At 70.7% G+C, this 50,039-nt stretch carries 40 protein-coding genes and 1 riboswitch; of the genes, 22 read left to right on the top strand and 18 right to left on the bottom strand.

The window, feature by feature from the left end:
• Nucleotides 1-62: 62 nt before the first annotated feature.
• The 4 genes from AB0I53_RS09685 to AB0I53_RS09670 form a co-directional block, all read right to left on the bottom strand.
• Nucleotides 63-1,118: a methyltransferase gene (locus AB0I53_RS09685; RefSeq protein WP_358599169.1), complete on the bottom strand. Its 1,056-nt coding sequence runs from the start codon at nucleotides 1,116-1,118 to the stop codon at nucleotides 63-65.
• 111 nt (nucleotides 1,119-1,229) lie between these two features.
• Nucleotides 1,230-2,909, bottom strand: a complete 1,680-nt coding sequence (locus AB0I53_RS09680; RefSeq protein WP_358599166.1) for a class I adenylate-forming enzyme family protein — start codon at nucleotides 2,907-2,909, stop codon at nucleotides 1,230-1,232.
• A gap of 288 nt (nucleotides 2,910-3,197) precedes the next feature.
• A complete protein-coding gene (locus tag AB0I53_RS09675; RefSeq protein WP_358599163.1) occupies nucleotides 3,198-3,572 on the bottom strand; it encodes a VOC family protein in 375 nt (124 codons plus the stop codon).
• Between the two features lie 115 nt (nucleotides 3,573-3,687).
• The gene (locus tag AB0I53_RS09670; protein WP_358599160.1) at nucleotides 3,688-6,468 is read right to left on the bottom strand and encodes an AAA family ATPase; all 2,781 of its coding nucleotides are present in this window, start codon (nucleotides 6,466-6,468) and stop codon (nucleotides 3,688-3,690) included.
• Between the two features lie 301 nt (nucleotides 6,469-6,769).
• Here AB0I53_RS09670 and AB0I53_RS09665 point away from each other — a divergent pair, with 301 nt between their 5' ends.
• Nucleotides 6,770-7,393 (top strand): cupin domain-containing protein, encoded by a 624-nt coding sequence (locus AB0I53_RS09665; RefSeq protein ID WP_358599157.1) that lies wholly within the window; start codon nucleotides 6,770-6,772, stop codon nucleotides 7,391-7,393.
• Between the two features lie 73 nt (nucleotides 7,394-7,466).
• On the opposite strand, the gene AB0I53_RS09660 is transcribed toward AB0I53_RS09665, so the two are convergent.
• Nucleotides 7,467-8,105, bottom strand: coding sequence for a TetR/AcrR family transcriptional regulator (locus tag AB0I53_RS09660; protein ID WP_358599154.1), 639 nt, complete (start codon nucleotides 8,103-8,105; stop codon nucleotides 7,467-7,469).
• A 123-nt stretch (nucleotides 8,106-8,228) separates the two neighbouring features.
• Between AB0I53_RS09660 and AB0I53_RS09655 the strand changes: the two genes are divergently transcribed.
• The 5 genes from AB0I53_RS09655 (at nucleotide 8,229) to AB0I53_RS09635 (ending at nucleotide 12,362) form a co-directional block, all read left to right on the top strand.
• Nucleotides 8,229-8,969, top strand: coding sequence for an SDR family oxidoreductase (locus AB0I53_RS09655; protein ID WP_358599151.1), 741 nt, complete (start codon nucleotides 8,229-8,231; stop codon nucleotides 8,967-8,969).
• Between the two features lie 37 nt (nucleotides 8,970-9,006).
• Nucleotides 9,007-9,324: a multidrug efflux SMR transporter gene (locus AB0I53_RS09650; protein WP_093276653.1), complete on the top strand. Its 318-nt coding sequence runs from the start codon at nucleotides 9,007-9,009 to the stop codon at nucleotides 9,322-9,324.
• 191 nt (nucleotides 9,325-9,515) lie between these two features.
• The gene (locus AB0I53_RS09645) at nucleotides 9,516-10,631 is read left to right on the top strand and encodes an FAD-binding oxidoreductase (protein WP_358599148.1); all 1,116 of its coding nucleotides are present in this window, start codon (nucleotides 9,516-9,518) and stop codon (nucleotides 10,629-10,631) included.
• On the top strand, nucleotides 10,628-11,485 hold the full coding sequence (locus AB0I53_RS09640) for an SDR family oxidoreductase (protein WP_358599145.1): 858 nt from the start codon (nucleotides 10,628-10,630) through the stop codon (nucleotides 11,483-11,485). The genes AB0I53_RS09645 and AB0I53_RS09640 overlap by 4 nt, the downstream gene beginning before the upstream one ends.
• A 10-nt stretch (nucleotides 11,486-11,495) precedes the next feature.
• Nucleotides 11,496-12,362: an NAD(P)-dependent oxidoreductase gene (locus AB0I53_RS09635; protein ID WP_358599142.1), complete on the top strand. Its 867-nt coding sequence runs from the start codon at nucleotides 11,496-11,498 to the stop codon at nucleotides 12,360-12,362.
• Between the two features lie 253 nt (nucleotides 12,363-12,615).
• Here the strand turns inward: AB0I53_RS09635 and AB0I53_RS09630 are convergent, their stop codons facing one another.
• Entirely contained in the window at nucleotides 12,616-13,971 is a 1,356-nt protein-coding gene (locus AB0I53_RS09630) for an L-serine ammonia-lyase (RefSeq protein ID WP_358599139.1), read from the bottom strand.
• 29 nt (nucleotides 13,972-14,000) lie between these two features.
• Nucleotides 14,001-14,372, bottom strand: a complete 372-nt coding sequence (gene gcvH, locus AB0I53_RS09625; protein ID WP_358599137.1) for a glycine cleavage system protein GcvH — start codon at nucleotides 14,370-14,372, stop codon at nucleotides 14,001-14,003.
• Between the two features lie 151 nt (nucleotides 14,373-14,523).
• Nucleotides 14,524-14,628: riboswitch (glycine riboswitch) on the bottom strand.
• A gap of 112 nt (nucleotides 14,629-14,740) precedes the next feature.
• On the opposite strand from gcvH, the gene AB0I53_RS09620 reads away from it, so the two are divergent.
• The 8 genes from AB0I53_RS09620 (at nucleotide 14,741) to AB0I53_RS09585 (ending at nucleotide 29,683) form a co-directional block, all read left to right on the top strand.
• Nucleotides 14,741-16,297 carry a helix-turn-helix domain-containing protein gene (locus AB0I53_RS09620; protein WP_358599135.1) on the top strand — a complete coding sequence of 519 codons (1,557 nt, stop codon included), beginning with the start codon at nucleotides 14,741-14,743 and terminating at the stop codon, nucleotides 16,295-16,297.
• A gap of 418 nt (nucleotides 16,298-16,715) precedes the next feature.
• Nucleotides 16,716-17,831 carry an alanine dehydrogenase gene (ald, locus tag AB0I53_RS09615; RefSeq protein ID WP_358599133.1) on the top strand — a complete coding sequence of 372 codons (1,116 nt, stop codon included), beginning with the start codon at nucleotides 16,716-16,718 and terminating at the stop codon, nucleotides 17,829-17,831.
• A 426-nt stretch (nucleotides 17,832-18,257) separates the two neighbouring features.
• A complete protein-coding gene (locus AB0I53_RS09610) occupies nucleotides 18,258-18,794 on the top strand; it encodes a hypothetical protein (protein WP_358599130.1) in 537 nt (178 codons plus the stop codon).
• A gap of 153 nt (nucleotides 18,795-18,947) precedes the next feature.
• Nucleotides 18,948-19,916, top strand: a complete 969-nt coding sequence (locus AB0I53_RS09605) for an ATP-binding cassette domain-containing protein (RefSeq protein WP_358599127.1) — start codon at nucleotides 18,948-18,950, stop codon at nucleotides 19,914-19,916.
• Nucleotides 19,916-20,770, top strand: a complete 855-nt coding sequence (locus AB0I53_RS09600; protein ID WP_358599124.1) for an ABC transporter permease — start codon at nucleotides 19,916-19,918, stop codon at nucleotides 20,768-20,770. The genes AB0I53_RS09605 and AB0I53_RS09600 overlap by 1 nt, the downstream gene beginning before the upstream one ends.
• A gap of 359 nt (nucleotides 20,771-21,129) precedes the next feature.
• Entirely contained in the window at nucleotides 21,130-24,819 is a 3,690-nt protein-coding gene (locus AB0I53_RS09595; protein WP_358599121.1) for an ABC transporter ATP-binding protein, read from the top strand.
• A gap of 608 nt (nucleotides 24,820-25,427) precedes the next feature.
• On the top strand, nucleotides 25,428-29,111 hold the full coding sequence (locus AB0I53_RS09590) for a multifunctional oxoglutarate decarboxylase/oxoglutarate dehydrogenase thiamine pyrophosphate-binding subunit/dihydrolipoyllysine-residue succinyltransferase subunit (protein ID WP_358599118.1): 3,684 nt from the start codon (nucleotides 25,428-25,430) through the stop codon (nucleotides 29,109-29,111).
• A gap of 395 nt (nucleotides 29,112-29,506) precedes the next feature.
• Nucleotides 29,507-29,683, top strand: coding sequence for a DUF6104 family protein (locus tag AB0I53_RS09585; protein ID WP_010304877.1), 177 nt, complete (start codon nucleotides 29,507-29,509; stop codon nucleotides 29,681-29,683).
• Nucleotides 29,684-29,914: 231 nt separating this feature from the next.
• On the opposite strand, the gene AB0I53_RS09580 is transcribed toward AB0I53_RS09585, so the two are convergent.
• A complete protein-coding gene (locus AB0I53_RS09580) occupies nucleotides 29,915-30,547 on the bottom strand; it encodes a hypothetical protein (RefSeq protein WP_358599116.1) in 633 nt (210 codons plus the stop codon).
• A gap of 384 nt (nucleotides 30,548-30,931) precedes the next feature.
• On the opposite strand from AB0I53_RS09580, the gene AB0I53_RS09575 reads away from it, so the two are divergent.
• The 4 genes from AB0I53_RS09575 (at nucleotide 30,932) to AB0I53_RS09560 (ending at nucleotide 34,497) form a co-directional block, all read left to right on the top strand.
• Complete coding sequence (locus tag AB0I53_RS09575; RefSeq protein WP_358599113.1) at nucleotides 30,932-31,204, top strand: hypothetical protein; 273 nt, start codon at nucleotides 30,932-30,934, stop codon at nucleotides 31,202-31,204.
• A 154-nt stretch (nucleotides 31,205-31,358) separates the two neighbouring features.
• Complete coding sequence (gene tdh, locus AB0I53_RS09570; RefSeq protein ID WP_358599111.1) at nucleotides 31,359-32,399, top strand: L-threonine 3-dehydrogenase; 1,041 nt, start codon at nucleotides 31,359-31,361, stop codon at nucleotides 32,397-32,399.
• Nucleotides 32,399-33,586, top strand: a complete 1,188-nt coding sequence (locus tag AB0I53_RS09565) for a glycine C-acetyltransferase (RefSeq protein ID WP_358599108.1) — start codon at nucleotides 32,399-32,401, stop codon at nucleotides 33,584-33,586. Before tdh ends, AB0I53_RS09565 begins: the two co-directional genes overlap by 1 nt.
• Nucleotides 33,583-34,497 carry a LysR family transcriptional regulator gene (locus AB0I53_RS09560; protein WP_358599105.1) on the top strand — a complete coding sequence of 305 codons (915 nt, stop codon included), beginning with the start codon at nucleotides 33,583-33,585 and terminating at the stop codon, nucleotides 34,495-34,497. The genes AB0I53_RS09565 and AB0I53_RS09560 overlap by 4 nt, the downstream gene beginning before the upstream one ends.
• A 263-nt stretch (nucleotides 34,498-34,760) precedes the next feature.
• Here the strand turns inward: AB0I53_RS09560 and AB0I53_RS09555 are convergent, their stop codons facing one another.
• The 6 genes from AB0I53_RS09555 to hutH form a co-directional block, all read right to left on the bottom strand.
• The gene (locus tag AB0I53_RS09555; protein WP_358599102.1) at nucleotides 34,761-35,723 is read right to left on the bottom strand and encodes a zinc-binding dehydrogenase; all 963 of its coding nucleotides are present in this window, start codon (nucleotides 35,721-35,723) and stop codon (nucleotides 34,761-34,763) included.
• A 522-nt stretch (nucleotides 35,724-36,245) separates the two neighbouring features.
• On the bottom strand, nucleotides 36,246-37,403 hold the full coding sequence (hutI, locus tag AB0I53_RS09550; RefSeq protein WP_358599099.1) for an imidazolonepropionase: 1,158 nt from the start codon (nucleotides 37,401-37,403) through the stop codon (nucleotides 36,246-36,248).
• 74 nt (nucleotides 37,404-37,477) lie between these two features.
• Nucleotides 37,478-38,794, bottom strand: a complete 1,317-nt coding sequence (locus AB0I53_RS09545) for a formimidoylglutamate deiminase (RefSeq protein ID WP_358599096.1) — start codon at nucleotides 38,792-38,794, stop codon at nucleotides 37,478-37,480.
• Between the two features lie 5 nt (nucleotides 38,795-38,799).
• Nucleotides 38,800-39,981, bottom strand: a complete 1,182-nt coding sequence (locus AB0I53_RS09540; RefSeq protein WP_358599392.1) for an allantoate amidohydrolase — start codon at nucleotides 39,979-39,981, stop codon at nucleotides 38,800-38,802.
• Between the two features lie 132 nt (nucleotides 39,982-40,113).
• The gene (hutU, locus tag AB0I53_RS09535) at nucleotides 40,114-41,766 is read right to left on the bottom strand and encodes a urocanate hydratase (RefSeq protein WP_358599093.1); all 1,653 of its coding nucleotides are present in this window, start codon (nucleotides 41,764-41,766) and stop codon (nucleotides 40,114-40,116) included.
• Nucleotides 41,763-43,322, bottom strand: a complete 1,560-nt coding sequence (hutH, locus tag AB0I53_RS09530) for a histidine ammonia-lyase (protein WP_358599090.1) — start codon at nucleotides 43,320-43,322, stop codon at nucleotides 41,763-41,765. The genes hutU and hutH overlap by 4 nt, the downstream gene beginning before the upstream one ends.
• Nucleotides 43,323-43,414: 92 nt before the next feature.
• Between hutH and AB0I53_RS09525 the strand changes: the two genes are divergently transcribed.
• The 3 genes from AB0I53_RS09525 to AB0I53_RS09515 are packed head-to-tail and all read left to right on the top strand — an operon-like array spanning nucleotide 43,415 to nucleotide 44,909.
• Nucleotides 43,415-44,206, top strand: coding sequence for an IclR family transcriptional regulator (locus tag AB0I53_RS09525; RefSeq protein ID WP_358599087.1), 792 nt, complete (start codon nucleotides 43,415-43,417; stop codon nucleotides 44,204-44,206).
• Between the two features lie 41 nt (nucleotides 44,207-44,247).
• The gene (locus AB0I53_RS09520; protein ID WP_358599084.1) at nucleotides 44,248-44,517 is read left to right on the top strand and encodes a hypothetical protein; all 270 of its coding nucleotides are present in this window, start codon (nucleotides 44,248-44,250) and stop codon (nucleotides 44,515-44,517) included.
• The gene (locus AB0I53_RS09515) at nucleotides 44,514-44,909 is read left to right on the top strand and encodes a type II toxin-antitoxin system VapC family toxin (protein WP_358599081.1); all 396 of its coding nucleotides are present in this window, start codon (nucleotides 44,514-44,516) and stop codon (nucleotides 44,907-44,909) included. Before AB0I53_RS09520 ends, AB0I53_RS09515 begins: the two co-directional genes overlap by 4 nt.
• A gap of 20 nt (nucleotides 44,910-44,929) precedes the next feature.
• Here AB0I53_RS09515 and AB0I53_RS09510 read toward each other — a convergent pair whose 3' ends face one another.
• Genes AB0I53_RS09510 through AB0I53_RS09495 form a run of 4 tightly spaced genes read right to left on the bottom strand, consistent with a single transcriptional unit; the run spans nucleotide 44,930 to nucleotide 48,283 of the window.
• Nucleotides 44,930-45,808 carry an ABC transporter substrate-binding protein gene (locus AB0I53_RS09510; RefSeq protein ID WP_358599078.1) on the bottom strand — a complete coding sequence of 293 codons (879 nt, stop codon included), beginning with the start codon at nucleotides 45,806-45,808 and terminating at the stop codon, nucleotides 44,930-44,932.
• Complete coding sequence (locus AB0I53_RS09505; RefSeq protein ID WP_358599389.1) at nucleotides 45,808-46,488, bottom strand: ABC transporter permease subunit; 681 nt, start codon at nucleotides 46,486-46,488, stop codon at nucleotides 45,808-45,810. The genes AB0I53_RS09510 and AB0I53_RS09505 overlap by 1 nt, the downstream gene beginning before the upstream one ends.
• The gene (locus AB0I53_RS09500; protein WP_358599075.1) at nucleotides 46,485-47,141 is read right to left on the bottom strand and encodes an ABC transporter permease subunit; all 657 of its coding nucleotides are present in this window, start codon (nucleotides 47,139-47,141) and stop codon (nucleotides 46,485-46,487) included. Before AB0I53_RS09500 ends, AB0I53_RS09505 begins: the two co-directional genes overlap by 4 nt.
• Nucleotides 47,138-48,283, bottom strand: coding sequence for an ATP-binding cassette domain-containing protein (locus AB0I53_RS09495; protein ID WP_358599072.1), 1,146 nt, complete (start codon nucleotides 48,281-48,283; stop codon nucleotides 47,138-47,140). Before AB0I53_RS09495 ends, AB0I53_RS09500 begins: the two co-directional genes overlap by 4 nt.
• 126 nt (nucleotides 48,284-48,409) lie before the next feature.
• Between AB0I53_RS09495 and AB0I53_RS09490 the strand changes: the two genes are divergently transcribed.
• Entirely contained in the window at nucleotides 48,410-49,954 is a 1,545-nt protein-coding gene (locus tag AB0I53_RS09490) for a bis-aminopropyl spermidine synthase family protein (protein ID WP_358599069.1), read from the top strand.
• Nucleotides 49,955-50,039: the final 85 nt, after the last annotated feature.

Genomic DNA, 50,039 nt, shown 5'->3' with positions numbered 1-50,039 from the left:
TGCGGCCGGCCCCGGGGCGGGCCCGGGCCGCCCCGCCCCCCCCCACGACTGCTCGCGAGCGGTCAGGCGGGGGCCGCCACCAGCACGCTGGTCGGCGAGCTCGTCGCCCGCGTCTCCTCGTGGCGCAGGCCCGCCTTCTCGAACAGCGCCGCCAGCTCCGGCTCGGTGCGGACGTGGCCCGACAGCAGGCTCAGCATCACGATGTCCTCGAACTTGCCGAAGTGCGGGGTGTCGCCGGGCGGCAGCACCTCGTCGATCACCAGCAGCCGGCTCTCCGGCGACATCGCCGCCCGGATGTTGCGCAGGATGCTGATCGCGTCCTCGTCCTTCCAGTCGTGGATGGTCCAGGACAGCACGTACACGTCGCCGCCTGCGGGCACCGAGTCGAAGAAGTCGCCGCCGACGCACTTCGCGCGGTCGGACAGGCCCGCCGCCCGCAGCACCTCCTCGGCCTCCGGCACCACCCGCGGCAGGTCGAAGACCTCCGCCGTCATCTCCGGGTAGCGCGCCAGGATGGTGGCCACCAGGTGCCCCTGCCCGCCCGCGACGTCGACGAGGTGCCGCACGCCCGTCAGGTCGTAGGCCTCCAGCATCGCGGAGTTCACCATCCGGGCCATGCTGCCCATCGCGTCGTTGAACAGCTTCGCCAGCTCGGGGTGATCCGCGAAGTGCGCCCACCACCCGCGGCCGTGCACGTGCTCGAAGGCCGGGCGGCCGCTGCGCAGGCTGTAGGCGAGCGCGCCGAAGGAGCGCTGCCGCTCCGGCAGCCCGACGTAGCGGGCCAGGGCGCGCATGGAGCCCTCGCCGTCGCTGCGCAGCGTGGCCGCGAGCGGCGTCAGGTCGAACACCCGCTGCTCGACCTCGGTGAACACCCCGACGCTGGCCAGCGCGCGCAGGCCCCGGTAGAGGCTGTCGGCGTCCGCGTCGACGCGGGCGGCGATGTCGTCGACGTGCGTCGGCTCGTCGCCGATCGCGTCGGCGACGCCGAGCTCGGCCACCGCGATCAGCAGTTGGCTGACCAGCGAGCTGTAGAGCATTTCGTACATGCGGACCGCGGGCGGCGCCTGCGCTCCCTCCGAGAGCACGCCGTAGGGCGCCGCCGAGCCGAGTTCGTTCATGACTCCCCTTCCCCATCCGGGCGCGGGCGCGCCCGGGCGTCAGTGATCAAGAATTGGTTCGCGCAGCGGTGCGGGTGGATTCCGGGATCCCCGACTTGCGCATGACCGGCGTCAGACGTTGGTGGTGATCAGGTGGTCGGCGAAGCGTTCGCGGAGTTGCCGCTTGAGCACCTTGCCGGTGGCGCCGGTCGGGAAGTCCGCGTCGTCGCGGGCAATCACCGCACCGTGCACTTCGGACAGTCCGGCGGCGGTGAGCACCGCGTTGATCGAACCGGTCAGGTCCGCCACGGCCTCGGCGTCGGGGTGCAGGCGCACCACGGCCAGCGGGACCTGCGCGCCGGGCGAGCGGGGATCGCTGACCCCGATCACCGAGCAGTCCGCCGCGAACCGGCAGCCGATCAGGATCGCTTCCTCCAGCGGCAGGCTGTAGACCGGGCCGTCGGAGGTGCGGATCACGTCGGGCACCCGGTCGAGGTGGATGAACCGGCCGCGTTCGTCGCGGTAGACGACGTCGCCGGTCAGCCAGTAGCCGCCGAACGACGATTTCACCGTCTGTTCGGTGTTGTTCCAGTAGCCGGGCGTTCGGGTCGGGGTCAGCACGCCCAGCCGCCCGGCGCGGCCCGGCCCGAGTTCCCGGCCGTCGTCGTCCAGGACCACGGCGCGGCGCACCACCTTGATCGGCGTGCCCACGCAGCGGCCGTAGTCGGTGCTGCCGAGCTCGCTGACCTTGCGGAACAGCGCCATGCCCATCTCGGAGGAGCCGAGCCCGTCGATGAACCGGCTGCCCGGCTGGGACCGGAGCAGGCCGGGGCGGCGGCCGTGCGCGATAAGCGCCTTGATGTGCGCCTCGTGCGCGGCGTCGCCGGTGTTGATCCACGTGTGCACGTGCCGGGCGTCCGCCGCGTCCAGGCCGATTTCGGCCAGGTCGGCCCAGGTTTGCGGGAACGCGGCGACGATGGTCGGCCGGAACCGGCGCATCACCGCCCGCACCGCCGGGCCCGCGGTGTCGGCCATCACCAGCGTCGGCAGGCCGAGCAGCGTTGCCGTCATCAGGTAGCTGATGCCCGCCGAGTGCGACTGGGGCAGCGCGGTGAGCAGCCGGTTGCGGGCCGCCGCCGGGAAGTTCCACAGCCGCCCGCGCTTGCCGAGGAAGAACTGGCGGTGACCGAAGCTGGCCGCCTTCGGTGGGCCGGTGGTGCCGGAGGTGTGGCAGACCATCACCAGGTCGTCGTCGGCGTGGACGTACGGGAAGACGCCGGGATGGGTGGCGCCTTCGGTGGGCGTGGTGGGCAGCGCGGTCGGCTCGGTGTGGAACGCGAGCCGCTCGGTGTCCAGGCCGGCGTCGCGCAGCCGCTCCAGGCGGGGCGCGTCGGCCACCACGCCTAGCGCGCCGATCCGGCCGAGGTATTCGGCCGCGACCTCCGGCGGCATCCGGCCGTTGACCAGCGCCGCGATCGCGCCGAGCGACGTCAACGCCAGGAAGTGCAGGAACGAGTCGACGCCTTCCGGGACGTGCACGCCCACCACGTCGCCCTTGCCGACGCCGTGCGCGTGGTACCAGGCCGCGTACGCGTCGCGCACCTCGACCAGCCGGGCCAGGCTGTAGGCCTCGATCTCGCCTTCCGGCTCTCCGGGTTGCTGGGCGAACAGGAACGCCCGGTTCGGGGCGGGGTTGTGCGCCACCGCGCGGTCCAGGAAGTTGCCCATCCCCAGTTCCCGGTCCAGCAACAACTTCAGCCGCGCGGATAACGGCAGGCGCGCGTCGGGACGGATGTTCTCGAGTGCGATCATGCTGGCGCTCCTTCGGGGACCGCCCGGACGCGAATCGGCGCGGGCGGACGGCAGGAGGGAATCGGCACGGCGCACCGCGAAACGGGGCGCGCCGACGAACACAATCGTCCACAGGGGACTACGCCCTGTTCGATGAGCGGCGTCAGCCGCTTGCGGCGCGGGACTCGGCTTGCACCGCCGCGGGGCCTCAGAGGTCTTCTCGCGAGGAAGGCCCCGACGTGTCGGGGATCCCGTGGCGAGAAGGCCTCTGAGGTTCGGCCACCCGCACCGCCACGCAGGACGAGCCTGCTAGACGGGCTGACCTTCGTAGACGGTGATCAGGTAGCCGTCGGGGTCTTCGAAGATGAACTCGCGGCCGCAGGAGCCGTCGCAGATCGGCTTGCTGATCGGCACGCCGGCCGCGGTGAGCTGCGCGTGCAGCTTGTCCGGGTCCTCCGCCTTGATCCAGACGACCACGCCGTGCCCGACCTTGGCGACCTCGTCGAGGTCGATCGTGGCCTGGCGCAGCGCGATGCGGATGGGCGCGGCGGCCAGCACCGCTGCTTTGGGCACCTTGGATTCCACAGTGGAGAATCCGACGACCTCGGTGTAGAACCGCCGCGCCCGCTCCAGGTCGCGCACCTGCAAGGTCAGGAAGTCCGGTCCGACTACGTTTGTGGACACCACAGCTCCTAACGGGAATCGGGTGAATTAGGGCCGGTGGAAAGAACTTCCGCCTATTTCGGTGGGTCTCCGACCGGCTCGCAACCAGCATCCCCGCCCGGGCCGCCGACGGTCATCACGTGTTCGCGTGAGTTGCCGGTTGGTCGTGCGTCATCACCCTTCGCGCGAGCTCGACGCGGCTGGTGATGCCCAGTTTCGCAAAGCTGTGCCGGAGATGACTGTCCACAGTGTGCGGTGACAGGTACAGCCGGTTCGCGACTTCCCGGTTGGTGAGGCCCTCGGCGACCAGCCGCACCACGCGCAGCTCCGCGCGGGTCAGGCTGCCCCAGCCCGTCTTTCGGGTGCCCTGCCGCCGAGGCTCCGGGAGGTTCGGTGTCCTGGTCAGCAGCCCGCGCATCCGGGCGGCGTCCAGCAGCGCGTCGCACCGCGCGTATGCGGATTCGGCCTCGATGCGCAGCTCGGTGGCCTGGTCGAGGTTGCCGAGATCCGCTTCGGCGGCCGCCAGGTCTTCCAGCCCGTGCGCCAGCAGCACCGGCTGCGAGCCCGCCCGGTAGTGCTCGACGGCCGTGCGCAACGCCCGGACGTCCCGTCGCAGCAGGCCGGCACCGTGTGCTGTGGCGCCGAGGAGCACCTGCACATCAGGATTGCGGCGGCTCAGCTCGACCGCCGAGGCGATCACCTGAGCCGCCGCGTCGTCGGCGCCGACCCGCACGGCTAATCGCACCAGGACCGGGATCCGTTCGGGCGCGCCGACCAGCAGCGACCTGCTGCGTTTGAGCCGGTCGAGGAGTTCCACCAGTTCCAGCCGGATCCTGTCCGAATCGCCTTCCGCTTCTTCGGCGAGCAGCCGCGCCCAGACCAGCAGGTCCGGTAATCGGCGCCGCCCGGTCTCCACGATCTCCTGGGCCCGGTTCAGGTGCCGCCACGCCGCCGACACGCCGTCCGCTCGCAGCGCCACCACGGCCCGCAGCGCGAGCAGCGGAACGGCCAGTGCTTCCGCGGAAAGCTGTTCGGTCAACAGGATTCCGGCTTCCGCTTCGGCCGCGGCGTCGTTGAGCCTGCCGGTGGCGAGCAGCAGCTCGGCCCGGCACAGGTAACGCGGCGGCCGCGACCACACCGTCTCCAGCTCGGCGACGTCCTGCTCGTCCCGGCACAGCTCCTCCTCCGCCTCGCCGAGGCGGTCGGCGGCCATCAGCGCGGCGGCCAGGTGCAGCCTGGGATGCCGGGTCCGCCCGATGTCGCCGGCGCGATCGCCGAACCGGACCGCCTCGGCCCCGTACCGGATGGCCGACGCGATATCGCCCTGCGCTAAGGAAACCCGGCTTCGCGCGCCGGTGCCGCACACCAGCGCGCCGTGCGTGCGGGCCCGGTTGGCGACGTGCACCGTGTTTGTCGCTGCGGCCGCCGCCGGTTCGATGTCCCCTATCGAGACCAGCCCGTGCGCGTGCATCGCCAGCAACTCGGCGCGCACCATCGAATCCGATTTGGCGCGGGGCAGGGCGAGCACCGTGTGTTCGATGACCGCAGCGTGCTCGCCGACGGTGTGCAGCGCTTCGGTCAGGCCGAGCAGCAGCATCGCCTCCGTGTTCGGCGGCAGCCCGCCGCCGCGGAAGCGCTGGCCGAGCTCGATCGCCTCGGTCGGCCGGCCCGCCAGCACCAGCAGCCGCACCGCCTCGGCGGCCAGTTCGGCGCGGATCGGGCTGCGCTCGTCGATCAGCGGCAGGCTGCGGAGGATCAGGTCGGCGCCGGTGTTCGGCGCCGCCGGGGCGATCTCCTGCACCGCGCGCTTCACCACGGTCGCCACGTCCACCCAACCGCCGCCGCTGAGCAGCAGGTGCTTGACCTGCTCGGTGGCCGACCGGCCGTGCTGGGCGAGCACCGACGCGGCCTCCTGGTGCAGCGTCGCCCGCGTCGGCTCCGGCATCCGGTGGTAGAGCGCCTCGCGGATCAGCTCGTGCCGGAAGCACAGCTTCGCGCCCTGCTCGATCAGCACCTCGGCGTCGACGAGCATCGCGACGGTGCCCAGCAGGTCCACCGCCGGGCGCCCCAGCAGCGCGGCGACCTCGTGCACCCCGAAGGGCCGGCCGAACACCGTCATCGCGTCCAGCGCGCGACGGGTGTCCTCCGGCAGGTCCTGCATCCGTTCGCCGACCGCGTCGAAGAACGTCGGCGTCATCGCCGCGGGCGGCTCCTGCGGGCCGTCGACCGGCAGCCCGCGCAGCATTTCCCTTAGCAGGAAGGGGTTTCCTCCGCTGCGCGCCGCGTAGGCCAGGGTCGCCTCGTCCGGTTCGCTGCCGAGCACCTCCGCGCACAGCTGCGCGACCGCGCCGTCGGAAAGCGGTTCGAGCTGCCGCTTCTGGGCCCCGTCGCCGATCAGCCAGTCCAGCGCTTCCTGCGCGCAGCTGCGGATCGGGTAGGGGCGGCGGGTGAAGTACCAGAGCACGGAATCCGAGCGGAGGGCGGGCACGAGCACCCGCAACGCCAGCGCCGTCGCTTCGTCGGCCCAGTGCGCGTCGTCGAGGGCGATCAGCATCGGCTGCTTCCGGGCCTGTTGCGCGATCATCTCGCCGACCTGGTCCACGGCCCACAGCGTCGAGGTGTTCAGCTCGGGGCCTGCCGGGATCTGCGGGCCGAGCAGATGACACGATCGGAACAGCGAACGCAATGTGATCAACGGTGTGTTCTTGTCCAGCTTCACGGCCTGCGAAGCGATGACTCCGAGGCCGAGTGCGCGGCTTTCGGCCTCCACTTCCTGCAGCAGTCGACTCTTGCCGATACCGGCCGAGCCCTCCACGACCACGCAGTTCCCTGCTCCTTCGGCGACCTGCAGCAATAACTCGCGCGATTCACCTAAGACACGTTCCCGGCCGATCAGCGGTAACGCATCAGTGTCCATCGTGTGTTCCCCTCGGGTGAGCAGCATCGGACGAACGCAGATAGCTGAAGCGACAGTACCTGAACAATCAGCCCTAGGCCGGTTGTTCCAAAAGAGTCAAAGGGAATGCATTCACCCGAGTGTCGCAGGAGGAAGCCGCCGGTAGATCTTTACCGGGCGGCGCTTTTTTGGTATCAAAGTCCGTAACCCTCCGTCCATTTTCTTTTCACGGCATATCCGCCGCCACGCGCCCGGTGAATTCCCCTCGGCCGAATCGTGCGCCACCATTCGGCCCAGCACTGCGTGAACATCCCGCGGCCGGGTGATCTTGGCCACATCGCGGGCGGCCGGCTGGCTGGGAAAGACCGATCAATGGGAATCCCGCGATGACGTGATGACCGCGCCGGGCGGATCGCCAAGGCTCGACAGCGCGCACCCGCTGGTCGAGAGGAGTCTGAACATGAGCGCACCGGAGGTCACCCGCAGGGTGATCCACGTACCGCCCGGCGCGGGCCAAAGCGTCTGGGCATTCAGCGGCGACCGCTACACGCTGAAGGTCGGCGCCGAGGACACGGGCGGAATGATCGGGGTCATGGAGGGCGAGATCCCGCCGGGCAGCGGCCCGCCGCTGCACGTCCACCAGTACGAGGACGAGGCTTTCTACCTCGTCGAAGGACGCCTCCAGGTGTTCGATGAGGACCGCGAATTCACCGCCGAACCGGGCTCTTTCATTTATCTTCCGCGCGGTTCGGCACACCGGTTCAAAAATATTTCCGATACTCCCGCGAGAATGCTCATGCTTTTCGTTCCGAGCGGGTTCGAGAAATTCTTCCTGGAGGTCGGCGTCGAGGTCGTGCCCGGCCAGCCTGCCCCGTCGCCGGGCCAATTCGAGGCCGACGTCGAACGGTCCATGCGCATCGCGTCCGAGAAGTACGGCATCGAATAGTCCGGCCGACCCGCCGCGGCGGGCGCGCACACCGGGCACCGGCCTGCGCCGGTGCCCGGTCGACGCGGTCAAATCAGGCGGGCACGGCGTCATCGCGACGCACCTCCGGCGCGGCGACCATCCCGTCCCAGGCCAGCATCGCGCAGTCGATGACCGCATGCGCAGCCTCGCGAGAACTCCCGTCTCTGGCCTGAATGGACAGTCCTTGTAGGACGGTCAGATAGAACGAGGCGATCGTCTCCAGGTTCGCGCCGGCGGGCACGTCGCCGTCGGCGACGCCGCGCTCCAGCCGCGCGTGCACCGCGCGGAAGTCGTCTTTGCGGCACTCGGCGAGGAAGTCCCAGATCCGCTCGTTCTCCGGAGTGCAGTTGGTCGCCGCGAGCACCACCATGCAGCCGCGCGGCGTGTCCGGATCGACGTAGGCGTCGGCATTGTCGCGCAGCATCGTCTCGATCGCGCGCCGCGCCGTCGGCTGCCGCTGCAGCGACCGGTCGCCGACCGCCTCGTCGGCGCTGTTGTAGAGCGCGACCGCCTCCCGGAACAGGTCCTCTTTGGACCCGAACGCCGCGTACAGGCTCGGCGAGCTGATGCCCATCGCGCCGGTGAGATCGCTCAGCGACGTGGCCTCGTAGCCGCGCTCCCAGAACAGCTCCATGGCGGTCCGCAGGGCGGCTTCCCGGTCGAAGCTGCGCGGACGTCCGCGTGGCGACATCGGCTTCCCTCCTCCCCGGACGGCGCCGGTTCGCACCGGGCCCTCCCCAGCGAACTTGTTGACACCCGAGAGTAGCGATGATAGCCATTTATATATCGTTCGACACAGAAAAGCGAGGGGCTCATGACTGGTCTGGATGGCAAGGTCGCGCTGGTCACCGGTGGCGGACGCGGCATCGGTGCGGCGATCGCCCAGCGGCTGGCGGCGGACGGCGCCGACGTCGCGATCACCTACAACACCTCGGCCGACCGGGCCAACGGCGTGGTCGACAAGATCAAGGAGGCCGGTCGGCGCGGCGCCGCGTTCGCGGCCCCTGCCACCGACGCCGCGGCGGTGACCAGCGCGGTCGAGCAGACGGTCGCCGAGTTCGGCCGGCTGGACATCCTGGTTAACAACGCCGGGATCTTCCCGTGGGCGCCCATCGACGAGCTGACCCTGGAGCAGTTCGACGAGACCGTCGGCATCCACGTGCGCGCCGTGTTCGTCGCCGTGCAGGCCGCGGTCAAGCACCTGCCCGAGGGCGGCCGGATCATCAGCGTCGGCAGCAACCTCGCCGACCGGACCCCCGGCCCCGGCCTGAGCCTGTACTCGCTGAGCAAGTCGGCGCTGACCGGCTTCACCAGGGGCCTCGCCCGCGACCTCGGTCCGCGCGGCATCACGGTCAACCTGGTGAACCCGGGCTCCACCGACACCGAGATGAACCCGGCCGACGGCGAAGAGGCCGACGGCGAGCGCGCCCTGACCGCCCTCGGTCGCTACAACGACACGGCCGACATCGCGGCGGCCGTCGCGTTCCTGGCCGGCGAGGGCGGCCGCAACATCACCGGCACCGGCATCCTCGTCGACGGTGGCGCCAACGCCTGACGGCGTGCGCCCACCTCCTGGAACAAGGGAAACAGCAATGGCTTGGGTCATCCTCGTCGCGGCGGGCCTGCTCGAAATCGTCTGGTCGCTGGCGCTGAAGCACGCCGAGGGCATGACGCGGCTGTGGCCGGCGGTGCTGGGCATCGGCGTCGCCATGGTCAGCCTCGGCATGCTTTCGGTGGCGCTGAAGGACCTGCCCGTGGGCAGCGCCTACGCGATCTGGGTCGGCATCGGCACGGTGGGCGTCGCGGCCGTGGGGATGATCTTCCTGAGCGAACCCGTGACGTTCTCCAGGCTGGCGTTCTTAGCACTGATCGTGGTCGGCATCGCCGGCCTCAAGTTCGTGGAGGGTTGACCAGCCACTGTAGACGATTCGATTTCCTTTCCTTCCCCGGAAGATGCCGCCTCGCCCGAGCGAGGCGGCATCTTCGCTTCGCGCCGGCTCCCGAGAACACGTGATGTCGCGGCCGGGCCGGGCGAAGCATGCTGGGATCCGGCTGCCGCAAGGAGAACCAGACGCCGGCAAACCGGCTGGAGGAGCGGAAAATGGCTGAGCACAAGAGGGAACTGGACATCGCGGTGATCGGCGCCGGGGTAATCGGGTTGTCCACCACGGAGGCCCTGCTGCGGCGCGGCGCGAACGTGAAGTGCTTCGACGGCCGTCGGCCCGGGTCGGGGCAGTCGGGCGGGCTCTCCCGCACCTTCCGGCACCGGCACGACGATCCGCACATCGTCGACCTGGCCGCGCGCGGCCTGGCGGGCTACCGCGAGTGGGAACGGCGCTCCGGCGTCGAGATGGTGGGCACCGAGGGCTGCGCGTACCTGGGCACCTCCCCCGACGACACCATCGGCCTCAAGACCCACCAGGTGCCGCACCACTACGCGCCGGCGACCGACCGCGCTCAGGTGTTCGGCGCGCTCGGCCCGATCGACGGCGCGCTGCTGGTGGACCCGACCGCCGGGGCGCTGCGCGTCAACCACGTGATCGAGACGCTGACCGGCTGGGTCGGCGACCACATCATCGCCAACGACATCCACAGCCTCCTGGTGCTCGACGACGGCAAGGTCGAGTTCCAGACCGCCGACGCGATCTACCACGCGCGGCACGTCGTGCTCTGCGCCGGCGTCGACACGCCGCGCCTGGCCGCCCGCCTCGGCTGGGACATCCCGCTGGACTGCGCGCTGCACGCCCGCCCGCACTACCGGATCCGCGAGGAGCTGCGCGGCGAGCCGACGCCGTGCTGGGTGGACAAGTCCGGCCAGTTCGGCGAGATGGTGTACGGCTCGGTGATCCCCTACACCGACCAGTACGTGCTGGGCCTCATCGGCGACGGCGTCGACGTGCCGTTCGACGCCCGCGGCGCGCTGACCGGCGAGGAAGGCATGGAAGACCACGTCCGCCGGGTCACCGGCTACGTCGAGCGCGCCCTGCCGGGGCTCATCCCGGAGCCGATCGGGGTGCGGGTGTGCATCATGAGCAAACTGCCCGCGGGCAGCGACGCGCTCCGGGCGTGGCACGCCCCCGGCGTCACCGCGATCGCCGGGCACAACCTGTTCAAGTTCGCCCCGGAACTGGGCGAACTGCTCGCGGACTCGGCGGTGCACGACCGGCTCCCGGCGGACCTGGAACTCGCCGGGGCACGCGCGCTGGGGGCGGCGTGAGCGGGCCGGTCATCGCCGTCGCGGGCGCATCGGGCGTCGTCGGGCGCGCGGTGACGCGGGAACTCGTGCGGCTCGGCCACCGCCCGCACGCGCTGGTGCGCCCCGGCTCGGCGAACCGCTTGCCCGACGCGGCGGTCATCGAGTGCGATCTCACCGATCGCACGGCGACGTTGCACGCGTTGCGCGGTGTGGACCGGTTGTTCCTGCTCACCCCGTTCCACCCGGAACAGCTTGTGCTGCAACGCAATCTCATCGAGGCCAGCGGCGAGGCGGGAGTGAGCCGGGTGGTGAAGCTGTCGGCGCTGGGAGCACAGCCCGGGGCCGAGTCGAGCATCCACCACCAGCACGGCGTCGGCGACGACGAGCTGCGCGCCGCGGGCATTCCGCACGCGGTGCTGCGCCCCAACGCTTTCATGCAGAATGCGCTGCAATGGCTGCCGACCATCCGGGCGCGCGACGCGATCGTGCTGCCGGTCGGGGCGGCGCGGGTCAGCATGATCGACGTCGGGGACATCGGGCTCGCGGCAGCCGGCCTGCTGACCGCGGACGCCGCGGCCGGCGACTACGACCTCACCGGGCCGGAAGCCCTCGGCTACCAGGAGGTGGCCGAGATCCTGTCCGAAGTGGCCGGACGCCCGATCCGGCACGTGGACGCCGCACCCGACGAGGTCGCGGCCGCCATGCGATCGGCCGGGGTACCCGACTGGGCGGTGGCGGCGCGCCTCCAGCTCTACGCCACCTACCGGGCCGGCGAAGCGGAGGTGGTGACGACGGCGGTCGCCGACATCACCGGCCGCCCGCCGCGCGACTACCGGTCGTTCGCCGCCGGCATCGCCGAACAACTGCGGAACTGAAGGGGAACCGATGCACGTATTCGCCATCGGGGCCAGCGGGGTCCTGGGCCGCCACCTCGTCCCGATGCTGCTGCGCCGAGGACACGACGTGACCGCCATGGCGCCCGGCGACCGCCTCGACCGCCTGCCGGGCGACGCCCGCCGGGTCCAGGCGTCGCTGCTCGACCCGGCCGCCGGGCGGTTGCTGGCGACGGAGTTCAAGGACGTGGACGCGGTGGTCAACGCGGCCACCGCGGTCCCGCCCACGGCGGGCAGCTGGGAGCAGAACACGGCGCTGCGCAGCACCGGAACCACCGTGGTGACCGGGGCGCTGCGGGAAGCAGGGGTGGGGCGCTTCGTCCAGATGAGCATCACGATGGTCTACGCCGACGGCGGCGACAGCCCGCTGACGGAGACGGCGCCGCTGGACGACCGGCCGGAACGGGCGACCATCGTCGGCCCGGTCCAGGCGATGGAAGCCGCGGTCCGCGAACTGCCCACCGACGAGATCGCGTGGAGCATCCTGCGCGGCGGACGCTTCGTGGGGCCCGCGACGGTGCAGGACCAGCAGCGGGCCCGGCTGCGCGCCGGGCAGCTGCCCATCCCGGGCGACGGGCGTTCGTGGGTGGCGATGGTGCATGCGCGGGACTACGCGGAGGCGGTGGTCGGCGCGCTGGAACGCGGCTGCGTGGGCGAGACGCTGAACGTGGCCGACGAGCCTGTCCGGGTAGGCGACTACTACCGCGACCTCGCCCGCGCGGACGGCAGCCCACCACCCCGGCAGGCCCCGGACGAGGCCGCCGAACCATCGCACCGCGTCAGCAGCGAAGCGGCCCGGCGACTCCTCGACTGGTCCCCGGTGCACGGCATCTGGCCGGTGCGCGACGGGGGCCGGTGACAGGAAGGTTCCCATGCACTCACTGCGGGCCGGGTGGTGCTGACAGGAAAGTTCCCGTGCTCGCGCTGCGGGCCCGATGGCAGGAAAGTTCCCTCGCGCATGCCACCGGGCTCCAGTGCGGCCGGGCGGTGACAGGAAAGTTCCCATGCACTCACCGCAGGGTCGTGCTCGGTGACAGGAAGGTTCCCTTGCTCGCACTGCACGCCCGGTGGTGACAGGAAAGTTCCCATGCACTCACCGGGCGTGCGGCGGGTCAGCACTCGATGACGTTGACGGCGAGGCCGCCGCGAGCCGTCTCCTTGTATTTGACCTTCATGTCCCGGCCGGTCTCCCGCATCGTCTTGATGACCTTGTCCAGCGAGACGAAGTGCGTGCCATCGCCGCGCAATGCCATCCGAGCCGCCGTGATCGCCTTCACCGACGCGACCGCGTTGCGCTCGATGCACGGGATCTGCACCAAGCCACCGATCGGATCACAGGTGAGCCCGAGGTTGTGCTCCATCGCGATCTCCGCCGCGTTCTCCACCTGGCGCGGAGTTCCACCGAGCACCTCGGCGAGCCCGGCCGCCGCCATCGAACACGCCGACCCGACCTCGCCCTGGCAACCGACCTCGGCACCGGAGATCGACGCGTTCTCCTTGAACAGCACGCCGACCGCGCCGGCCGCAAGCAGGAACCGCACCACACCGTCGTCGTCCGCGCCCGGCACGAACCGCATGTAGTAGTGCAGCACCGCCGGGACGATGCCGGCCGCACCGTTGGTCGGCGCAGTCACCACGCGCCCGCCGGCCGCGTTCTCCTCGTTCACCGCGAGCGCGAACAGGGTGACCCACTCCAGCGGATCGTCGGCCTCGGTCAACGAAGCCGCCAGCTCCGCCGCCCGCCGCTTGACCTTCAGCCCACCAGGCAGCTCTCCGGAGTTCCGGCACCCGTTGTCCACGCACTCGCGCATGACCTGCCAGATGCCCAGCAGCTCCTTGTGCACGGCGTCCCCGCCGCGCCACGACAGCTCGTTCGCCAGCATCACACCGCTGATCGGCAGCCCGGACTCCTCGGTGCGGTCGAGCAGTTCCACGCCGGTCCGGAACGGGTACCGCACCGCGGTCTCGTCGGGCTTGATCCGATCGGTGCCGGTGGCGTCCTCGTCGACGACGAAACCACCGCCCACCGAGTAGAAGACCGAACTCTCCAGCTCGGCCCCGTCGGTGCCGGTCGCGGTGAACCGCATCCCGTTGGGGTGCAGCGGCAGCGACTTGCGCCGGTGCATCACCAGGTCGCGGTCCGCGGTGAACCGGATCTCCTGCACGCCGTCGAGCCGCAACCGCCCGGTCTCCCGGATCTCGGCGACCCGGCCTTCGACCGCCGCCGGGTCGACGGTCTCCGGGCTGTGCCCCTCGAGACCGAGCAGCACCGCCTTCGGGCTGCCGTGCCCGTGCCCGGTCGCGCCGAGCGACCCGAAGAGTTCCGCCTTGATCCGCTTGACCTGCGGCAACCGGCCCGCGCTGTGCAGCCGTTGCGCGAACATCCGGGCCGCGCGCATCGGGCCGACCGTGTGCGAGCTGGACGGTCCGATACCGACCGAGAACAGGTCGAAGACACTGATCGCCATTGACCGTCTCCTCCCTCGCCGATTCCCCGCTACTCCGCGATCACCGCGGCGTACTGCTCGGCGGTGAGCAGAGCACCGGTGTCGGAGGTGCGCACCTCCAGCAGCCAGCCCTCGCCATACGGCTCGGAGTTGACCAGCGCCGGGTCGTCCACGACGGACTCGTTGATCGCCACGACCTCGCCGGTGACCGGCGCGAACAGGTCGCTGACGGACTTCGTGGACTCCAGCTCACCGCAGGGCTTGCCCGCTTCGATCTGCTCCCCCACCTCGGGCAGCTGCACGTAGACGATGTCGCCGAGCGCGTCCGCGGCGTGCTGGGTGATGCCGATCCGGACCAGCTCGTCGCGGTCCTCGATCCACTCGTGCTCTTCGGTGTAGCGCAGGTTCGCGGGCAGAGACATGTCAGGAGGCTCCAAGGCTTTCGAGGGGCAGGGGTTGCCCGGGATGGCTGGGCCTCCCCCTCTGTTTCGGAACCTGAGAGCTTCGCCGCGGTTTCTCGCGGCTTGCACCGTGGGTGGAGCGTCAGCGATGACGCGCACTTTCCAGAGTTGCCTCGCCCGAACGGTCATGGGTGCCTGAGAGTTTGTGGGGAGTCTTGCTCCTTCGGCGCCCTGACGGCTCGGCGTGAGTCCTCAGGGTCTCTCCCGCACGGGGTCGACGGCCGGTATGCGATTGTCGATGTGCTCAGCAACGATAAACGGGCCAGCCCTGGTGTCAATGCCCTCCCCCACCTGACCGGCGGCGGCCCGAAGCACTCAGGAGGCCGGTGATGCTGGACGTCCGGGCGCTGGTCGAGCGGGTCGGCCCCACGCTTCTGCGCACCGTGGTCAGCCCAGAGCCGACCGTCTGCGTGGGGGACGTCGTCATCGCCGAACCCGATCAGCCGCCGACCGCGGCGGGCGGCGACCTCGTGCTCGGCGTGGCCGTCACGGACCGCGAGCACGCGAGGCGGCTAACGCGGGCCTGCGGCGCGCAGGGCGCGGCAGCGGTGCTGTTCAAGCCGCCGATCTCGGCTGATGACGCGGTGGCCGCAGCGGCCGAGGAAGCCGGGGTCGCCCTGGTGGAGGTTCGGCCGGGCACCGGCTGGGCGCAGTTGGTGTGGCTGATCCGGGCCGCGCTGGCCGGGACCGGCATCGAGGAGGCCGACGCGCGCGGCACCGGGGTCGGCGACCTGTTCCGGCTCGCCGACGCGGTGGCCGACGTGGTGGACGCACCGGTCACGATCGAGGACGCGCACTCCCAGGTCCTGGCCTACTCCGCCCGGCAGGACCTCACCGACCCGGCGCGGGTGTCGACGATCATGGGCCGCAAGCAGCCCGACGACGTGCTCGCCAAGTTCCGGGCCCGCGGCACGTTCCGCCAGCTCAGCAAGGGCAGTTCGGCGATCTTCGTGCCCGCCCAGCAGGACGGCACCCTGCCCCGGCTGGTGGTGCCGATCCGGATGGGCGGCGAACTGCTCGGCTCGATGTGGGCCGTGGTGCCCGGCGAGGTTTCCGAGGAGCGCTCCACCGCGTTCGCCGACACCGCCCCGCTGGTCGCGTTGCAACTGCTGCGGTGGCGGGCGGTGGCGGACGCCGAGCGCCGCCGGTCCGCCGAGCAGGTGCGGCTGCTGCTGGAGGGCGGCGAGGGCTGGCGGGTGGCCGCGAACGAGCTGGCGGTGCCCAACGAGGCGCATCGGGTCGTCGCGATCGAAATGCCGTCGTCCGCAGGGCCCGCGGAGGGACACCGGCTGGCGATGTGGGAGTGGATCACGCGCGGGATCGGGCGGCGCCCGCTGGTCACCGAGATCGGCACCATGCTCTACGCGCTGGTGCCCGACCGGGTGGGCGCGGGCGGCTGGCCGGACCTGCGGGATGCACTCACGTCCCATGACGCTTCGCCGCGCCCGCTGATCGCGGTGGGCAACCCGGTGGCGGTCGCCGAGCTCCCTCAGTCGCGCGCGCAGGCCGAGGAGCTGGTCGGTCTGCTGCGCACCGGCCAGCTGCGAGACCGGGTGGCGGTGTACGAGGAGAACTGGCATCTGGTGGTGCTCAGCCGAATGGCCGGTGCGTCGACCGACGCGGGCGTCGGCACGCTCGGCCCGCTGCCGGTGCTGCGCGAGCACGACCGGACGCAAGGCACCGAATACCTGGCCACCCTCCACGCGTGGCTGCGCCACCCGGGCGATCCGCGGCAGGCGAGCCGGGAGCTGCGCGTGCACCCGAACACCTTCCGCTACCGGATGAAGCGACTCACCCAACTCGTGGACATCGACCTGGAAAGCCCCAACGTCCGCGCAGCGCTGTTCGTGCAACTGCTCGCCGACCGCTGGGCGCAGCACGGCTGACAGCAAGGGAACTTTCCTGTCAGCCCTGCCCGACGAGCCGCGTGCCAGCGGCTGCGAGCGAGGGAACCTTCCTGTCACGACGGGTCCGTCGAGATGCGAGCAAGGGAACCTTCCTGTCACCGCCAGGCCCGTGACGCACCCCGGTGACGTGCGGAAGGGAACCTTCCTGTCATCCCGTGGCAGGAAGGTTCCCTTGCTTTCACCGGCAGCCGAGGCGCCTGCGAGGAAGGGAACTTTCCTGTCACCCCCGGCATCCCCGCTACGCCGTTTCGGCCCCTGTTCGTGCGCGGCCTCCCCTGCCGTGGGCTTTGTGCTGCGCGCACAAAGCGCGCGGGGCAATCTCATCCCGCGGGAATGATGCGCCCCTTTCGGCGGCAGCGGATCGTGGTGCAGCAACAGGAGACGAAAGGATTCCGCCGTGAAGATCGCAGTGCCGCGCGAGATCAAGAACAACGAGTACCGGGTCGCGATCACACCTGCGGGCGTGCATGAGCTGACCACCCGCGGTCACGACGTCTTCGTCGAGACCAACGCCGGCGCGGGCTCCTCCATCCCCGACGAGGACTACCTCGCGGCCGGGGCGAAGGTGCTGCCCACCGCCGAAGAGGTGTGGGCGGAGGGCCAGCTGGTCCTCAAGGTCAAGGAGCCGATCGCCGAGGAGTACCCGCGGTTGCGCCGGGACCAGGTGCTGTTCACCTACCTGCACCTGGCGGCCTCCGCCGAGCTGACCGACGCGATGCTGAAGTCCGGGGTCACCGGCATCGCCTACGAGACGGTGCAGACGGCCAACGGCAGCCTGCCGCTGCTCGCGCCGATGAGCGAGGTCGCCGGGCGCCTCGCCCCGCAGGTGGGCGCCTACTCGCTGATGCGCCCCAGCGGCGGTCGCGGCGTGCTGCCGGGCGGTGTTCCCGGTGTGCACCCGGCGCGGGTCGTGGTGATCGGCGGTGGCGTCGCGGGCCTCAACGCCGCGCGCATCGCGCTGGGCATGGGCGCCAATGTCGAGCTGCTCGACAACAACGTCGACAAGCTCCGCGAGATCGACCGCGACTTCCACGGGCAGATCCGCACCGTGACGTCCAACCGGTACTCGGTCGAGCAGGCGGTGCGGGCCGCCGACCTGGTCATCGGCGCCGTGCTGATCCCGGGCGCGAAGGCGCCGAAGCTGGTGTCCAACCACCTGGTGTCCGAGATGAAGCCGGGCAGCGTGCTGGTGGACATCGCCATCGACCAGGGCGGTTGCTTCGCCGACTCCCGCCCGACCACGCACGACGACCCGACGTACCGGGTGCACAACTCGGTGTTCTACTGCGTGGCGAACATGCCGGGCGCGGTCCCGAACACCTCGACGCACGCACTCACCAACGTCACGTTGCCGTACGTGCTGCGCATCGCGGACCAGGGCTGGCAGCAGGCCTGCCGCGCGGACGACGCGCTCGCCGGTGGCCTCAACACCCACGACGGCAAGCTGGTCAACGAGCCGGTCGCCGAGGCGCACGGTCTCGCCAGCACCCCGATCAGCAGCGTGCTCGCCTGATCGCACCGCGAGCGGGGGAACCTTCCTGTCACAGCGCGGCAGGGCGGTCCCCCGCTCGCAACGTCTTCGCATGCGGATGCCCGCCTGAGACGTGTTCTTGGATCGCCGCGAATGCAACGAACAGGTGATGGGCTCAAACAGCCGAACGGGGCGGCCCGCTCAACCAGCCTGGGGGTCACCGGGAGCAGGCCGCCACTTTTAGTGTAGGCCACGATCGCCCATTTGCCGAAGCAGCGAGCCCCCGCACGGCCGCCAATTTCGAGCCGAATCGATAACCACTCGATGAGGTGAGCATCGAGTGGTGGGTGTGCAGGCGTGCGCCACGACTGCCGATGTCACCCGATGGGGGTCGTCGGGTGCTCCGATCCGCGATCTCCACCGGCAACACCGACGCACTCGCAACGTTCGACGACGGTGGGAGACGAAGTGACGGACACGGCGCTGCGGAAAGCTGTCCTCGACCGACTCGACAGGGTTGATCTGGCGACCGAAGACGACGCACCCGAGGTGCTGCTGCCGCTCGCCCGCTCCGAGCTCTACCGGCTCACCGAGGGTCTGCGCGCCCTGCTCGACGAACACGAACCGGCCGAAGACGGCAGGTGCCGGTCCTGCCCGGGCACGCTACGCAGCCGGCCGTGGCCGTGCACCGTGTGGCTGACCGCGCACCGGGTGCTCATCGGCGACCACTCCGGAGAGGCCGTGCACTACCGCGGCACCGGCCTGGGCACGCTGCACCGGAGGCTGCGGCGCAGGCGGGACGACGAGGCGAAGGACGTCGCGGTCATCCCCGAGCCGATCATCTCCGCGACCGGCCCCGGGCCCAGCGACTGGGACACCAACGAGTTCATCCGCCCCGATCTGACCACGGACCCGACCCCGCCGTTGGCGACCGGTCACCTCAAAACGAATCGGGGCACGGTCTACCGGGCCGCCGTGATCGACCGGTCCATCCGCTGGCCCTAGCCGGTCGCAGGTGGCGACGTCCATCACACCGCAGGGCGGCGATCACGCCTCGCCACTGAGAACAAGCTGGGAAAACACTCCTCCGCACCTGAGCACCCGGGCATGTCCGGCAGGATGGGCTCCGTCGGTTGAACGGGTGACGATGGAGGGCGTGTGCAGGACGGCAGTGGCCGGCTCGTCGTTGAGGGTCTCAGCAAGAGCTTCGGCCCGGTCAGCGCGGTGCAGGACCTGAGTTTCACGGTCCGCCCCGGCTCGGTGACCGGGTTCCTCGGCCCCAACGGGTCCGGCAAGACGACGACGCTGCGGATGCTCCTCGGCCTGGTCATGCCCACCTCGGGCACTGCCACCATCAACGGCCTGCCGTTTCACCGGCTGCCGAACCCGGCGAGCGTGGTCGGCGCCGTGCTCGACGCGCAGAGCTTCCACCCGGGCCGCACCGCCCGCCACCACCTGCGGTGCTACGCCGCCGCGATGAACGTGCCGGACGCGCAGGTCGACCGGGCTCTCGAACTCGTCGGGCTGGGCTCCGCGGGGAAGCGCAAAGCAGGCACGTTCTCGCTGGGCATGCGGCAGCGCCTGGCGCTGGCCACCGCGCTGCTCGGCGACCCGCAGGTGCTGGTGCTGGACGAGCCGGCCAACGGCCTGGATCCGGAGGGCATCGCCTGGCTGCGGAACTTCCTGAAGGCCTTCGCCGCGAGCGGCCGGACGGTGCTGATGTCCAGCCACTTCCTCCGGGAGATCGAGCACACCGTGGACCAGCTGGTGATCATCAGCCGCGGGCGCTGCGTCTTCGACGGCCACCTCGACGACCTGCGCGCAGCGCAGCGCTCGCGGACGCTCGTGCAGGCCGCCGACCCCGGCAAGCTGATCGACAAGCTGCACGCGGTCGGGTTGGGCGTCGAATACCTCCCGGACGGCAGGCTCGCCGTGACCGGCGCCGATTCCCGCGCGGTCGCGGATCTCGCGCTGGAAGCCGGGGTCGCGTTGTACGGGATGCAGGACGAGCGGATCGGCCTGGAGCAGCTGTTCTTCCAGCTCACCAACGGCCAGTACACCGGCGTCCCGCAGCACGCCACGCAGCGGGCCGCCCCGGACGGCCGCGGATTCGGGGGAACTGCCTGATGGTCGCTCTAGTCAAGGCGGAGTTCCGCAAGATCTTCACGACCAGCCTGTGGTGGGCGCTGCTCGTGCCGGTGGTGCTGCTCGGTTTCGGCGCGGGCTGGCTGGGCGGCTCCATCGTCGCGCTCATCGACTCGGTGGAGAAGCTCGACCGGGCGGTGCCCCTGGGCCTGCTGTCGGTGTCGATGTCGACGAACTTCAGCACCATCTTCGCGGCGCTGTTCGGGGCCATGGCGTTCGCCGGCGAGTATCGGAACAGGAGCATCACGACGACGTTCCTCACCGGCAACCCGCGCGGCGCGGTGCTGGCGGCGAAGCTGCTCGCCTACTCGGGCATCGGCCTGATCTACGGCCTGACGAACGTGCTGTTCGCGAGCCTCGGCGGCTTGCTGGGCACGGGCCTGGACTTCGGCAGTTTCGGCAGCCCGGCCGACTGGCTCAGCGTCGGCGCGGCCGGCGTGCTCGCGATGATGCTGTGGACGCTGCTGGGTGTCGGGTTCGGCGCGCTGGTCGCGAGCGCCGTGCTCGCGATCATCTTGCCGCTGGTCTACAAGTTCGCGGTCGAGTTCATCCTGTCGCTGATCCTGATCGGATCGCCCGTCTCCGGCATCAGCCCGTACCTGCCCGGGACGGCCGGCAACGGCATCGTGGCGAACATGGCGGTGCCGCTGTTCGTCGCCGCGGTGGCCGGGCCCGACGAACCGGACACGCCGCGGGCGGTCTTCGAGTTCCTGCACCTCTTCTTCGGCGGCAGCTACGGCCATCCGTGGTGGGCGAGCCTGCTCACCTTCGTCGGCTACACCGCCGTGTTCATCGCGGGCGGCTGGCTGGCCAGCCGCCGACGCGACATCACCTGACGAGCACGACCTGTGGAAGGGAACCTTTCTGTCACCGCGGCGCCGATGGCAGAAAGGTTCCCTTCCTGTCATCCACCACCGGTCGCCCCGCAGCGGCCCACCGCCCGAACCCGGGTGGCGGTGGGTGGTGCATGGGAACCTTCCTGTCACTCCAGGCGCGGTCCTTGGTCGTCGTGGTGGCAGGAAAGTTCCCATGCTCGCACCGCCTCCGCGGTTTGGCGGGGGTCACAGTGGCCGTCCGGTCGGGCTGCGCAGTCGGTGGGGCGGCCTAACCTGGCGGGGTGAGCGACTCCGGTAATCCCCGCCCGACTTCCGGCGGTTGGATCCGTCGCCTCTTCGCCGCCTGTCGCCGGCACCCCGTGGCCCTGACGTTGGCGATGGGCGCGTCCGTCACGGCGGTCGGGTTGGAGGCGCTGGTTCCGCTGCTGACGAAGCTGGCGGTGGACGATGCCGTCGCGCGCAGCACCGACCGCCTGTGGTGGATCGTGATCGCGCTGCTCGCGCTCGGTGTGTTCCGGTTCGCGTCGGCGTTCGTCCGCCGCTACAGCGCCGGGCGGCTGGCCCTCGACGTGCAGCACGACCTGCGGCGGGCGGTGTTCGCCGCGATGCAGCGGCTGGACGGCGGGAAGCAGGACGCGCTGCGCACCGGCCAGGTGGTGTCGCGCTCCATCAGCGATCTGCAGATGGTGAACTCGCTGCTGTCGATGCTGCCGCTGGCGGCCGGTACGGCGGTGCTCGCGGTGTTCGCGATCATCGCGATGTTGTGGCTGTCGCCGCTGCTCACGGTGGTGTCGCTGATCGTGGCGCCGCTGATCGCGGTGGTTTCGGCGCGCAGCAAGAAGAGCTTGTTCCCCGCGACGTGGTCGGCGCAGCAGCGCGCCGCGGACATCGCGCAGCACGTCGAGGAAACCGTCACCGGTGTCCGTGTCGTGAAGGGCTTCGGCCAGGAGGACCGCGAGGTCGGGCGGCTGGAGGGCCGCGCGCGGCGGCTGTTCGCCGAGCGGCTGCGCGCCGCCAGGATGACTTCGAGGCCGGCGGCGAGCCTGGCCGCGCTGCCCTCCGCCGGGCAGGTCGGGGTGCTCGGCCTCGGCGGCTGGATGGTGCTGCAGGACCAGGTGAGCCTCGGGACGTTCGTCGCCTTCGCCGGGTACGTGGCGATGCTGGCCGGTCCGGCCCGGATGTTGTCGAGCGTGATGATCCAGGCGCAGCTCGCCCGCGCCGGTGTCGAGCGCATCCACGAGCTGGTCGATTCCCAGCCCGAGGTGCAGGAGAAGCCCGAAGCGGCGACCCTGCCCGCCGGGCCGCTGCAGGTCCGGCTCGACGACGTGAGTTTCGGCTACACCCGCGATCAGCCGGTGCTCCGCGACGCGTCGCTGCGTGTCCGCCCCGGCGAGACCGTGGCGCTGGTCGGCCCGGCGGGTTCGGGCAAGTCGACGGTTTCGCTGCTCCTGCCGCGCTTCTACGACGTGCACGCGGGGAACATCCGGATCGGGCCCGCCGAGGACGGCGCCGCGAGCCACGACATCCGCGACCTGCGGCTGGATTCGCTGCGGGCCGCGGTCGGGGTGGTGTTCGAGGAGGCGTTCCTGTTCTCCGACACCATTCGCGGCAACATCGCGTACGGCCGCCCCGACGCTTCGGAAGCCGACGTGATCGCCGCGGCGAAAGCCGCGGAAGCGCACGAGTTCATCACCGCCCTCCCCGACGGCTACGACACGACGGTCGGCGAGCGCGGCCTGACGCTGTCGGGCGGGCAGCGCCAGCGCGTGGCGCTCGCGCGGGCGCTGCTCTCCAACCCGCGGATCCTGGTGCTCGACGACGCGACGTCGGCGGTGGATCCGGCGACGGAAGCAGCCATCCACGACACCCTCCGGTCGGTGACCGCGCAGCGCACCACCCTGCTGATCGCGCACCGCCGGTCGACGCTGGCACTGGCCGACCGGATCGCGGTGCTCGACGAAGGACGCGTCGTCGACGTCGGCACCGAGGACGAGCTGAACCAGCGGTGCGAGTTGTTCCGGTCGCTGCTGGCCGGTCCCGGGGAGTCGATCGACAGCCGCAGCGACGGCCAGGTCGTGGGCGGCCCGGACGGCATCACCTCGGAGCTCTGGCCGCCGGCCGATGACGGCGAACCCGCTGCCAACGACCCCGCGGACATGCCCGGGTCGCGCGGCATGGGCAGCATGACGATGCCGCCGACGCCCGAGCTGGTCGAAGGCATCCGGAAACTCCCGCCCGCGACCGATCAGCCCGATCTGCGCGGCGAAGATCCCACGGCGCCCGACCCCGATTTCAAGCTGTCCCGGCTACTGCGGCCGATCCGCTGGGGCCTGCTGCTGACCGTGCTGCTGGTGGCCGGGGACGCGCTGACGTCGATCGCGTTGCCATCTCTGGTGCGCCACGGCATCGACGGCGGGGTCGGCTCGGGCCACGTCGACGCGCTGTGGGTCGCCACCGGCCTGGGCGTCGTGGTCGTCGTGGGCGGCTGGCTGGTGGTCAGGCTGCAGACCGTCATCACCTCGCGAACCGGCGAAACCCTGCTCTACCTGCTGCGATTGCGCAGCTTCGCGCATCTGCAACGGCTCGGGCTGGACTACTACGAGCGCGAGCTCGCCGGCCGGATCATGACCCGGATGACCACCGACGTCGACGCGCTGTCGACGTTCCTGCAGACCGGGCTGGCGACCTTCGTGGTCAGCGTCCTGACGCTGTTCGGCATCGCGGGCGCGCTGCTGATCACGGATGTTTCGCTGGCGCTCGTGGCGATGGCGGTGCTGCCGGTCCTGCTGGTGGCCACCGTGATCTTCCGCAAGGTCTCGTCGACCGCTTACGCCGAAGCGCGCGAGCGGGTGAGCACGGTCAACGCCGACCTGCAGGAGAACGTCTCCGGGATGCGGGTGGCGCAGGCGCACCGCCGCGAGGGGCACGCCGCGAAGGTGTTCGCGCAGCGCAGCGACGCCTACCGGCGGTCCAGGCTGCGCGCCCAGCGCTACATCGCCACCTACTTCCCGTTCGTCGCGCTGCTGTCGGAGATCGCGCAGGCGGCGGTGCTGGGCGTCGGCGCGGCGCGGGTCGCGTCGGGCGACCTGACCGCCGGCGTGCTGGTCGCGTTCCTGCTCTACCTCGGCCTGTTCTTCTCGCCCGTGCAGCAGTTGTCCGGGGTTTTCGACGGCTACCAGCAGGCCAAGGTGGGTTTGCGGCGGATCGGGGACCTGCTGCGGACTCCGACGTCGGTGCCCGCCGCCGCCGATCCCGCCCCGATCCCGGAGCGGTTCGAAGGCGGCGTCGAGCTGCGGTCGGTGTCGTTCCGCTACCCGGGCACGGAGCAGTTCGCGCTGCGCGACATCGCGCTGCGGGTGCGGCCCGGCGAGACCGTGGCGCTGGTCGGCGCGACCGGCGCCGGGAAGTCGACGCTGATCAAGTTGATCGCGCGGTTCTACGACGCCACCGACGGCGCCGTGCTGGTCGACGGGCAGGACATCCGCCGCTACGACCTCGCGGCGTTCCACCGGCGGCTCGCCGTCGTCCCGCAGGAAGGCCACCTGTTCACCGGGGACATCGCCAGCAACATCGCCTACGCGCGGCCGGACGCCGATCCGATCGAGGTCGAGGCCGCTGCCCGGGCGGTCGGGGCGCTGCCGGGAATCGCGATGCTGCCGCACGGCTTCCGGCAGCAGGTGGGAGAGCGCGGGCGGGGCCTTTCGGCGGGCCAGCGGCAGCTGGTCGCGCTGGCGCGCGCCGAGCTGGTCGACCCCGACGTGCTGCTGCTCGACGAGGCGACCGCCGCGCTCGATCCGGCGACGGAATCGATGGTGGTCGCGGCCAGCGACCGGGTGGCGGCCCAGCGCACCACGTTCATCGTCGCGCACCGGCTGGCCACGGCCGCCCGCGCCGATCGCATCGTGGTCGTCGACGGCGGCCGGATCGTCGAGCAAGGCGGCCACGCCGAACTGCTCGCGGACGACGGCCACTACGCGCGGCTGTGGCGGGCAGCAGATGGCGCGCCGAGCGAGCGGGCCCCGGACATCGACGCGACCAACATCGCCTGACCCGATGTGAGCAAGGGAACCTTCCTGTCACCGCCGAGCCCTGCGATGTGAGCAGGGGAACCTTCCTGTCACCGCCGAGCCCTGCGATGTGAGGAAGGGAACCTTCCTGTCACCACCGGTCAGGCGCCCTGGCCGGGAGGCGATGTGAGGAAGGGAACCTTTCTGTCACCGAACCGCAACGGACCCCACCCGCGTGCACAGAAAGGAACGTTTCGGACACGCTCCGCAACCTGGATCGCCGGCCGTCACACCGGCTCGGGACCAGTGGGGCCGGAGTGCCGTCGAGGTCCGAACTCCGGGAAAGCCCGCCCGCGGAACAGGAACACAGTGTGTCGGTGAAACGTCATACTGGTGTCGGACGACAACCCAGATGGAGTAGTACCGAGCAACGCCGACCTCGAGTGGTGCATGGGAAGTGCGGTCGATGATCGTCAGTCCGAGCCGGATGGGGCCCGTTCCCCGCGAGCTGGGCTTTCCTGATCGATTTTGTGACCGACCTCGTCGACCGAACGGCCGTCCTGTGTGTCAACCGCGCGAATCGGACCGCTAGCCTGGTACCTGAGTGTGTCTGTAAATCACGAGCATATGGATCGAGGCGAACGCCAGCCGTGTCCAGCAGCCCTGCGTCACAGTTCGGCCCCAACGAGTGGTTGATCGAGGAGATGTACGAGCAGTTCCTCCAAGATCCCACTTCCGTAGACTCGGCGTGGCACGAATTCTTCGCCGACTACAAGCCGGGCCAGGCAGCCACCGAGAACACCGCTGCTGCCGCCGCTGCAGCGGCCCCGACGACCACGGCCACCGCGACGCGCCCCAGTGAGACCAATGGTCAGGTCCCGCCGGCCGCCGCTGCGACCGCGCCCCCGGCGAGTAAGCCCGCCGCCGCGCCGAAGCCGTCTCCGCAGCAGGCCGCCAAGGCCGCTCCGGTGAAGGAGCCCCAGGCCGGTGGCGACGTCAAGACGCTGCGCGGGGCCGCGGCTGCGATCGCCAAGAACATGGATCAGTCGCTGACCGTGCCGACCGCGACGAGCGTGCGCGCGGTGCCGGCCAAGCTGCTGTTCGACAACCGCATCGTCATCAACAACCACCTGAAGCGGAACAAGGGCGGCAAGGTCTCCTTCACGCACCTGATCGGCTACGCGCTGGTCCGGGCGGTCCGGGACTACCCGAACATGAACCGCCACTACGGCGAGGACGCCAAGGGCAAGCCCGCGGCCATCACGCCGGAGCACATCAACCTGGGCCTGGCCATCGACCTGCCGGGCAAGGACGGGTCGCGCAACCTCGTGGTCGCCTCCATCAAGGGCTGCGAGGACATGACGTTCCAGCAGTTCTGGCAGGCCTACGAGGACATCATCCGCAAGGCCCGCAACAACGCGCTGACCGCCGACGACTTCGCCGGCACCACGATCTCGCTGACCAACCCCGGCCCGTCCGGCACCAACCACTCGGTGCCGCGGCTGACCAAGGGCCAGAGCGCGATCATCGGCGTCGGCGCGATGGACTACCCGGCGGAGTTCCAGGGCGCCAGCGAGAAGACGCTGGTCGACATGGGCATCAGCAAGATCGTGACGCTGACGTCCACCTACGACCACCGGGTCATCCAGGGCGCCGAGTCCGGTGACTTCCTGCGCAAGATGCACCAGCTGCTGCTGGGCGAGGACGGGTTCTTCGACGACATCTTCGCGTCGCTGCGAATCCCGTACGAGCCGGTGCGCTGGACGCACGACATCCCCGAGGGCGCGGTGGACAAGACCGCCCGCGTGCTCGAGCTGATCGACGCCTACCGCACCCGCGGCCACCTGATGGCCGACATCGACCCGCTGAACTACCGGCAGCGGCGGCACGAGGACCTCGACGTCCTGTCGCACAGCCTCACCCTGTGGGACCTGGACCGGGAGTTCGCCGTCGGCGGTTTCGCCGGCAAGGAGCACATGAAGCTCCGCGACGTGCTGGGCGTGCTGCGCGACTCCTACTGCCGGACGGTCGGCGTCGAGTACATGCACATCCTCGAACCCGACGAGCGCGAATGGCTGCAGCAGCGGGTCGAGAAGCCGCACACCAAGCCGGAGCCGTCGGAGCAGAAGTACATCCTGTCGAAGCTCAACGCGGCCGAGGCGTTCGAGACGTTCCTGCAGACCAAGTACGTCGGGCAGAAGCGGTTCTCGCTGGAGGGCGCCGAGACCGTGGTGCCGCTGCTGGACGCGGTGCTGGACACGTCGGCGGCGCACGAGCTCGACGAGGTTGTCGTCGGCATGCCGCACCGCGGCCGCCTCAACGTGCTGGCCAACATCGTCGGCAAGCCGATCTCGCAGATCTTCCGGGAGTTCGAGGGCAACCTGGACCCGGGCCAGGCGCACGGTTCCGGCGACGTCAAGTACCACCTCGGTGCCGAGGGCAAGTACTTCCGGATGTTCGGTGACGGCGAGACCAAGGTGTCGCTGACGTCGAACCCGTCGCACCTGGAAGCCGTCGACCCGGTGCTCGAGGGCATCGTCCGCGCCAAGCAGGACATCCTGGACAAGGGCCAGGAGGGCTTCACGGTTCTGCCGGTGCTGCTGCACGGCGACGCCGCGTTCGCCGGTCAGGGCGTGGTCGCCGAGACGTTGAACCTGTCGCTGCTGCGCGGCTACCGCACCGGCGGCACGGTGCACGTGATCGTCAACAACCAGGTCGGTTACACCACCGCGCCGGAGCACTCGCGCTCCAGCAAGTACTGCACCGACGTGGCGAAGATGATCGGTGCCCCGGTGTTCCACGTCAACGGCGACGACCCCGAGGCCTGCGTCTGGGTCGCGAAGCTGGCCGTGGCGTACCGCCAGGCATTCGGCAAGGACGTCGTGATCGACATGGTGTGCTACCGCCGCCGCGGGCACAACGAGGGCGACGACCCGTCGATGACGCAGCCGAAGATGTACGACGCGATCGACAAGATGCGCAGCGTCCGCAAGGTCTACACCGAGGCTCTGATCGGCCGCGGCGACATCACCGTCGAAGAGGCGGAGAAGGCGCTGAAGGACTACGCGGCCCAGCTGGAGCACGTGTTCAACGAGGTCCGCGAGCTGGAGAAGCACCCGCCGTCGCCGAGCCCGTCGGTGGAGTCGGAGCAGCAGGTGCCGCGCGGGCTGACGACCGCGATCTCGCGGGAGTCCCTGGAGCACATCGCCGAGTCGCAGATCAACCTGCCGGAGGGCTTCACCCCGCACCCGCGCGTCAAGCCGGTGCTCGAGCGGCGCGCCAAGATGGGTCGCGAGGGCGGCATCGACTGGGCGTTCGGCGAGCTGCTGGCGTTCGGTTCGCTGGTCATGGAGGGCCGCCAGGTCCGCCTGACCGGTCAGGACAGCCGGCGCGGCACGTTCGGCCAGCGGCACTCGGTGCTCATCGACCGCAAGAGCGACTCCGAGTACACGCCGCTGCAGAACCTGTCGGACGACCAGGCGAAGTTCCTGGTCTACGACTCGGCGCTGTCGGAGTTCGCGGCGGTGGGCTTCGAGTACGGCTACTCGGTCGGCAACCCCGACTCGCTGGTGCTGTGGGAAGCGCAGTTCGGTGACTTCTTCAACGGCGCCCAGTCGATCATCGACGAGTTCATCTCGTCCGGTGAAGCGAAGTGGGGTCAGCGGTCCGACGTGGTCATGCTGCTGCCGCACGGCCACGAAGGCCAGGGCCCGGACCACACCTCCGGTCGCATCGAGCGGTGGCTGCAGCTGTGCGCCGAGGGTTCGATGACCGTCGCGATGCCGTCGACGCCGGCGAACTACTTCCACCTGCTGCGGCGGCACGCGCTGGACAACATCCACCGCCCGCTGGTGGTGTTCACGCCGAAGTCGATGCTGCGGTTGAAGGCCGCGACCAGCCCGGTCGAGGACTTCACCAACGGCAGCAAGTTCACCTCGGTGATCGACGACCCGGCGCAGCCGGATCCGGCTGGCGTGCGCAACGTGGTGCTGTGCACCGGCAAGCTCTACTACGAGCTGGCCGCGCACCGCGAAAAGCAGGGCATCACCGACACCGCGATCGTCCGGCTGGAGCAGCTCTACCCGCTGCCGCACCGCAAGCTGGGCGCGCTGTTCGAGCGGTACCCGAACGCCACCTCCATCCGGTGGACGCAGGAGGAGCCGGCCAACCAGGGTGCGTGGCCGTTCCTCGGCCTGGCCCTGCCGGAGCTGTTCCCGCAGCTGGTCGGCAAGCTGCAGCGGGTCTCGCGTCGTCCGATGGCCGCCCCGGCCACCGGTATGGCCAAGGTCCACGAGGTCGAGCAGGCCGAGGTCGTGCGGAACGCCTTCGCCTGATCACGGCTGAAGCGGGCCGCCGGTTCCTTCCCGGAACCGGCGGCCCGTTTTTGCGGCTACGAGCGGAAACTGACGCGCTTTCCACTCCTCCGGCAGCTGGTGGTCGGCGCTCTCCGAGAGACCGAAACGGCCTGACCCCGCACCACGAGCCCGGGCGATGCGGGGTGGGTGACAGGAAGGTTCCCTTCCTCCACGGCCCCGGCTCGATGCGGGTGGCCGCGTCGGATTAGAGTCCTGCTCCGGTCTTGTGGCGTTCAGCCCTGGAACTTCGAGAGCATCGGTACCTTCCTGCCATTCGGGGCGGTTCTCGCTGCCACCGGAATTGCGTTTCGTACTCTGCTGTTCTGCCAACCCCGATCGCACCGGTCACGGACGGAAACAACTAGGAGGACACGGTGTACTTCACCGACCGCGGCATTGAGGAACTCGAAGATCGTCGCGGTGACGACGAGGTCACGCTGGCCTGGGTCGCCGACAGAATGCGGGCGTTCGTCGACCTCAACCCCGACTTCGAGGACGCCACCGAACGCCTCGCCACGTTCCTCGCCCGCGACGACGCCGACGACGAGTAACAACCGCTCCGAGGCACGACAGCGCCGGGGCGACCGGTCGGTGACAGAAAGGTTCCCATCCTCTCGCCCCAGGCCACTCCAACGGCAAGCGCCGGCCTACCGGCGACAGGAAAGTTCCCATGCTGTCACCGCCGACGGGCCGGTCGAAGACCGAAAGGTTCCCTTCCTGCCACCCCGGTTCGCCGCACGTCCCGCGCGTTGGTGACAGGAAGGTTCCCTTGCTCTCCCGGATCAGGCCCGGTAGCGGGTCAGGCTGCGGTGCAGTCGGTAGAGATTCCTGTCGGCCACGGCCTCCGAGTGATGGGTGCTGCTGGCGGCTGCGGCTTCGTCAGCCCATTCCTCGTAGATCAGCACTCGGGTGCCGTCGACGTTGATGTGGAAGTGCGCGGCGATAAGCCCCGGCGGCAGCTCGGGCGTGATCTGGCTGCGCGCATCGTCGGCCAGCTGCCGCGCCTGCTCGATGTTATCGGTGTCGTAGGTGAAAACCGCGACCAGATCGCCGTGTCGAGCATCTGGTGCGATGACGCTGCCGTGCAGGCGGTATCTGACAAGCCCCGGGCGTTCGATGCCAGGCACGGCCTCGTCGATGCCGCGTACCAGGGTCGGCCGGTAGGTCCGGACGAATTCGCGGTGAGCGTCGTCGTCGGTCCACTGCGCGTAGTTCAGCACCGTGGTGCCGTCGTCGCTCACGAAGCAGTTCAACGACAGGAATGCCGACGGCCACGGTGCGACGCGCCACTCCGCGATCGTCGAGTCCACAGCGTCGCGCTGTCGCTGCGGGGTGCCCACGAGCCACGGGCTGACCAGGATCGTGCCGACGTCGGATCGGGTGATGTCGGGCAGGTCGCTGTGGCCGGTCGTCATCGGGCCTCCTTGTGAGCATCGGCTACGACCCGATCCTCGAACCTCTACCTAGGTAGAAGTCAAGCCACCACCGCCGCGATCCGGCCGGCCGCCGCGCGTGACAGGAAAGTTCCCTTGCTCGCATCCCCGCTCGGCGGCACCTGGAATGACAGGAAGGTTCCCTTCCGCACCTCGCGGCGGCTGGCGCTGGCTTCGTCGTGACAGGAAGGTTCCCTTGCTCGCACCCGGGGTTCGGCGAGGCGTTCTCGGCGCCGGCGTGGGCGGCTCCCCTGGCCGGGTGGCCGGGGCCGTGGGGTGATCCACCACGGAGTGATGTGCCCGGCGCTCGGGGCCGATGTGTGATCGCCTCGGCGCGGGCAATGCCAACGCACTACGGAGGAATCGATGCGACGTCTGCTTGCCGCCACCCTGCTCACCGGTCTCGCCGTGCTGGGCGCCGCCGGAACGGCCGCTGCCGCCGACGGTCCCCAATCGTCGCCAGTGGACCCGCTCCTCGCCGCGATCGTCAGTAGCCCGCAGGGGCTGAACCAGCAAAGCCAGGTGAGCCACAACGAACAGCACAAGCACCACCAGGTGCAGCAGCACCACGTGCAGACCTCTTCCCCGCACGGGCAGCAGGGCTTCGTCCAGACGCACGAGCAGTCGTCGATCAGTTGACCAGCCGGCAACGTCGCGCCCCATTCGTCGAAGGCGGGTGGGGCGCGGTGCGCTGTGCAGCGCCGCTAACCAGCCAGTGCAGAAAGTCGCGATGGACCTGCCCCGCGGCACCGCGCCAAACTCCACTGCGACAAGCATCGAGAGCGGAGGAACCTTGCGCGCTCTGGTGAAGACCTCACCCGCGCCCGGCCTGGAACTGGCCGAGCTCCCCGACCCGACCCCCGGCCCGGACGAAGTCGTGGTGCGGGTGATGCGCACCGGGATCTGCGGTACGGACCTGCACATCGCGTCGTGGGACGAGTGGGCTGCCCGCACCGTGCCGACGCCGCTGGTGGTCGGCCACGAGTTCGCCGGGGAGGTGGTGGCCACCGGCGCCGCGGTCACGCGGGCAGCGGTCGGCGACTTCGTCAGCGGCGAGGGACATCTGGTGTGCGGCCGCTGCCGCAACTGCCTCGCCGGCCGCCGCCACCTGTGCGCTCACACGCAGGGTCTCGGGGTGCACCGCAACGGCGCGTTCGCCGAGTTCGCGGTGCTGCCGGAGCAGAACGTCTGGGTGCATCGTGGCGAGGTCGATCCGGATGTGGCGGCGATCTTCGACCCGTTCGGCAACGCGGTGCACACCGCGCTCAGCTTCCCGGTCATCGGCGAGGACGTGTTGATCACCGGCGCCGGGCCGATCGGGCTGATGGCCGCGGGCGTGGCCAAGCACGCCGGTGCGCGGCACGTGGTGATCACCGATGTCAGCGAGCACCGGTTGGAGTTGGCCCGGCGGGTCGGGGTGGATCTGGCCGTGGACGTTTCGCAGACCAAGATCGCCGACGCGCAGCAGCAACTGGGCATGAGCGAAGGCTTCGACGTCGCGATGGAGGTCTCCGGGAAGCCCGAGGCGCTGCGGGAGACCGTGGCGAACATGGCGCACGGCGGCCGGATCGCGATGCTGGGCCTGCCCGCCGAGGACTTCGCGCTCGACTGGAGCGCCGTGGTGTTCAAGATGCTCACCGTCAAGGGCATCTACGGCCGCGAGATGTTCGAGACCTGGTATTCGATGTCGGTGCTGCTGGAATCCGGCCTGGACCTGAGTCCGGTGATCACGCACCGATTCCCGTACACGCAGCACGCCGAGGCCTTCGAGACGGCCCGCAGCGGCCGCTGCGGCAAGGTCATCCTCGACTGGACAACGAAGGGGTCCGCCTGATGTACACGATCGCTGACGACGTCCGCGCCGAGCTGGACGAGATCCGCGCCGCCGGGCTGTACAAGGACGAGCGGGTGCTGGACTCGCCGCAGAGCGCGCGGGTGGGCGTCGGCGGCGCCGAGTTGCTGAACTTCTGCGCGAACAACTACCTGGGGCTGGCCGACCATCCCGCGCTGCTCGCCGCCGCCGAGGCGGCGCTGGCGAAGTGGGGCTTCGGGATGGCGTCGGTGCGGTTCATCTGCGGCACGCAGGCCCCGCACAAGGAGTTGGAGCGGCGGCTTTCGGAGTTCCTGGGCACCGATGACACGATCCTGTACAGCTCGTGCTTCGACGCCAACGGCGGGGTTTTCGAGACGCTGCTCGACGACCGGGACGCAGTGATCTCCGACGAGCTCAACCACGCGAGCATCATCGACGGCATCCGGTTGTCCAAGGCCCGCCGCGGCCGGTACCGGAATCGCGACATGGCCGATCTCGAGCGGCTGCTCAAGGAGAACTCCGACGCGCGGCGCAAGCTCGTCGTCACCGATGGCGTGTTCTCGATGGACGGCTATCTGGCGCCGCTGGACGAGATCTGCGCGCTCGCCGAGAAGTACGAGGCGATGGTGATGGTCGACGACTCGCACGCGGTCGGGTTCACGGGCCCGACGGGTGCGGGCACTCCGGACCTGTTCGGCGTCGCCGACCGGGTCGACGTCGTCACCGGCACGCTCGGCAAGGCGCTCGGCGGCGCCAGCGGCGGCTACGTGTCCGGGCGGGCCGAAATCGTCGAGCTGCTGCGGCAGCGTTCCCGGCCGTACCTGTTCTCGAACTCCCTCGCGCCGTCGATCGTTGCCGCTTCGCTGGCCGCGCTGGATCTGGTCGCCGCGCAGCCGGAGTTGCGGGAGCGGCTGCGGGACAACAGCTCGCTGTTCCGCCGCCGGATGGCCGAGGAGGGCTTCGACCTGCTGCCCGGCGAGCACCCGATCATCCCGGTGATGATCGGCGACGCGGCCGAGGCGGCGCGGATGGCGGATCTGCTGCTGGAGGAGGGCATCTACGTCATCGGCTTCTCCTACCCCGTGGTGCCCAAGGGCAAGGCCCGCATCCGCACCCAGATGTCGGCCGCGCACCGCGCCGAGGACGTGGAACGGGCGGTTTCGGCGTTCGTGGCGGCCCGGGATCGGATGGGTACCATCTCCAGGTGATAGACCCCCGGCGGTTGCAGGTGCTTCGCGCGCTCGCCGACCACGGCACCGTGCGCGCGGCGGCGGAGAAGCTCTACCTGACGCCGTCGGCGGTGTCGCAGCAGCTCACCGCGTTGGAGAACGAGGTCGGGCAGCCGCTGCTGGTCCGGCAGGGCCGCCGGGTGCGGCTGACCGCGGCCGGTGAGCTGCTGGTCGAGCACGCCAAGGCGGTGCTGGCCGAGCTGGAGCGTGCGGAGGCGAGCTTGGCGGCGTGCGCGGCGGGCACCGTCGGCACAGTCGAGGTGGCGTCGTTCGCTTCGGCGATCACGCAGGTCGTGGCGCCGTCGATCGTCGCGTTGCGGCAGCAGGCGCCGGACGTGCGGGTGCTGGTGCGCGATGCCGAGGCGCACAACAGCCTGATGATGCTGCTGGCCGGGGAGATCGACATCGCGATCTCGATGGAGTACACCTCGACGCTGCAGGCGGATGCCCGCCGGGTGAGCCGGTTCCCGCTGTACGCCGAGCCGTTCGACGTGGTGCTACCGCCGAACCACCCGCTCGGTTCTGCCGGGGAGGTCGCGCTCGACGAGCTGCGCGACGACGACTGGATCGCGCCGCTGCCGGGCAACCCGTGCCGCGCGGTGGCCCAGGTGTGCTGCGAGAACGCCGGGTTCGTCCCGAACATCACGCACACGTCGGATGACTTCCACGCGGTGGTGGCGCTGGTCGCGGCGGGCACCGGTGTCGCGTTGGTGCCCCGCACGGCCATCGTGGCCGGCCAAGACGTGGTCGCGCTGCCGGTCGCTGGCAAGCCGCCGACCCGCCGGGTCTTCGCCGCCGTCCAGTGTGGACGGGAGGAGCACCCGCTGGTCCGCGTCGTGCTGGACGCGCTGCTGGCGAGCAAGGACCGCGGATCTACTCGCCCCTCATGATGAGGCGGTCGATCCGGGCGATGGTGCCGGCCGAACCCGTGTGGTGATGTCCGGTCTGGCCGAGCTCTTCGGCAACGGCGACATGGCCGGCGGTGTCGTCGATGAACAGGGCGTCGCGCGGATCGGCGTTTCCCGGGCGCCTTCCAAGCGGTGCCGGATGGGAGCAAGGGAACCTTCCTGTCACATCGCCCGCCGAACCTGCAGCATGGGAACCTTCCTGTCACCGGCCGGGCCGATGGCGGCGTTCGGCCGGCGACAGGGGTTCAGGGCAGCAGGAGGGTTCGGCCCGGTGTGGTGCGCGCTGCGATCGCCGTGTGCGCGTCGGCGGCTCGTTCCAGCGGGAAGGTCTGGCCGATGGTCGGTTTGATGCGACCTGCCGCTGCCTCCGCCAGGGCACGTCCGGTCACCGGTTTCTTCTCCTCCGGCGTGGGTTGCACGTCGAGTAGGCCGACCACGGTCACGTTGCGCAGCTGCGCCTCCGCCGGGTGGATCTCGGCGAAACCGCCGCTGGCCGCGCCGTACGTGTAAACGCGGGCACCGGCGTTGGCCACCTCGAACGCCGCGCGGCCGAGTCGACCACCGACACCGTCGAAGACGACGTCGACGCCGCCTGTCAGCTTTCGCACCTGCTCGGCCCAGTCCGGTGTCGCGTAGTCGACCGGCTCGCCGCCCAACTCGCGAACCAGGTTCAGCTTCGTCTCACCACGCGCCGCGCCGACGACCTGAGCACCGGCGGCACGCGCCAGCTGCACGAGCACCGACGCCGCACCCCCGGCGGCCCCGGTGACAAGCACCCGTTCGCCGGGCTCGATCCGCGCATGCTCGGCGAGGAACATCGCCGTGGTTCCGTCGTGCAGCAGTGCAACCGCTTCTCGCGGATCCAGCCCGTCCGGTACCGGGAGCAGCTCGGTTTCGTCGACGACGGCCAGTTCCGCGTAGGTGCCGCCGTTCGCAGTGCTGGCGACCACCTCCCGCCACAGCCAGCTGGGGTCGACACCGTCGCCGGCGGAAACCACCACTCCTGCGACGCCGTTCCCGGGCACGTACGGCGGATTCGTGGCGAAGTACTCCTGGCCCCAGCCCTCGCGCAACTGGGTGTCCAGGAACAGAACGTCCACTGCGGAAGCACGCACCGCCACCTGCCCCGCACCCGGCACTGGATCGGCGGCCTCCACCACGGTCAGCACTTCCGGGCCACCGAATTCGGTCACCTGCACCACTCGCACGTCGATCAGCCTCCTCGTTCGACGACTGCGAACAGCCTCGAACCTCGACCATGCTGGAAGTCAACCCCGCCGATCCGGCCCGTGCGGCTGACAGGAAGGTTCCCTTGCTCGCAGCGGCACGCAGCACGAGTGGGCCGACGACCGGATCGGCTGCAGGAGGATGTTTCGCCTGCTCAATGCCCGTGAGTGGTTTTCGACGTTATAGAGGCTGTTTTGGATGTGGTGACGTGCGAATGTGGCAACGCGGGCGTTTTGTACTTGAAGCGGCGCAGCCGCTTAGCCCACCCACGCAACCGGCACCGCCGCGGGTTCTCAGAGGCCTTCTCGCGAGGACAGCCCCGACGTAGTGAATTGGTCATTCATGATGTCGGGGATCCCACAGCGAGAAGACCGCGGTGACTCCCGCAGGGGGGCCGCCACCCGCACCGCCACGCAGAACGAGTTTGGAAACAGCCTCTATAGCGACCAAAAGTACTCACGGGTCCTGAGCAGGCGAAACCGCGGCCTCACCGGCGTTGGGTGTCAGCGGACCCTGGCACCGCGGCGCCAGACGGCGTGAGTGAGGGGAACGCCGGGGCGGTAGGCGAGCCATGTCGTGCTCGGCGCGTCGAGGATGTGGACGTCCGCTCGCGCGCCGGGCCGGAGCACGCCGACCGCGCCGTCACCGGACTCCCGGCGCAGCGCCCGCGCACCGCCCAATGTCGCCGCTCGCACCGCCTCTTCGATGCTCATCCGCATCTGCAGCACGGCCGTCGCCACGCAGAACGCCATCGACGACGTGTAGGAAGAACCGGGATTGCAGTTGGATGCCAAGGCGACCGTGGCACCGGCTTCGATGAGTGCCCGGGCATCCGGCAGCGGCTGCCGCGTGGACAGATCGCACGCGGGCAGCAACGTCGCCACGGTGTCCGAACCCGCCAACGCGTCCACATCGGACTCGGTGAGGTAGGTGCAGTGGTCCACACTCGCGGCGCCGAGTTCGACGGCCAGCTGCACGCCGGGCCCGGGCCCGAGCTGGTTGCCGTGCACGCGCAGCCCCAGTCCGCGTTCCTTCGCCGCCACCAGGATTCGCCTGGACTGGTCGACGTCGAATGCGCCCTGCTCGCAGAACACGTCGCACCAGCCCACGTGCGGGGCCACGGCGTCGAGCATCTCCCCGCGCACCAGGTCCGCGTAGGTGTCCGCGTCCTCGCCCGGCGGCACGAGATGCGCACCGAGGAACGTCACCTCGTCGGCTTCGGCGGCGATCTTCGCGGCCCGCAGCTCTTCGGCGACCGTCAGCCCGTAGCCGGTCTTGGTCTCCATGCACGTCGTGCCCTGCGCGGCGGCTTCGGCGATGTGCTTGCGCAGGTTGGCGGCCAGCTCCTCGTCGGTGGCGGCCCGCGTCGCTTCCACCGTGACGGCGATCCCGCCCGCCTGGTAGGACTGCCCGGCCATCCGCGCGGCGAATTCCGCAGTGCGGTCCCCGGCGAACACCAGGTGCGTGTGGCTGTCGACCCAGCCCGGCAGGACCGCTCGCCCGGCCGCGTCGAACCGCTCGTCCGCATCCGGGGCGCTGGCGGCGGGGCCGGCCCAGACGACCCGGTCGCCGTCGATGACCAGCGCGGCATCGGTGAGCGTGCCGAGCTCGTCGTCGTTCGTCGTCAGCTCGCCGATTCCAGTAATAACAGTGCTTGTCATCGTTGTTCGTTCCTTGCTCGTCGTATCGTCAAGTGCTCGTGAGTGAACATTCCGGTAAGAACCGGAACAATCGCTCACGAGCGCAGCGCGGCGATCGCGTCGCCGAGCTCGCCCGCCGCATCGATCGCTTGGTGCCTGCCGTCCTGCACGATCCGGCGCCCGTCGGCGATCACCACCCGCACGTCGTCGGCTCGCGCGACCGCCGGGATCGCCTCGGGCGCGACGCCGGCCAGCCGGGTCGAGCCGAGATCCACCGCCACGAAGTCGGCGCGGGCACCGGTTTCGAGCCGGCCCGCGTCGGCCCAGCCCAGGGACCGGTGCGCGGCCTCGGTGGCCATCGCCAGCAGCTCGCCGGCCGCGAAGTGCCCGCGGGTCTCGGTGTCGAGCCGCAGGTAGGACTCGACGGCCTGCACCTCCGCGAACGGGTCGATCACCGAATGCCCGTCGCTGCCTACGGAAAGCGGGCTTCCCGCGACGCCCAACGCCGCCGCCGGGCCGATCCCGTCGGCCAGGTCGGCTTCGGTCGTCGGGCACAGGCACACTCCGGTCGCGCTACCGCCCAGCAGCGCCACGTCGGACGCGGCCAGGTGCGTCGCATGCACCGCCGTCACGCCGGGGCCTAGCGCGCCGCGCGAATCCAGCAGTTGGGTCGGCGTGCAGCCGTGCGCCGCCAGGCATGCCTCGTTCTCGGCGCGTTGCTCGGACAGGTGCACGTGCAGCGGCGCATCGTTCTCGCGCGCCCAGCCGGCCACTTCCGGGATCTCTTCGGCGGGCACCGCGCGAACCGAATGCAGTGCCGCGCCGAGGCGAACCTGATCACCGTCCACAGTGCACCGATCGATCCGGTCGATCCAGCTCGCCGCGGAACCGTCCGAGAAGCGCAGCTGCACGCCGTCCAGCGACCGGCCGAAACCGCCTGCGAGGTAACAGGTGTCCAGCAGGGTGAGCCTGATTCCCGCATCCCGCGCGGCTTGCGCGAGGGCCTGGCCCATCGCGTTCGGGTCGTCGTAGCGGGTGCCGTTCGCGGCGTGGTGCAGGTAGTGGAACTCGCCGACGCAGGTGATCCCGGTCAGCGCCATCTCGGCGTAGACGCCGCGGGCGAGCCGGTAGTAGCTGTCCGGATCCAACTGCTCGGCGACCCGGTACATCTGTTCGCGCCAGGTCCAGAAGGTTCCGCGCGCACCGTCGTGCCAGCCGCGAAGCGCGCGGTGGAACGCGTGCGAGTGCGCGTTGGCGATGCCTGGCAGCGTCATGCCCGGCAGCCGTTCGGCCTGCTCCGGCGGGTTCTGCGCGGAGCCGACGCCGGTGATGCGGCCGGCGTCGACTTCGAAGAGCACGCCCCGCTCGGGTCCGCTCGGCAGCCAGGCCCATTCGCACCAGTACGTGGTCAACCGCCTCACCCGGCCAGGTCTTCCAGGACCCGTGCGAGCGCGTGCGCGCCGGAATCGCAGTCGCCAGGCTCGGCGTGTTCCTCCGGGGCGTGGCTGATGCCGGTCGGGTTGCGCACGAAGAGCATCGCCGTCGGCACCTCGGCGGCGAGGATTCCCGCGTCGTGCCCGGCTCCGGTCGGCAGCGCCGGAGCGTCGCCGAGCAGGCCGCTGAGCCGGTCGCGGAACGCGGCGTCGAAATGCACGGTGTCGCCGTAGGACTCCTCGGTCACCTCGACCTGACAGCCCTCGGAGGCGGCGAACTCCGCAGCGGCTCCGGACAGGTCCTCGACCATGGACCTCGTCGACCGGTCGTCCGGCGACCGCGCGTCCAACCAAGTGTCCACAGTGGACGCGATGACGTTGGTGCCGCCGGGATTCGGGACCAGCCTGCCCACCGTCGCCCGGCCGCCGTCGACGCCCGCCGCGATCCGGCGGGCTTCGAGGACGAGCCGCGACGCGGGCAGCATCGGGTCGTGGCGGTCGGCGATCAGCGTCGCGCCGGCGTGGTTTCCCTGGCCGCTGAACCGGAATCGCCACCTGCCGTGCGCCAGGATCGACGACGCGACCGCCACCGGGCGATCCAGGTCGATCAGCCCGCGGCCCTGTTCCACGTGCAGCTCGACGAACTGCCCGATGCGCCGCAATGCCGCCTCGTCCCGCCCCAGCCGGGCCGGGTCCGCGCCGAAGGAACGCATGGCCTCGGCGAACGTCACGCCGCTCGGATCGCGGAGCGCGCGGGCCCGGTCCGCGTCGATGGTTCCGGCGAGCAGCCTGGATCCCAGGCACGGCACGCCGAACCGGCCGCCCTCCTCCTCGGCGAAGACCACCACCGCGAGCGGCTTCCGGGGCGTGAAACCCTTGGCCCGCAACAGATCCACCGCGCTCAACGAGCTGACCACGCCGAGCGGGCCGTCGAACGCGCCGCCGCCGGGCACCGAGTCCAGGTGGCTGCCGGTCACCACCGCGTCATCGCCCGGTTCGCCCCACCACGCCCAGATGTTCGCGTTCTGGTCGGTGGTGACGCGCAGGTCGCGAGCCTCGGCCTGCTCGACGAACCACTCGCGCAACTCCCGCTCGGCGTCGTCGAAGACGTGCCGGGAGTACCCGCCCCGGCGCCGGTCCGCGCCGACATCGGCGATGGCCGCCATCAACTCGTTCGGTCCCGCCACATCCGCTCCTCAATGCCTGTCCGTGACCGCCGCCTCGGGTGGCGCGCAATTTCGCGAGAAATTGCGCTCTACCCGGGTGATTGCCGATTTCGCGCGAAATCGCGCCGCCGTTCAGCCGACCAGGGGCGTTCGGATGCCGCGCTCGGCGGCGACCTGCTCCGCCCGGTCGTAGCCCGCGTCGACGTGCCGGATCACGCCCATGCCCGGGTCGTTGGTCAGCACCCGCGCCAGCTTCTGCGCCGCGAGTTCCGTGCCGTCGGCGACCGTGACCTGGCCCGCGTGCAGCGACCGCCCCATGCCGACCCCACCGCCGTGGTGCAGCGACACCCACGTCGCGCCGGAGGCCGTGTTGACCAGTGCGTTCAGCAGCGGCCAGTCCGCGACCGCGTCCGAGGTGTCGGCCATCGCCTCGGTCTCCCGGTACGGCGAGGCCACCGACCCGCAGTCCAGGTGGTCGCGGCCGAGCACCAGCGGCGCCTTGAGCTCGCCGGAGGCCACCATCTCGTTGAACCGCAGGCCCGCCTCGGCGCGCTCGCCGTAGCCGAGCCAGCAGATCCGCGCGGGCAGGCCCTGGAAGGACACCCGCTCGCCGGCCAGCCGGATCCACCGCGCCAGGTGCTCGTCTTCGCCGAACAGGTCGAGGATCGCCCGGTCGGTCTTGGCGATGTCGGCCGGGTCGCCGGACAGCGCCGCCCACCGGAACGGGCCCTTGCCCTCGCAGAACAGCGGCCGGATGTAGGCGGGCACGAAACCCGGGTAGGCGAATGCCCGCTCGTAGCCGCCGAGCTGGGCCTCGCCGCGCAGCGAGTTGCCGTAGTCGAAGACCTCCGCCCCGCCGTCGAGGAACCCGACCATCGCCTCCACGTGCTTGGCCATCGAGTCGCGCGCCCGCTCGGTGAACTCGTCGGGCTTCTTCGCCGCGTAGTCGGCCCAGTCGTCCAGGTCGACGCCCAGCGGCAGGTAGGACAGCGGGTCGTGCGCGGAGGTCTGGTCCGTCACGATGTCCGCGGGCACGCCGCGCCGCAGCATTTCGGGCAGCAGCTCGGCGGCGTTGCCGATCACCGCGACCGAGTACGCGCGCCGCGCGTCCTTGGCCGCCACGGCCTTCTCGATCGCGGCGTCGAGGCTGTCGGCGACCTCGTCGAGGTAGCCGTGCCGGACGCGGCGGTGCGCGTGCTCGGCGTCGCATTCGACGACGAGCGCGACGCCCTCGTTCATCGTCACCGCCAGCGGCTGCGCGCCGCCCATGCCGCCGAGCCCGGCGGTGATGGTCAGCGTGCCCGCGAGGCTGCCGCCGAAGCGGCGGGCCGCGATCGCGCCGAACGTCTCGTAGGTGCCCTGCAGGATGCCCTGCGTACCGATGTAGATCCACGATCCGGCGGTCATCTGGCCGTACATCATCAGGCCGAGCGCGTCGAGGCGGCGGAACTCCGGCCAGTTCGCCCAGTCGCCGACCAGGTTGGAGTTGGCGATCAGCACCCGCGGCGCCCACTCGTGAGTCTGCAGCACGCCGACCGGCTTGCCGGACTGCACCAGCAGCGTCTCGTCCTCGCGCAGCGTCGTCAGTTCCCGGACCATCGCGTCGAACGACGCCCAGTTCCGCGCCGCCTTGCCGGTGCCGCCGTAGACGACGAGGTCGTCGGGCCGCTCGGCGACCTCCGGGTCGAGGTTGTTCTGCAGCATCCGCAACGGTGCTTCGGTGCTCCAGCTTCGCGCGGTCAGCGTGCTCCCGCGCGGGGATCGCACGGGTCGGGCTTCGCTCATGGCAACCTCCGGTCCACTGTGGAGTTCGTGAAGCCGGCGGCGGCGTTGCGCACCGCGCCGGAACGGATCAGTTCCTCGGCCGCCGCGATCTCCGGCGCGATGTGGCGATCGGCGCCGGGGCCCGGGACGCGGGTGCGCAGCAGGTCCCGCACGGCGCCGGTGGCCGGCCCCGGCCGCAGCGGCGCGCGCAGGTCGAGGGCACGCGCAGCGGTGAGCAGCTCGACCGCGAGCACGGTCGTCAGGCCGTCGATGGCGCGGCGGAGCTTGCGGGCCGCCGACCAGCCCATCGACACGTGGTCCTCTTGCATCGCGCTCGTCGGGATCGAGTCGACCGACGCGGGCACGGCGAGCCGCTTCAGCTCGGCGACCACGCCGGCCTGCGTGTAGTGCGCGATCATGTGCCCGGAGTCGACGCCCGGGTCGTCGGCGAGGAACGCGGGCAGCCCGTGCGAGCGCGCGACGTCGAGCATCCGGTCGGTGCGGCGGTCGGACATGCTGGCGACGTCGGCCAGCGGGATGGCGAGGAAGTCCAGCGCGTAGGCCAGCGGCGCGCCGTGGAAGTTGCCGTTGGACTCGACCCGGCCGTCGTCGAGCACGACCGGGTTGTCGATGGCGGCCGCGAGCTCCCGGTCGGCCACGGCTTCGGCGTGGGCGACGGTGTCCCTCGCCCCGCCGTGCACCTGCGGCGCGCATCGCAGCGAGTACGCGTCCTGCACGCGCGTGCAGTCGGGGCCCCGGTGGCTCGCCATGATCGGCGAGTCCGCCAGCAGCGCCGACATCCGCGCCGCGGACACCGCCTGCCCCGGGTGCGGGCGCAGGCGCTGGAGGTCGGCGGCGAACACCCGGTCGGTGCCCAGCAGCGCCTCCACGCTCATCGCCGCCGTCACATCGGCCACGTCCAGCAGCGCGGACAGGTCGTGCAGCGCGAGCACCAGCATGCCGAGCATGCCGTCGGTACCGTTGGTCAGCGCCAGGCCTTCCTTCTCCACCAGCACCACCGGCTCGATGCCGGCGTCGGCCAGCGCTTCGGCGGCCGGGCGCAGCCGCCCCGAAGCGTCGAAGACGTCGCCTTCGCCGATCAGCGCGAGTGCGACGGACGCCAGCGGCGCGAGGTCGCCGGAGCAGCCGAGCGAGCCGAACTCGTGCACCACCGGCACGATGCCTGCGTTGAGCATCGCCGCCAGCGCGTGCGCGGTCTCCAGGCGGGCGCCGGTGCGCCCGGTCGCGATCGTGTGCAGCCGCAGCAGCATTTGCGCCCGCACCACCTCCGGCTCCACCGCCGGGCCGGCGCCGGCCGCGTGCGACCGGACGAAGGACTGCTGCAGGGCGACGCGCCGATCGCTCGGGATGTGCCGCACGGCCAGCGCCCCGAAGCCGGTCGACACCCCGTAGGTGGGGCGCTTCTCGGCGGCGAGCGCCTCGATGTGCTTGCGCGTCGCGGCGATGCCCTGCTCGGCGAGCTGGGTCAGTTCCACCCGCGCCGCGGCGCGCGCGACGGCCACGACCTGCTCGCGGTGCAACGGCTCCGGACCAACATTCAGCATGTCGTCCTGCATATCTCCATACCAGCGCGACGGCGCTACCGGCAGAAGCCCGGATGGGGTGAGAATGTCTGGAATACGAGACCGGAACCCGAATGGAGGCGGTCGTGGGCGGCAGCAGCGACGTGCCGGCGCTGCGGCGCGGGCTGGCCATCCTGCGGGTCCTCGCGGGCCGCGCCGGGCCGGTGTCGGCCGGCGTCATCGCCCGCGACCTGGACCTGCCCAGGTCGACGACCTACCACCTGCTGGCCGAGCTGGTCGCCGCCGGCTTCGTGACCCACCTGCCGGAGGAGCGGCGCTACGGGCTGGGCATGGCGGCCTTCGAACTCGGCTCCGCCTACCTGCGCCACGACCCGCTGGAACGCCTCGCCGGGCCGCTGCTGCGGCGGCTGGTGGACCAGGTCGGCTGCACCGCGCACCTGGGCGTCCTGCAAGGCGGCGAGTCGCTGTACCTGATCAAGGAACGCCCGTCCCAGCCGCAGACGCTGGTCACCGACGTGGGCGTCCGGCTGCCCGCGCAGCTGACGGCGTCCGGGCGCGCGATGCTCGCACACCTGCCCGCCGCGCAGGTGCGCGCCCTCCTGCCGTCCAGCGAGCGGTTCGTGCTGCGCACCGACCGGGGCCCGCGGAACCTGCCAGAACTGCGCGGGCTCCTCGCGGTGGAGCGCCGCCGCGGCTGGGCGGTCGAGGACGGTTTCGTGACGGCGGGCTTCGCGTCGGTGGCGTCCGCGGTGTTCGACCACGGCGCACGCCCGATCGCGGCGATCAGCGTGACGTTCCGCCACTTCTGCGACACCCCGGGCGGCGAACCCTGCGCCGAAACCTGGCCCGACCTGGCCGCCCAGGTCCACCAAACGGCCACGGAGCTGACCACCAGAATCAGCGGCCGCACCGCGTGACAGCAAAAATGCATGCACCGGATGCATGCTAACGTGGACCCATGACTAACGTGCAGGTCAGAAACGTTCCCGACGACATCATGGACGCCCTGCGCGCTGAAGCGGAGGAACACGGGCGTTCGCTTCAGCAGCACCTGCTTTCCGTGCTGGAAGAGCACACGGCGCGAACCCGGATGCGGAACATGTTCGCTGAGCTCGACGCGGTTCTCGGCAACGAGCCGGTGCTGACCAAGGACCCCGCGGAAGCGGTCCGCGAGCTTCGCGACGAACAAGACGCGCGCGACGCTGATCGCGCCGAGGGACACTCATGAGCACGGCCGTGATCGACGCCAGTGTCTGGTGCGACGCGCTGCTGCCTGGGGAGCGCCGCGCAGCGGCCCGGGCGGCACTCGAGTCGTACACCAAACTTGCCGCGCCCGAACACCTGCGCTTGGAAATCGCGAATGTCCTGCGCCGTCATGCGCGGAACGAACTCAGCGACGTCCAGGCGTCGGCGGTGCTCAACGTCATCCGGGAAATGGCGATCGAAGTCGTTCCCACGGCCGACCTGCTACCGAGGGTGTGGGAGCTGCGCGGCAACCTCACGGCTTACGAAGCCGCCTACGTCGCGACAGCGGAACATCTCGGCGCCCCGCTGCTCACGCGAGACAAGGGCCTGCTTGCGCAGGCTGGACTCGTGCGCTGCGCGATCCAAGCCGTCTGACCGGCGAACACTCACGAGGATCAGAGGCCTGCCGAGGCGACGAATTCCTTGGCGACGTCCGCCGGGTTGGCCTTCTCGACCTCCAGCTTGCGGTTGAGCTCCGTGAGCTTGTCCGTGTCGAGGGCGCGGGACACCTTGTTCAGCGCCTCGGCCTGCTGCGGGCTCAGCTTCCCCTTGTGCACCAGCGGAACCACGTTCTGCGCCGGGAACATGTTCTTCGGGTCGTCCAGCTTCACCAGGTTGTTCGCCGCGATCTGCGACGAGGTGGTGAACAGGTTCGCCACCTGGATCTGCCCGCCGGTCAACGCGTTCACCGTGATGGTGCCCGCCTCCACGGGGAGGATCTCCTTGAACCGGCAGCCGTAGTCCTCCGCGATCTTGGCTTCCCAGCGGGACTTCCACTCCGCCGGCGCGCCGAGCACGAGCTCGCCGCAGCGCGGCCCGAGGTCGGCCATCGAGCGCACCCCGGTGCCCGCGGTGGCGGCGGTGACGGTCAGCACGTCGGAGTCCTCCGCCGGGGACTGCTCCAGCAGCTCCATCTCGCCCGGCGCGACCTTCTTCAGCTGGTCGTAGACCTGCTGCGTCTCGGTCGCCGGCGACTGCGGGTCCAGGTACTGCAGCAGGTTCCCGGTGTAGTCGGGCACCACCGCGAGCTCGCCGTTGCGCACCGCGTTCACGTAGAACTCCCGGGCGCCGATGCGCGGCCGGGTCTCCACCTCGGCACCGGTGGTCTTCAGCGCCTCGGCGTAGATGTGCATCAACAGCTCGCTCTCGGCGAAGTCCGCCGAGCCGACCACCAGCGCGCCACCGGCGTCCCGGTTGGCCTCCAACGGGTTCTGCGAACCGCAGCCGGTCAGCAGCAGCGCCGCCGCGGCGGCGCACACCAGCAACCGCTTCATCAATCCTTACCTCCTCGTCGGGCGGCCAGCACCAGACCGCGCGGCACCAACAGCCGGGTCGCGCCGGCCAACACCAGGTCGAGCAGGACCGCGAGCACCGCGATGACGATCGCGGCCGAGGCCATCTGCGCGTAGTCGCTGATCTTCAACCCGTCCAGCAGGATCCGCCCCAGCCCGCCGAGCCCGACGTAGGCCGCGACGGCCGCGGTGGCGACCACCTGCAGCATCGCGCTGCGCACGCCGCCGAACAGCAGCGGCAGCGCGGTCGGCAGCTCCACCTGCCACAGCCGCTGCATCGGCGTCATGCCCATGCCCTTGGCCGCGTCGACCGCGTCGGCGGGCGCGTTGCGGACCCCGGCGTAGGCGCCGGAGAGGATCGCCGGGATGGCGAGGATGACCAGCCCGGCCAGCGCCGGGCCTTCCCCGAGCCCGAATCCCAGCACCAGCAGCGTCACCACGCCCAGCGTCGGCAGCGCCCGCATCGCGTTGCTGAGCCCCACCACGAACACCGCGCCGCGCCCGGTGTGTCCGATGTAGACGCCGAGCGGCACGGCCACCACGGATGCGACGGCGACCGAGAGCACGCAGTAGTACAGGTGCAGCAGGGTTTGCGCCAGGATTCCGCCCGGCCCCGTCCAGTGCGCCGGGTCGGTCAGCCAGGCGATCAGCTCGCCGATCATGCGCCGCTCACCCCCGCCCGCGCCCACGGCGTCAGCATCCGCCACAGCGCCACCAGCAGCAGGTCGACCACCAGGGCCAGCAGCACGGTAAGCACGATGCCGACGATGATCTGCTCCGGGTAGTCCAGCTGGAATCCGGCGGTGAACAGCCGCCCCAGGCCGCCGATGCCGACCAGCGCACCCACGCTGACCAGGCTGATGTTGCTGACCGACGCGACCCGGACGGCGGCCGCCAGCACTGGCACCGCCAGCGGCAGCTCCACGGCCAGGAACCGCCGGCCGGAGCGGTAGCCCATCGCGGTCGCGGCGGTGACGATGTGCGCGGGCACCGAGTCCAGGGCGTCCCGGACCGGCCGCACCAGCAGCGCCGCGGTGTAGAGCGTCAGGGCGATGATCACGTTGACCGAGGAGAGCAATGGCGTGCCCAGCAGCCCGGGGATGATCACGAACAGGGCCAGCGACGGGATCGTGTAGAAGATGTTCGCGCCGCCCTGCAGCAGGCCGCGCAGCCAGCGCACCTGCTGCGCGAGGCGGCCCAGCGGCAGCGCCACCAGGACCCCGAGCAGCAGCGGCAGCAGCGCGAGGTAGATGTGCTGGCCGAGTTGCTCCAGCACCATTTCCCGGTTGCTGGGGCTTTCGAAGAAATCGATCATGGCAGCCCTTCGCCGGCCTCGCGGCGATGCTGCTCGATCAGGCCGAGCACGTGTTCGGCGGTGATCACGCCGACGTAGCGGCCGTCGCCGTCGACGACGACGCCGAGCCCGGACGGCGCGGACAACGCCGCGTCCAGCGCTCCGCGCAGCGCGGTGTGCTGGGTGTGCAGCGAGCCGCCGGCGACCAGCTGCGCCTCAGCCAGCTCACCATCCACAGTGGAGCCCGGCGGGAGCCAGCCGCGCGGCCGGCCGTCGCCGTCCAGCGCGAGCCGCCAGCGCTGCTCCGGCGCCACCCGCGTCCCCACCTCGACCGTGGCCACCGGTTTCGGGCTCAGCCCGTCGGAGTCCACGAAGGACAGTCGCCGGTAGCCGCGGTCCTTGCCGACGAAGGAGGTCACGAAGTCGTCGGCCGGCTCCGCGAGCAGGTCGTCGGGCGCGGCGTACTGGACGAGGTGCCCGCCCTGGCGCAGCACCGCGACCTTCTCGCCCAGTTTCACGGCCTCGTCGATGTCGTGCGTGACGAACAGGACCGTCTTGTCCAGCTCGTCCTGCAGCCGCAGCAGTTCGTCCTGCAAGCCCTCCCGCACCACCGGGTCCACGGCGCTGAACGGCTCGTCCATCAGCAGCACCGGCGGATCGGCGGCCAGCGCCCGGGCCACCCCGACGCGCTGCTGCTGACCGCCGGAGAGCTGCGCCGGGTAGCGCTTGCCCAGCTCCTGCGACAGCCCCACCAGCTCCAGCAGCTCGCTCGCGCGCCGCCGCGCCTCCTGCTTGCTGCGACCGTCCAGCACGGGCACCGTCGCCACGTTGTCGAGCACGTTGCGGTGCGGGAACAGCCCGGCCTGCTGGATCACGTAGCCGATGCCGCGGCGTAGCTGCGCGGGATCGCGCCGGCGGACGTCGTCGCCGCCCACCAGCACCGTTCCCGACGACGGCTCGATCATCCGGTTCACCATCCGCATCAGGGTGGTCTTGCCGCACCCGGACGGCCCCACCAGGACGGTGATCGTGCCAGCCCCCACCGACAGGCTCAGCTCTTGGACGGCGACAGTGCCGTTGTCGTACTGCTTTCGCACGGCCTGGAACTCGATCAACCGAGCCCCCTCGTAGATCGTCGCGGTCCCCCAAACCTGGCCGACCATAGCCGGATCGGCGGAATCGTGCGATCGACCGATACCTTCACGTGATCTTCTCAACAGCCCGCTCCCACGAACTGAGAACCGGCGCGGCAGCGGCGGCGCCAGGCACGCCGTAAGGTTGAGAACCCGATGAACACTGCTCAGCACCCCGCAACTCCCGAGCCCGTCGACGCCGTGCACGCGGTGCTCGCCGACGCCGGAGTCCTCGCCCGACGGCTGCGCGAAGTCCTCGCCCAGCTCGCCGAAGACGCGCTGCCGCTCGACGAACTGATCCGCCGGACGGCCGTCACGCGGCGCACGGTCGAAGACCTGCTCGCCGCCGCGTGCCCCGACGTCGAAGCCTCCGGCGACGCGTACCGGCTGACGCCGGAAGCCCGCGACCGCTACCGGCAGCGCTTCGCGCTGGACGAGCTGCGCGCGGCTGCGCCCACCGGCGCCGAGCAGCTGGAGCGGGTGCGCGACTTCGTCGAGAGCGGCCCGGCGCCTACGGCGGCGCTCGACCACGTGACGGCTACGCCGGAAACCGCGCTGCGCCGCGCCGAATGGCTGCGCGACAACTACGACCTGCGCGGCGCGCAGGTGCTCTGCCTGGGCGACCACGACCTGACGTCGTTGGCGTTGAGCATGGTCGTGCCGTCGGCGTCGGTGACCGTGGTGGACGTCGACGAGCGCATCCTGGAGCACATCGACTCGGTCTCGGCCGAGCACGGCTTCGCCGTCCGCACGTTGCACGCCGACCTGCGGTTCGGGGTGCCGCCGGTGCTGGAGAGCTGCGCGGACCTGGTGTTCACCGACCCGCCGTACACCCCGGAGGGCATCGGGTTGTTCGCGACTCGGGCCGCCGAGTGCCTGGCCGGCCCGAACAGCCGACTGCTGATCGCCTACGGCTACAGCCCGCGGACCCCGGCGCTGGGGCACAAGGTGCAGCAGGAGCTGCTGCGGCTGGGCATGGTGTTCGAGGCGATCCTGCCGCGGTTCCACCGGTACTTCGGCGCGCAGGCCATCGGCAGCGCCAGCGACCTGTACGTGTGCCAGCCGACCGCGCACACCCGCAAGCTGGCGCTGCGCCAAGCACCGGGGATCTACACGCACGGCCCGCAGTCGGTGGAGGCGCTGGAGGCCTCCGCGCCCGCGGAGTTCCTGCAGGCGATCGGCGAGCGGGTCGGCGGCCCGGTCGCGTCGCTGCGGGATCCCGGCTGGCCCCGGCCGATCCGGCAGCAGCAGGGCGCACCGGTGTTCGACCTGCGGGCCGACCCGGGGCCGTGGCTGCTGCGGATGTTGTTGGCCTGCAACGCCGATCGCGCCGGATTCGTGGTCCCCAACAACCACCCGGACATCACCAGCGAGCGCGCTCAGCACGCCCTTTCCGAGCTGGTCGCGGCGAAGTACCGGCTGCGGTTCCACCGCAGCAGCCCGGACTCGAAGCACGCGATCCTGGTGGCGGATCTGGCGGAGACCCCGACGGTCGCGCACTACCTGCTGACCCGGGCGCACGGCAAGGTCGGCAACGTCTGGCGGGAGGCGCTGATCGCGCACTCCGAGGCGGACCTGACCAAGCGCGAAGCCCGGGAACGGGTCGCCGCGCTCGCCTCGAACGCCGCCGACCTCGAACTGCGCCTGATCGACCTGCCCCGCCACCGAATCGCCGAACTGCTCCGCTCCGCGACGCCGTAACGGCCGTGAATTCCCTGGGGCGCCGGCGTTTCCGCTGGCAACGGGGCCGTGTGTACTTTGTGCTGCTATAGCGACACAAAGTACA

Source organism: Saccharopolyspora sp. NPDC050389 (genome assembly GCF_040655595.1).
Classification (GTDB): Bacteria; Actinomycetota; Actinomycetes; order Mycobacteriales; family Pseudonocardiaceae; genus Saccharopolyspora.
Note: the sequence above shows the minus strand (reverse complement) of the source record. Positions and strands in the feature narration are given on the sequence as shown.

Excerpts from the sequence above, each read along its gene's own strand:
- AB0I53_RS09685 (WP_358599169.1), bottom strand. The coding sequence starts at position 1,118 with ATGAACGAACTCGGCTCGGCGGCGCCCTACGGCGTGCTCTCGGAGGGA.
- AB0I53_RS09680 (WP_358599166.1), bottom strand. The coding sequence starts at position 2,909 with ATGATCGCACTCGAGAACATCCGTCCCGACGCGCGCCTGCCGTTATCC.
- AB0I53_RS09670 (WP_358599160.1), bottom strand. The coding sequence starts at position 6,468 with ATGGACACTGATGCGTTACCGCTGATCGGCCGGGAACGTGTCTTAGGT.
- AB0I53_RS09660 (WP_358599154.1), bottom strand. The coding sequence starts at position 8,105 with ATGTCGCCACGCGGACGTCCGCGCAGCTTCGACCGGGAAGCCGCCCTG.
- AB0I53_RS09655 (WP_358599151.1), top strand. The coding sequence starts at position 8,229 with ATGACTGGTCTGGATGGCAAGGTCGCGCTGGTCACCGGTGGCGGACGC.
- AB0I53_RS09650 (WP_093276653.1), top strand. The coding sequence starts at position 9,007 with ATGGCTTGGGTCATCCTCGTCGCGGCGGGCCTGCTCGAAATCGTCTGG.
- AB0I53_RS09645 (WP_358599148.1), top strand. The coding sequence starts at position 9,516 with ATGGCTGAGCACAAGAGGGAACTGGACATCGCGGTGATCGGCGCCGGG.
- AB0I53_RS09635 (WP_358599142.1), top strand. The coding sequence starts at position 11,496 with ATGCACGTATTCGCCATCGGGGCCAGCGGGGTCCTGGGCCGCCACCTC.
- AB0I53_RS09630 (WP_358599139.1), bottom strand. The coding sequence starts at position 13,971 with ATGGCGATCAGTGTCTTCGACCTGTTCTCGGTCGGTATCGGACCGTCC.
- gcvH (WP_358599137.1), bottom strand. The coding sequence starts at position 14,372 with ATGTCTCTGCCCGCGAACCTGCGCTACACCGAAGAGCACGAGTGGATC.
- AB0I53_RS09620 (WP_358599135.1), top strand. The coding sequence starts at position 14,741 with ATGCTGGACGTCCGGGCGCTGGTCGAGCGGGTCGGCCCCACGCTTCTG.
- AB0I53_RS09600 (WP_358599124.1), top strand. The coding sequence starts at position 19,916 with ATGGTCGCTCTAGTCAAGGCGGAGTTCCGCAAGATCTTCACGACCAGC.
- AB0I53_RS09580 (WP_358599116.1), bottom strand. The coding sequence starts at position 30,547 with ATGACGACCGGCCACAGCGACCTGCCCGACATCACCCGATCCGACGTC.
- AB0I53_RS09575 (WP_358599113.1), top strand. The coding sequence starts at position 30,932 with ATGCGACGTCTGCTTGCCGCCACCCTGCTCACCGGTCTCGCCGTGCTG.
- AB0I53_RS09565 (WP_358599108.1), top strand. The coding sequence starts at position 32,399 with ATGTACACGATCGCTGACGACGTCCGCGCCGAGCTGGACGAGATCCGC.
- hutI (WP_358599099.1), bottom strand. The coding sequence starts at position 37,403 with ATGACAAGCACTGTTATTACTGGAATCGGCGAGCTGACGACGAACGAC.
- AB0I53_RS09540 (WP_358599392.1), bottom strand. The coding sequence starts at position 39,981 with ATGGCGGCCATCGCCGATGTCGGCGCGGACCGGCGCCGGGGCGGGTAC.
- hutU (WP_358599093.1), bottom strand. The coding sequence starts at position 41,766 with ATGAGCGAAGCCCGACCCGTGCGATCCCCGCGCGGGAGCACGCTGACC.
- hutH (WP_358599090.1), bottom strand. The coding sequence starts at position 43,322 with ATGCAGGACGACATGCTGAATGTTGGTCCGGAGCCGTTGCACCGCGAG.
- AB0I53_RS09520 (WP_358599084.1), top strand. The coding sequence starts at position 44,248 with ATGACTAACGTGCAGGTCAGAAACGTTCCCGACGACATCATGGACGCC.
- AB0I53_RS09515 (WP_358599081.1), top strand. The coding sequence starts at position 44,514 with ATGAGCACGGCCGTGATCGACGCCAGTGTCTGGTGCGACGCGCTGCTG.
- AB0I53_RS09510 (WP_358599078.1), bottom strand. The coding sequence starts at position 45,808 with ATGAAGCGGTTGCTGGTGTGCGCCGCCGCGGCGGCGCTGCTGCTGACC.
- AB0I53_RS09505 (WP_358599389.1), bottom strand. The coding sequence starts at position 46,488 with ATGATCGGCGAGCTGATCGCCTGGCTGACCGACCCGGCGCACTGGACG.
- AB0I53_RS09500 (WP_358599075.1), bottom strand. The coding sequence starts at position 47,141 with ATGATCGATTTCTTCGAAAGCCCCAGCAACCGGGAAATGGTGCTGGAG.
- AB0I53_RS09495 (WP_358599072.1), bottom strand. The coding sequence starts at position 48,283 with ATGGTCGGCCAGGTTTGGGGGACCGCGACGATCTACGAGGGGGCTCGG.
- AB0I53_RS09490 (WP_358599069.1), top strand. The coding sequence starts at position 48,410 with ATGAACACTGCTCAGCACCCCGCAACTCCCGAGCCCGTCGACGCCGTG.